This window comes from Streptomyces sp. NPDC048461, assembly GCF_055587105.1.
Genome location: NZ_JBVJGW010000001.1, coordinates 448,934 through 506,604, shown reverse-complemented (window position 1 = coordinate 506,604; position 57,671 = coordinate 448,934). Strand labels below are relative to the sequence as shown.

Annotated in this window: 45 protein-coding genes (1 of these 45 cut by a window edge); 14 read left to right on the top strand and 31 right to left on the bottom strand. The window is 73.1% G+C overall.

Features of this window, described 5'->3' with window-relative positions:
• Positions 1-134: 134 nt before the first annotated feature.
• From ACZ6S8_RS02205 to ureA, 4 genes are read right to left on the bottom strand one after another with little or no spacing between them, the layout of a single operon-like run.
• Positions 135-761 carry a TetR/AcrR family transcriptional regulator gene (locus ACZ6S8_RS02205; RefSeq protein ID WP_469451610.1) on the bottom strand — a complete coding sequence of 209 codons (627 nt, stop codon included), beginning with the start codon at positions 759-761 and terminating at the stop codon, positions 135-137.
• A 19-nt stretch (positions 762-780) separates the two neighbouring features.
• Complete coding sequence (locus ACZ6S8_RS02200) at positions 781-1,839, bottom strand: agmatine deiminase family protein (RefSeq protein WP_469451609.1); 1,059 nt, start codon at positions 1,837-1,839, stop codon at positions 781-783.
• Between the two features lie 28 nt (positions 1,840-1,867).
• Positions 1,868-3,601: an urease subunit alpha gene (locus ACZ6S8_RS02195; RefSeq protein ID WP_469451607.1), complete on the bottom strand. Its 1,734-nt coding sequence runs from the start codon at positions 3,599-3,601 to the stop codon at positions 1,868-1,870.
• Positions 3,598-4,302 carry an urease subunit gamma gene (ureA, locus tag ACZ6S8_RS02190; protein WP_469451605.1) on the bottom strand — a complete coding sequence of 235 codons (705 nt, stop codon included), beginning with the start codon at positions 4,300-4,302 and terminating at the stop codon, positions 3,598-3,600. The genes ACZ6S8_RS02195 and ureA overlap by 4 nt, the downstream gene beginning before the upstream one ends.
• 155 nt (positions 4,303-4,457) lie before the next feature.
• Here ureA and ACZ6S8_RS02185 point away from each other — a divergent pair, with 155 nt between their 5' ends.
• A complete protein-coding gene (locus tag ACZ6S8_RS02185) occupies positions 4,458-5,882 on the top strand; it encodes a cytosine permease (protein WP_469451603.1) in 1,425 nt (474 codons plus the stop codon).
• 122 nt (positions 5,883-6,004) lie between these two features.
• Here ACZ6S8_RS02185 and ACZ6S8_RS02180 read toward each other — a convergent pair whose 3' ends face one another.
• The 4 genes from ACZ6S8_RS02180 to ACZ6S8_RS02165 form a co-directional block, all read right to left on the bottom strand.
• Entirely contained in the window at positions 6,005-7,090 is a 1,086-nt protein-coding gene (locus tag ACZ6S8_RS02180; protein ID WP_469451602.1) for a branched-chain amino acid aminotransferase, read from the bottom strand.
• 228 nt (positions 7,091-7,318) lie between these two features.
• Complete coding sequence (locus ACZ6S8_RS02175; RefSeq protein ID WP_469451600.1) at positions 7,319-8,359, bottom strand: 3-isopropylmalate dehydrogenase; 1,041 nt, start codon at positions 8,357-8,359, stop codon at positions 7,319-7,321.
• A gap of 121 nt (positions 8,360-8,480) precedes the next feature.
• A complete protein-coding gene (locus ACZ6S8_RS02170; RefSeq protein WP_267717669.1) occupies positions 8,481-8,612 on the bottom strand; it encodes a hypothetical protein in 132 nt (43 codons plus the stop codon).
• Between the two features lie 260 nt (positions 8,613-8,872).
• Positions 8,873-9,760: a LysR family transcriptional regulator gene (locus ACZ6S8_RS02165; protein ID WP_469451598.1), complete on the bottom strand. Its 888-nt coding sequence runs from the start codon at positions 9,758-9,760 to the stop codon at positions 8,873-8,875.
• 101 nt (positions 9,761-9,861) lie between these two features.
• Between ACZ6S8_RS02165 and ACZ6S8_RS02160 the strand changes: the two genes are divergently transcribed.
• Both ACZ6S8_RS02160 and ACZ6S8_RS02155 read left to right on the top strand, forming a co-directional pair.
• On the top strand, positions 9,862-10,875 hold the full coding sequence (locus ACZ6S8_RS02160) for an NADP-dependent oxidoreductase (protein ID WP_469451597.1): 1,014 nt from the start codon (positions 9,862-9,864) through the stop codon (positions 10,873-10,875).
• Positions 10,876-10,994: 119 nt separating this feature from the next.
• Entirely contained in the window at positions 10,995-13,025 is a 2,031-nt protein-coding gene (locus ACZ6S8_RS02155; protein ID WP_469451596.1) for a phosphocholine-specific phospholipase C, read from the top strand.
• Positions 13,026-13,031: 6 nt separating this feature from the next.
• Here ACZ6S8_RS02155 and ACZ6S8_RS02150 read toward each other — a convergent pair whose 3' ends face one another.
• Positions 13,032-13,571 carry a GNAT family N-acetyltransferase gene (locus ACZ6S8_RS02150; RefSeq protein WP_469451595.1) on the bottom strand — a complete coding sequence of 180 codons (540 nt, stop codon included), beginning with the start codon at positions 13,569-13,571 and terminating at the stop codon, positions 13,032-13,034.
• 146 nt (positions 13,572-13,717) lie between these two features.
• Between ACZ6S8_RS02150 and ACZ6S8_RS02145 the strand changes: the two genes are divergently transcribed.
• Positions 13,718-14,419: a nitroreductase family protein gene (locus tag ACZ6S8_RS02145; protein WP_469451594.1), complete on the top strand. Its 702-nt coding sequence runs from the start codon at positions 13,718-13,720 to the stop codon at positions 14,417-14,419.
• Positions 14,420-14,515: 96 nt separating this feature from the next.
• On the opposite strand, the gene pruA is transcribed toward ACZ6S8_RS02145, so the two are convergent.
• Both pruA and ACZ6S8_RS02135 read right to left on the bottom strand, forming a co-directional pair.
• Entirely contained in the window at positions 14,516-16,147 is a 1,632-nt protein-coding gene (gene pruA / locus ACZ6S8_RS02140; RefSeq protein ID WP_469451592.1) for an L-glutamate gamma-semialdehyde dehydrogenase, read from the bottom strand.
• Positions 16,148-16,178: 31 nt separating this feature from the next.
• Positions 16,179-17,105, bottom strand: a complete 927-nt coding sequence (locus tag ACZ6S8_RS02135) for a proline dehydrogenase family protein (RefSeq protein ID WP_469451591.1) — start codon at positions 17,103-17,105, stop codon at positions 16,179-16,181.
• Positions 17,106-17,289: 184 nt separating this feature from the next.
• Between ACZ6S8_RS02135 and ACZ6S8_RS02130 the strand changes: the two genes are divergently transcribed.
• Together ACZ6S8_RS02130 and ACZ6S8_RS02125 are read left to right on the top strand one after the other, a co-directional pair.
• The gene (locus ACZ6S8_RS02130; RefSeq protein WP_469451590.1) at positions 17,290-18,573 is read left to right on the top strand and encodes a PucR family transcriptional regulator; all 1,284 of its coding nucleotides are present in this window, start codon (positions 17,290-17,292) and stop codon (positions 18,571-18,573) included.
• 217 nt (positions 18,574-18,790) lie between these two features.
• Positions 18,791-19,765, top strand: a complete 975-nt coding sequence (locus ACZ6S8_RS02125) for an NAD(P)-dependent alcohol dehydrogenase (RefSeq protein WP_469451588.1) — start codon at positions 18,791-18,793, stop codon at positions 19,763-19,765.
• A 140-nt stretch (positions 19,766-19,905) separates the two neighbouring features.
• On the opposite strand, the gene ACZ6S8_RS02120 is transcribed toward ACZ6S8_RS02125, so the two are convergent.
• Positions 19,906-20,526 (bottom strand): TetR/AcrR family transcriptional regulator, encoded by a 621-nt coding sequence (locus ACZ6S8_RS02120; RefSeq protein WP_469451587.1) that lies wholly within the window; start codon positions 20,524-20,526, stop codon positions 19,906-19,908.
• 89 nt (positions 20,527-20,615) lie between these two features.
• Between ACZ6S8_RS02120 and ACZ6S8_RS02115 the strand changes: the two genes are divergently transcribed.
• Positions 20,616-22,172, top strand: coding sequence for an MFS transporter (locus tag ACZ6S8_RS02115; RefSeq protein WP_469451586.1), 1,557 nt, complete (start codon positions 20,616-20,618; stop codon positions 22,170-22,172).
• Positions 22,173-22,252: 80 nt separating this feature from the next.
• Here the strand turns inward: ACZ6S8_RS02115 and serA are convergent, their stop codons facing one another.
• From serA to ACZ6S8_RS02085, 6 genes are all read right to left on the bottom strand, one after another.
• A complete protein-coding gene (gene serA, locus ACZ6S8_RS02110; protein ID WP_469451584.1) occupies positions 22,253-23,842 on the bottom strand; it encodes a phosphoglycerate dehydrogenase in 1,590 nt (529 codons plus the stop codon).
• Between the two features lie 302 nt (positions 23,843-24,144).
• Positions 24,145-25,146 (bottom strand): ketol-acid reductoisomerase, encoded by a 1,002-nt coding sequence (gene ilvC / locus ACZ6S8_RS02105; protein WP_469451582.1) that lies wholly within the window; start codon positions 25,144-25,146, stop codon positions 24,145-24,147.
• Positions 25,147-25,283: 137 nt separating this feature from the next.
• Positions 25,284-25,808 carry an acetolactate synthase small subunit gene (gene ilvN, locus ACZ6S8_RS02100; protein ID WP_069922074.1) on the bottom strand — a complete coding sequence of 175 codons (525 nt, stop codon included), beginning with the start codon at positions 25,806-25,808 and terminating at the stop codon, positions 25,284-25,286.
• A gap of 31 nt (positions 25,809-25,839) precedes the next feature.
• Positions 25,840-27,726, bottom strand: a complete 1,887-nt coding sequence (locus tag ACZ6S8_RS02095) for an acetolactate synthase large subunit (RefSeq protein WP_469451580.1) — start codon at positions 27,724-27,726, stop codon at positions 25,840-25,842.
• Between the two features lie 204 nt (positions 27,727-27,930).
• Positions 27,931-30,795 carry a putative bifunctional diguanylate cyclase/phosphodiesterase gene (locus ACZ6S8_RS02090; protein ID WP_469451578.1) on the bottom strand — a complete coding sequence of 955 codons (2,865 nt, stop codon included), beginning with the start codon at positions 30,793-30,795 and terminating at the stop codon, positions 27,931-27,933.
• A gap of 273 nt (positions 30,796-31,068) precedes the next feature.
• Complete coding sequence (locus ACZ6S8_RS02085; protein ID WP_469451576.1) at positions 31,069-32,016, bottom strand: 2-hydroxyacid dehydrogenase; 948 nt, start codon at positions 32,014-32,016, stop codon at positions 31,069-31,071.
• A gap of 71 nt (positions 32,017-32,087) precedes the next feature.
• Between ACZ6S8_RS02085 and ACZ6S8_RS02080 the strand changes: the two genes are divergently transcribed.
• From ACZ6S8_RS02080 to ACZ6S8_RS02070, 3 genes are all read left to right on the top strand, one after another.
• Complete coding sequence (locus tag ACZ6S8_RS02080) at positions 32,088-33,095, top strand: aldo/keto reductase (RefSeq protein ID WP_469451574.1); 1,008 nt, start codon at positions 32,088-32,090, stop codon at positions 33,093-33,095.
• A 105-nt stretch (positions 33,096-33,200) separates the two neighbouring features.
• A complete protein-coding gene (locus ACZ6S8_RS02075; protein WP_469451572.1) occupies positions 33,201-34,481 on the top strand; it encodes a PQQ-dependent sugar dehydrogenase in 1,281 nt (426 codons plus the stop codon).
• Between the two features lie 48 nt (positions 34,482-34,529).
• A complete protein-coding gene (locus ACZ6S8_RS02070) occupies positions 34,530-34,709 on the top strand; it encodes a DUF6191 domain-containing protein (RefSeq protein ID WP_469451894.1) in 180 nt (59 codons plus the stop codon).
• Here the strand turns inward: ACZ6S8_RS02070 and ACZ6S8_RS02065 are convergent.
• The 5 genes from ACZ6S8_RS02065 to ACZ6S8_RS02045 form a co-directional block, all read right to left on the bottom strand.
• A complete protein-coding gene (locus ACZ6S8_RS02065) occupies positions 34,672-37,743 on the bottom strand; it encodes a helix-turn-helix transcriptional regulator (protein ID WP_469451892.1) in 3,072 nt (1,023 codons plus the stop codon). The genes ACZ6S8_RS02070 and ACZ6S8_RS02065 overlap by 38 nt on opposite strands.
• Positions 37,744-37,822: 79 nt before the next feature.
• Complete coding sequence (locus ACZ6S8_RS02060; RefSeq protein ID WP_469451570.1) at positions 37,823-38,026, bottom strand: hypothetical protein; 204 nt, start codon at positions 38,024-38,026, stop codon at positions 37,823-37,825.
• Positions 38,027-38,237: 211 nt separating this feature from the next.
• On the bottom strand, positions 38,238-38,888 hold the full coding sequence (locus ACZ6S8_RS02055) for a hypothetical protein (protein WP_469451568.1): 651 nt from the start codon (positions 38,886-38,888) through the stop codon (positions 38,238-38,240).
• Positions 38,889-39,167: 279 nt separating this feature from the next.
• Positions 39,168-41,396, bottom strand: a complete 2,229-nt coding sequence (locus ACZ6S8_RS02050; RefSeq protein WP_469451567.1) for an MMPL family transporter — start codon at positions 41,394-41,396, stop codon at positions 39,168-39,170.
• A 247-nt stretch (positions 41,397-41,643) separates the two neighbouring features.
• Complete coding sequence (locus tag ACZ6S8_RS02045) at positions 41,644-42,060, bottom strand: cupin domain-containing protein (RefSeq protein ID WP_469451566.1); 417 nt, start codon at positions 42,058-42,060, stop codon at positions 41,644-41,646.
• Between the two features lie 54 nt (positions 42,061-42,114).
• Here ACZ6S8_RS02045 and ACZ6S8_RS02040 point away from each other — a divergent pair, with 54 nt between their 5' ends.
• Positions 42,115-42,912: a GNAT family N-acetyltransferase gene (locus ACZ6S8_RS02040; RefSeq protein ID WP_469451564.1), complete on the top strand. Its 798-nt coding sequence runs from the start codon at positions 42,115-42,117 to the stop codon at positions 42,910-42,912.
• 63 nt (positions 42,913-42,975) lie between these two features.
• Positions 42,976-43,476 (top strand): DinB family protein, encoded by a 501-nt coding sequence (locus ACZ6S8_RS02035; protein ID WP_469451562.1) that lies wholly within the window; start codon positions 42,976-42,978, stop codon positions 43,474-43,476.
• 109 nt (positions 43,477-43,585) lie between these two features.
• On the opposite strand, the gene ACZ6S8_RS02030 is transcribed toward ACZ6S8_RS02035, so the two are convergent.
• On the bottom strand, positions 43,586-44,335 hold the full coding sequence (locus ACZ6S8_RS02030) for a siderophore-interacting protein (RefSeq protein WP_469451561.1): 750 nt from the start codon (positions 44,333-44,335) through the stop codon (positions 43,586-43,588).
• Between the two features lie 75 nt (positions 44,336-44,410).
• Here ACZ6S8_RS02030 and ACZ6S8_RS02025 point away from each other — a divergent pair, with 75 nt between their 5' ends.
• Together ACZ6S8_RS02025 and ACZ6S8_RS02020 are read left to right on the top strand one after the other, a co-directional pair.
• On the top strand, positions 44,411-46,549 hold the full coding sequence (locus ACZ6S8_RS02025; protein ID WP_469451559.1) for a penicillin acylase family protein: 2,139 nt from the start codon (positions 44,411-44,413) through the stop codon (positions 46,547-46,549).
• Positions 46,550-46,661: 112 nt separating this feature from the next.
• Complete coding sequence (locus tag ACZ6S8_RS02020) at positions 46,662-48,554, top strand: protein kinase domain-containing protein (RefSeq protein WP_469451557.1); 1,893 nt, start codon at positions 46,662-46,664, stop codon at positions 48,552-48,554.
• Between the two features lie 330 nt (positions 48,555-48,884).
• Here the strand turns inward: ACZ6S8_RS02020 and gatB are convergent, their stop codons facing one another.
• The 7 genes from gatB to ACZ6S8_RS01985 form a co-directional block, all read right to left on the bottom strand.
• Positions 48,885-50,396 carry an Asp-tRNA(Asn)/Glu-tRNA(Gln) amidotransferase subunit GatB gene (gene gatB / locus ACZ6S8_RS02015; RefSeq protein ID WP_469451555.1) on the bottom strand — a complete coding sequence of 504 codons (1,512 nt, stop codon included), beginning with the start codon at positions 50,394-50,396 and terminating at the stop codon, positions 48,885-48,887.
• Positions 50,397-50,412: 16 nt separating this feature from the next.
• Entirely contained in the window at positions 50,413-50,658 is a 246-nt protein-coding gene (locus ACZ6S8_RS02010; protein ID WP_469451553.1) for a hypothetical protein, read from the bottom strand.
• Positions 50,655-52,148 (bottom strand): Asp-tRNA(Asn)/Glu-tRNA(Gln) amidotransferase subunit GatA, encoded by a 1,494-nt coding sequence (gene gatA / locus ACZ6S8_RS02005; protein ID WP_469451551.1) that lies wholly within the window; start codon positions 52,146-52,148, stop codon positions 50,655-50,657. The genes ACZ6S8_RS02010 and gatA overlap by 4 nt, the downstream gene beginning before the upstream one ends.
• Before the next feature lie 5 nt (positions 52,149-52,153).
• Complete coding sequence (gene gatC / locus ACZ6S8_RS02000) at positions 52,154-52,450, bottom strand: Asp-tRNA(Asn)/Glu-tRNA(Gln) amidotransferase subunit GatC (protein WP_010984178.1); 297 nt, start codon at positions 52,448-52,450, stop codon at positions 52,154-52,156.
• Positions 52,451-52,684: 234 nt separating this feature from the next.
• Entirely contained in the window at positions 52,685-54,883 is a 2,199-nt protein-coding gene (locus ACZ6S8_RS01995; protein ID WP_469451549.1) for a putative bifunctional diguanylate cyclase/phosphodiesterase, read from the bottom strand.
• A gap of 386 nt (positions 54,884-55,269) precedes the next feature.
• Entirely contained in the window at positions 55,270-57,474 is a 2,205-nt protein-coding gene (gene ligA, locus ACZ6S8_RS01990) for an NAD-dependent DNA ligase LigA (RefSeq protein ID WP_469451547.1), read from the bottom strand.
• Between the two features lie 31 nt (positions 57,475-57,505).
• Positions 57,506-57,671, bottom strand: partial view of a methionine synthase gene (locus ACZ6S8_RS01985; RefSeq protein ID WP_469451546.1) — the end only. Its footprint extends 818 nt past the window's final position; the window shows 166 of its 984 coding nt (coding positions 819-984); its start codon lies off the right edge, out of view; its stop codon occupies positions 57,506-57,508.

Below are 57,671 nucleotides of genomic sequence, written 5' to 3'. Positions count from 1 at the left end.
ATGAGCTGAGCAGGCACGCCCGCAGTGTGCCACACCGGCGCCGGTCCGCGGACACGGATCTCAGCATCCGGGCACCCTGGCACACGGGCCCCCTGGCATCCGGCGGCCGGCGGTGGCGGTGGCGGCGGCTCCGGTCACGCCGGTGCGTGCGGGGTCAGGGTGTCGTCCAGGAACTCGCGCACGTGGGTGAGGATCGCCGCGCGGTCCAGCGTCGGGAGCCCCACCGCCAGCTGGATGCTGAAGCCGTCGAGGAGGGCCCGGATGCGGGCCGCCACGCGGTCGGGGTCCACGGGCCGGAACTCGCCGCGCGAGATGCCCTCGGCGAGCAGCGCCACCAGGTCGCGGTGCCAGGCGCCCTCGATGGCCGCCTGGCGGTCGCGCTCCTGGGGGCCCGCGTTCTGCGAGCGGTTCCAGACCTCCAGCCAGAGCGTCCAGTGCGGGTCGCGGGCCTGGGTGGGGACGTACAGGTCGACGTACGCGCGCAGGCGCTCGGCCACCGGCCCGCGGCGGGACAGCAGCCCCCGCCGCTCGGTGCCGAGCGCCGCCTCGCTCCATTCCAGGGTCTGCAGCAGGAGCTCGTCCTTGCTGCGGAAGTAGTAGAGGAGGTGGCCGCTGCTCATGCCGACCTCGCGGCCGAGGCCGGCCATGGTCAGGCCTTCGAGGCCGCGCTCGGCGATCGTGGCCATGGCGGCGACGAGTACGTCCTCGCGCGGGGGCGCGTTCTTGCGCGCCGCCCGTACCGGTACTCCACCCGCGACCATGGACCCCACTCCTCGTCGGTCAGACCTTCGGCTGCTGCTGGGTGATGCAGTGGATGCCGCCACCCCCGGCGAAAATCGTACGTGCGTCAACCAGTGTCACGGTCCGCTCGGGGAACAGTCCGCGGAAGATCTCGGCGGCCTCCTCGTCGCGCGGGTCGTCGAAGGAGCACAGGACCACGCCGCCGTTGCAGAGGTAGTGGTTGATGTAGGAGTAGTCCACCCACTCCCCGTCCTCCTCCAGCACGGTCGGCGCGGGCACCTCCACGACCTCCAGCCGGCGGCCCCGCGCGTCGGTGGACGCCCGCAGGAGCGCGGCGATGGCCTTGCAGCGCTCGTGGTCCGGGTGGGCCGGGTCGGGCTGGGTGTGCACCATCACCACGCCGGGGCGGGCGAAGGCGGCGACGATGTCGACGTGGCCCTGGGTGCCGTAGGTGCCGTAGTCGCCGGCCAGGCCGTAGGGCAGCCAGATCGCCTTGGTCGTGCCGAGGTGGGCGTGGATCTCGGCCTCGACCTGGCGGCGGGTCCAGCCGGGGTTGCGGCCCTCGCCCAGCTGGACGGTGTCGGTGAGCAGGACGGTGCCCTCGCCGTCGACGTGGATCGCGCCGCCCTCGTTGACGAGCGCGGTGCTGTAGGTACGGCTGCCGACGACGTCCGAGACGTGCCGGGCGACCTTCTCGTCGTGGTCCCAGCGGGCCCACTCCTGGGCGCCCCAGCCGTTGAAGGTCCAGTCGACGGCGGCCAGTTCGCCGGCGTCGTTGGTGACGAAGGTGGGGCCGATGTCCCGCATCCAGGCGTCGTCGAGCTCGCGCTCGACCAGCTGGACCGCGTCGCCGACGACCGCGCGGGCGGACCCGGCGTCGCCCGGGGAGACCACGAGGGTCACGGGCTCGTACGCGGCGACCGCGCGGGCGACGGCCCCCCAGGCCTCGCGGGCCGCGGCGAGCTCCTGCTCGGTGGTGAAGGTCGGGTTGGGGGTGGGCCAGGCCATCCAGGTGCGCTCGTGGGGGCTCCACTCGGCGGGCATCCGGAATCCGGCGTCGGCGGGCTTTCCGGTGGGGGCGGGCTGTGCAGCGGTCATGGCGGGGGTCCTTCGGGGCAGGGCCGGTCTACAGGAAGTACAGGCGGTTGAGGGAGACGGAATCGGCGGCTTCGGAGCGCAGCGGTTCGCCGTCCAGGGAGACGAGCCCGCTGGTCGCGTCCACGTCGACGGCGCCGACCCGCGAGTTGAGGAGGAGGTCTCCCGGGCCGATCCCGCGGGTGCCGCGGACGGCGACCCGGCGGCGGCGGGTCGGCATCTCGTCGCTGCCGAGCGCGGCGGCGGCGGCCGAGACGAAGGCGACGGAGATGTCGGCCGCGGTGGCTCCGTACGAGCCGAACTGCGGTCCGAGCACGAGGGGTTCGCAGGTGTCGGTGGCGGCGTTGGGGTCGCCGGTGACGCCGTAGGCGGGGAAGCCGGACTTGAGGACGAGCTGGGGCTTCGCGCCGAAGAACGGCGGGCGCCACAGGACGATGTCGGCGAGCTTGCCGACCTCGATCGAACCGATCTCGTGGGCCAGACCATGGGCGATCGCCGGATTGATGGTCAGCTTCGCCATGTACCGCAGCACCCGGGCGTTGTCGTCACCGTCCCCGTCACCGGCCAGCGGACCCAGCTCGCCCTTCATCTTCGCCGCCATCGCGAACGTCCGCCGGATCGTCTCCCCCGCCCGCCCCATGCCCTGCGCGTCGGAAGAGGTGATGCCGATCGCCCCGAGATCGTGCAGGACGTCCTCCGCCCCCATCGTCCCGGCCCGGATCCGGTCACGGGCCATCGCCGCGTCACCCGGCAGATCCGGCTTCAGATCGTGAACCGACACGATCATCCCGTAGTGCTCCGCCACCGCGTCCCGGCCGAACGGCAGCGTCGGATTCGTCGAAGAACCGATCACGTTCGCCACCCCCGCCATCTTCAGCACGTTCGGCACGTGCCCCCCACCACAACCCTCGATGTGGAACGCGTGGATCGTCCGCCCCTCCAGCACCCGCAGGGTGTCCTCCACCGACAGACACTCGTTCAGCCCGTCACTGTGCAGCGCCACCTGCACGTCGTACTCCTCCGCCACCCGCAACGCCGTGTCCAGCGCCCGCGCATGCGCACCCATGTCCTCATGAACCTTGAACCCGCACGCACCACCCTCCGCCAACCCCTCCACCAACGGAGCCGCATCCGACGAAGAACCCCGCGCGAGAAAACCGATGTTCACCGGCCACGCATCGAACGCGTTGAACGCGTGCTTCAGCGCCCACGGGGAGTTGACGCCGACGCCCCAGACGGGGCCGAACTCCTGGCCGATGATCGTGGTGACTCCCGCGGCGAGCGAGGCCTCCATGATCCGCGGGGAGAGCAGGTGGACATGGGTGTCCACCGCGCCCGCGGTGGCGATCAGGCCCTCGCCGGAGACGATCGAGGTACCGGTGCCGACGACGACGTCGACGCCGTCGAGGGTGTCGGGATTGCCGGCCCGCCCGATCGCGTGGATCCGCCCCTCACGAATGCCGATGGACACCTTGCGGATCCCGAGCACCGCGTCGATGACCAGCACGTTGCTGATCACCACGTCACACGTGTCACGGACCGCCGCCGCCTTCAGGTGCAGCCCGTCCCGCGCCGTCTTCCCGAAACCCGCCAGGAACTCGTCCCCCGCCCGCTGCGCGTCCGACTCCACCCGCACCGTGAGCCCCGAATCACCCAGCCGGACCCGGTCCCCCGCCCGCGGACCGTGCACCGCCGCATACTCGTGCGGATCGATGTGCCGACCGCCCGGGGCGCAGTGGTCGCTGTGAGGGGTCTGGCGGCTCATGCGGGGTTCCCTTCCGGGGTGCTCGTACCGAGGTAGCCGCACGCCGCGGCCCGGCGCAGGGCCTCACCCTTCGCACCCGGGGCGTCCAGCGGACCGTCGACCAGCCCCGCGAAACCGATCGCGATCCGGTCACCGCCGATCGGGACCAGGCCCACCTCGCCCTCCCCGTGCGGGTCGAACCGCACGGACGAGCCGGCGGGCACGCACAGCCGCATGCCGTAGGCGGCGGCCCGGTCGAAGTCCAGGCGCGGGTTGGCCTCGAAGAAGTGGAAGTGCGAGGTCACGCTCACCGGGACCGCCGCGGTGTTGCGCACCCTCAGGTGGAGGACGGGCTCCGGCTGCGGCACGCCCGGCCCGGGGACCACGGCGCCCGGGGCGTCGTCGCCGAGCGGGACGGCGCCCCGGATCGGGGCCGAGACGACCGCGAGGCGCGATCCGTCGTCGAAGACGGCTTCCACGTGCACCTCGGTGACCACGTCGCAGACGCCGGGCAGGACGTCGTCCGGGCCCAGCACCGAGCGGGCCTCCTCGATGGCCTCCGCCAGCCGCTTGCCGTCGCGCGCCGCCTCGCAGACCGTGTCCGCGATCAGCGCGGTGGCCTCCGGGACGTTGAGTTTCAGGCCACGGGTCCGTCGGGCCCTCGCCAGTTCCGCAGCGCTGCGGAGCAGCAGCCGGTCGCGCTCCGTAGGGGTCAGCCGCACGCCGATCCACCACCTCTTGAGTCGATGGGTTAGAGCATCACTCTAACTCTTCATCTCGTAGGAGGGAATCATTGACCCGGCCCACTGACGTGCGTCACATTGAGTGTCGCTCAAACACTGTGCGACCACCCCCCGCCCTGCCAAGGGAGTCCCCCATGCCCATCGAACAGCGCGGAGTCGACACCATCCCCGAGGAGGAGCGGACGAGTGGTCCCCGTGACCTGATGTCGATCCTGCTCGGCTCCAACCTCTGCCTCGGTGTGATCGTCTTCGGCTGGCTGCCCCCGTCCTTCGGACTGGGCCTGTGGCCCTCGGTCACCGCCATCGTGACCGGCACCCTCGTCGGCATCGCCTTCACCGCGCCGCTCGCGCTCGTCTCCCTGCGCACCGGCACCAACCTCTCCACCTCCAGCGGCGCCCAGTTCGGCGTCCGCGGCCGCCTCGTCGGCTCGGTGGTCGGCCTGCTGCTCTCGCTGGGCTACACCGCGCTGACTCTGTGGGTCGGCGGCGACGTGATGGCCGGCGTCCTCTCACGGCTCACCGGACTCCCGGACACCGGCCTCACGCGGGCCGCGATGTACGGCGCACTGGCCGTCTGCACCGTCGTCGGGGCCGTCTTCGGCTACCGGCTGCTCCTGCGCATGAGCAAGGTCCTGTCCGTCGGCATGCTGGTGCTGCTCGCGGTCGGCGTGTTCGCCTACTCCGGCGACTTCACCGCCGCCGCCCCGCCGGACACCCCGTACCTCCTCGGCTCGTTCTGGCCGACCTGGCTGCTCGCCGCGGTCGCCGCCGGCCTCAGCGGGCCCGTCGCGTTCATCACGCTGCTCGGCGACTACACCCGCTACGTCTCCCCCCGCCGGCACACCTCCCGCACGGTGCTCGGCGCCACCGCCCTCGGTCTGCTCGCCGGGCTCCTGGTCCCTCAGCTGTTCGGCACCTTCACCGCGCTCGCCGCCCGGGCGGGCGCCGAGTACGCCGGTCCCCTCGTGGCCGCCGCGCCCTCCTGGTACCTGCTCCCGCTGCTCGCCGCGGCCGCGGCCGGTTCGGTGGGCAACGCCGGGCTGATGCTCTACTCCATGGGGCTCGACCTCGACGCGATCCTCCCCCGGGCCACGCGCACCACGGCCACCCTGGCGGCCGCGGCCGTCGCCACCGCCTTCGTCTTCGTCGGTTCCTTCGGGTGGAACGCGCAGGCCGCGATGACCTCCTTCGTCCTGCTGCTGACCGCGGTCGGCACCCCCTGGGCCGTGATCACCCTGATCGGTTACGCGCGCTGCCGCGGGCAGTACGACGCCGAGGCCCTCCAGGTCTTCAACCGCCGCTCGGTCGGCGGGGCGTACTGGTACCGCAGCGGCTGGAACCCGCGCGCGACCGCCGCCTGGGCGGTCGGCGCCGGGGTCGGCCTCCTCGCCGTGACCACCCCCTTCTACGAGGGCCCGCTGCTGGCCCTGACCGGCGGGGTGGACTGCTCCTTCGTCCTGTCGGGCCTCACCGGCGGCCTCGTGTACGCCGCCCTGACCGCCGGCGCCTCCCCGGCCCCGGTCCCGGCCGGGGACCCGGCGGTGCGGACGGCGGCCTGAGCCCCGCCCGCGCACGACGAAGGCCCGCGCCACCGGAGCTTCCGGGGCGCGGGCCTTCGTACGCGGGCCTTCGACGCGGGCCCTCGTATGCGGTCGGTCGTGGGCGGCCTTGCGCGGTCGCCCTAGCCGAGCGGGTGCATCCAGCCGTGCGCGTCGGCGGCGTGGCCGGTCTGGAGTTCCAGCAGCGCCTTGCGCAGGCGCATGGTGACCCGGCCGGGCTCGCCGTCGCCCTGGGTCCAGTCGGCGCGCTCGGACTTGACCGAGCCGACCGGGGTGATGACGGCGGCGGTGCCGCAGGCGAAGACCTCGGTGAGGGTGCCGTTCTCGTTGTCGCGCTTCCAGTCCTCGGTGGTGATGCGGCCCTCTTCGGCGGTGTAGCCGAGGTCGCGGGCGATGGTGAGGAGGGAGTCGCGGGTGATGCCCGGGAGGAGCGAGCCGGTGAGCTCGGGGGTGACGATGCGGTCGCCGTACACGAAGTACAGGTTCATCCCGCCCATCTCCTCGATCCAGCGGTGCTCGACGGCGTCGAGCCAGACCACCTGGTCGCAGCCGTGCGAGGCGGCCTGGGCCTGGGCGACGAGGGACGCCGCGTAGTTGCCGCCGGTCTTGGCGGCGCCGGTGCCGCCCTTGACGGCGCGCACGTAGTCCTCGGAGAGCCACACGGAGACGGGCTTGACGCCGCCCGGGAAGTAGGCCCCGGCGGGCGAGGCGATGACGATGAAGAGGAACTCGTTGGCCGGGCGGACGCCCAGGCCGACCTCGGACGCGAACATGAACGGCCGCAGGTAGAGCGAGGCCTCGCCGGAGTCCGGGACCCATGCGCGGTCCTGCTTGATCAGGGCGTCGCACGCCGAGATGAACAGGTCGACGGGCAGCTCCGGCATGGCCATGCGGCGGGCGGAGGCCTGGAAGCGCGTGGCGTTGGCCTCGGGGCGGAAGGTGGCCACGGTGCCGTCGGGCTGGCGGTAGGCCTTCAGGCCCTCGAAGATCGTCTGCGCGTAGTGCAGGGTCATGTTGGCCGGGTCGATCGACAGCGGCGCGTACGGGACCAGCTCGGCGTCGTGCCAGCCGCGGCCCTCGGTCCACTTGATCGTCACCATGTTGTCGGTGAAGTGGCGGCCGAATCCGGGGCTGGCCAGGATCGCCTCGCGCTCCGCGTCGGACAGCGGGTTCGAGGAGGGCTTGAGCTCGATCGTGGGCGTCGTCATGAGTGCTTGTCCTTCACCGTTGTGTATGGCGGACCGCGCTCATGCGTACTAGGACGTCCGAGCTTCCCCGTATTCAGCGGCCTCGCGTTCGATTATCGCGCGCGCGGGGACTTCGGTGAAACGGGGGGATTGCGGCCCAGGGGAGATGGTGACACCCGGGGCCGCACAGGAAAAGCCGCCGGGGCGTCGATCGCGACCCGGCGGCTTCCTGGAGGTGGAGCGGCCGGGTCAGCCGGCTACGCGTGCGGCGAGGGCGTCGCCGATGGCGTCGGTGGAGCGGAAGGTGCCGTCGCGCTCCGCGAGGTCGGCGGAGACCGCGTCCTCGATGCGGGCGGCCTGGGCCTCGTAGCCCAGGTGGCGCAGCAGGAGGGCGACGGAGAGGATCGTCGCGGTCGGGTCGGCCTTGCCGGTGCCCGCGATGTCCGGGGCCGAGCCGTGGACCGGCTCGAACATGGACGGGAAGGCGCCGGTCGGGTTGACGTTCCCGGACGCGGCCAGGCCGATCCCGCCGGTCACGGCGGCGGCCAGGTCGGTGAGGATGTCACCGAAGAGGTTGTCCGTGACGATGACGTCGAAGCGCTCCGGCTGGGTGACGAAGAAGATCGTCGCGGCGTCGACGTGCAGGTAGTCGGTGGTGACTTCGGGGTACTCCCGGCCGACGGTGTCGAAGACGTTCTTCCACAGGTGGCCCGCGTACACGAGGACGTTGTTCTTGTGGACCAGCGTCAGCTTCTTGCGGGGGCGGGCGTTCGCCCGCTCGTACGCGTCGCGGACGACGCGCTCGACGCCGTACGCGGTGTTGATGCTGACCTCGGTGGCCACCTCGGCGGGGGTGCCGGTGCGCAGGGAGCCGCCGTTGCCGGTGTAGGGACCCTCGGTGCCCTCGCGGACCACGACGAAGTCGATCTCCGGACGGCCGGCCAGCGGGGTGGCGGTGTTCGGGAACAGCTTCGACGGGCGCAGGTTGATGAAGTGGTCGAACGCGAAGCGGAGCTTCAGCAGCAGACCGCGCTCCAGTACGCCGGACGGGACCGAGGGGTCGCCGATGGCGCCCAGCAGGATCGCGTCGTGGTGCTTGAGGGCCTCCAGCTCCGCGTCCGGGAGGGTTTCACCGGTGCGGTGCCAGCGCTGGGCCCCGAGATCGTATTGCCTGGTCTCCAGCTTCACATCCTGGGGCAGGACCGCGGTAAGGACCTTGAGTCCCTGAGCCACGACTTCCTGGCCGATGCCATCACCGGGGATCACTGCGAGATTGATGCTGGTCGACATGGCGAAACCGTACTCCGTGTCCCAGCCCTCAGACATATTGCGTCCACCATGTGGACCATCGTGAACGCAACATGTCCGGGGCGACGGTGGGCGAAGGCCTGCTCAGCGGCCCTGCGCGGGCTCAGTGGCCGGTCGAGCCGCCGTTGTCCCGGCGGTCCAGGGCACGCTGGAGGGCGGCGGCGGCGTTCTTGCGGTCGGAGTCCGCCGTGGAGGAGTGGCGGACACGGCGGACGGCAGCGGTGGTGGGGGTCATGGTGATCGACTCCTTGAGATCACGGCGTGGCGGGGCCACGGATGAGGGGTTCCTTCAAGGCGCCGGAAGAGGCGGGGAGCGGTGCGCCGCAGGGGTTGCCTGCCAGGGGCGCGCGCTCACGACCGCCATTCGCCGGATCGGCGAGACGTTCGGCTCCTACAAAGCTAGGCCAGGTCCGGCTGTATGTCTCCGCACTTACTCGGACTTCCTACTATCTGAGACGCCGGAGCCGGCCGCGGACCCCCCGGCGGACGTCCGTTTCAGCCCTTCCTGGAGCGGAGTTCCCTGATCAGAGCCCTCACCGTGCGGGTCGCCGCAGATTCCGCCGTGGTGACGTATCCCACCGTCCTCACGGGGCGCGGGGAGCCCAGACCGGTGATCTCCACGCCCGGGACGGCCTCCCGCAGGGACAGTTCCGGGAGGATCGCCATGCCGAGGCCGCGGCCGACCATCGTCAGCACCATCCCGTCGTCCTCGGCCTTGACGGTGGCCCGCGGGATCCAGTCCTGGGCCCGCCACCACGCGCGCGTGGCGGAACCGCAGTTCTCGTCCCAGTCCAGGAGCGGCAGCGCCCTCGGGTCCGGGTGTCCCGCCGGGTGGACCAGGGCGTACGCCTCCTCCACGAGCACCCCGCCCAGCAGCCCCGGCGGCAGGTCCCCGGATCCGCCGCCCAGGGTCGCGATGCCGAGGTCGGCGCGGCCGGCCGCGACCTCCCCGGCGACGCCGGGGCCGAGTTCGCGCACCACCCGCACCTCGGGGCGGATGCCGGGGTGCCGGGCGGCGAGCCGCTCCAGGGCGGGCGGCAGCAGGTGCAGGGCCGCGCTGCGGAACGCCGCGATGCGCAGGACCCCCTCGACGGCGTCCCGGTCCGGGGCGGCCCGGCCGGCGCCGCGCACCTCCTCGCCCATGACCTCGTACAGCCGCAGGATGCGGCGGGCGTGGGCCGCGGCCCGCTCCCCCGCCGGGGTGGGGCGGGCGCCGGTGCGCCCCCGCTCGAAGAGGACGGCGCCGACCTTGGCCTCGGTGCCGCGCACCGCGTGCGAGACCGCGGACTGGGTCAGGCCGAGCACGGCTGCCGCGGCGGAGAAGCCGCCGGTCTCGGCGACGGCGACCAGGATCCGGAGTTCCTGCGGGAGGAGATCGGCCACGGGGGCTCCCACCTCGTTCTATGAGCGTGATGCATGGGCGTGCGGCTTCCATGAGCGCAACCCCCTGCCCGGCCGGGGGATTCCTTCCTAGCGTCGGGCCCATGACCACGCGCACGGCCCACGCCGTCCACCAGACCGCCCGCCCCGCCGGCTTCCCGGCCGCCGCCGACTTCGCCCGCGTCTCCTTCCCGGTTCCGGAGCCCGCCCCCGGGACCGCGCTGGTGGAGAACCTGCTGCTCTCGGTGGACCCGTACCACCGCGGCCTGATGGACGGCAGCGAGGGCGGCTTCGAGCTGAACACCCCGCTGGAGGGGCGGGCGGTGGGCCGGGTGACCGCCTCCCGCGACCCGGGCCTGGCCGAGGGCGACCTCGTCTTCCACCGCGCGGGCTGGCGCACGCACTCCCTCGTCACCCTCGGCGCGGACGGCACCCGCAGGCTCCGCGGCCACGAGGGGATCCCGCTGGAGGCCTACCTCTCGATCCTCGGCGGCACCGGCCTGACCGCGTACGCCGCCCTGACCCGGACCGCGGCCCTGCGCGCGGGCGAGGACCTCTTCGTCTCCGCCGCGGCCGGCGGCGTCGGCACGGCCGCCGGCCGCATCGCCCGGCTGCTCGGCGCCGGCCGGATCATCGGCAGCGCGGGCTCGGCGGCGAAGGTCCGTCACCTCACCGGGGAGCTCGGCTTCGACGCGGCCTTCGACTACCACGACGGGCCGGTCGGCGAGCAGCTCGCGCGGGCCGCACCCGACGGCATCGACGTCTACGTGGACAACGTGGGCGGCGACCACCTGGCGGGCGCGATCGACGGCTTGCGCGAGTACGGGCGCATCGCCTGGGTCGGCGCCGTGTCGATGTACAACGGCGACCGCTCCCCCGCCGCGCCCCGCAACCTCTTCGAGGTCGTACACAAGTCGCTGCGCCTGGAAGGGGTATTGGTTCGCAATCACACCAATCTGCAGGACGAACTGGAGGACTTCCTCGTACCCCACCTGCGGAGCGGCCGGATCGGCACCGACACCACCGTTGTGCAGGGCTTCGAGCACACGGTGGAGGCGTTCAGGGGCATGCTCAGGGGCGACAACCTGGGCAAGATGCTGGTCCGTCTGGACGGCTGAACCGGGCCACACCGATGTTCACCGAGTTCTTACCGCACGGCTGTAGACCTTTGGCGCGGGTGCCGCCACTCTTGCGGGCAATGTGCCGCCGGGGCACGTGAGCGGGAGGCGAGGGGCCAGTGACACCGATCAGCCGCCGAGGGTTCGTGGGTATCGGCGCCGGACTCGTGGCGGGGGCGGCGCTGCCCGGCGCCGCGCCCGCCTCGGCGGCGGCCGCCGCCGCGAGCGGCACCCTCACCGACGTGAAGCACGTGGTGATCCTGATGCAGGAGAACCGCAGCTTCGACCACTACTTCGGCAGGCTCCGGGGCGTCCGGGGCTTCGGCGACCGCGCGGCCGGCAACATACCCGGCGGGTGGGGCGCCTTCAACCAGCCCAACTGGGGCGGCCGCCAGTACCCGTGGAAGCTGTCCGCCACCCCGCCGGCGGGCGGGGCCGACGGCGAGACCCTCGCCCAGTGCAACGGCGACCTCCCGCACAGCTGGACCTCGCAGCACGCCGCCTGGAACAAGGGCCGGATGGACAACTTCGTCACCGGCGTCGGCAACACCCGCACCCTCGGCTACCTGGACCGCGGCGACATCCCCTTCCACTACGGGCTCGCCGACCACTACACGGTCTGCGACGGCTACTTCTGCTCCGCGCTCAGCGCGACCGGCCCGAACCGCACCTTCCTGTGGAGCGGCAGGATCGACGCGGGCAGCAAGGACGGCGGGGACGAGTCCGGCCTGACCTGGGAGACGTACGCGGAGGCCCTCCAGCGGGCCGGCGTGAGCTGGAAGGTCTACCAGAACGCCCAGGACAACTACGGGGACAACGGCCTGGCCTACTTCAAGAAGTTCACCGACGCGGCCCCCGGCAACCCGCTGTGGGACCGGGGCATGAGCTCGGTCCCACGGGTCACCGGCTCCACCCCGGACGACATCGCGGCGGCGATCCGCGCCGACTCCGTGGCCGGCACGCTCCCGCAGGTGTCCTGGGTCGTGGCGAACGAGGCCTTCTCCGAGCACCCGTACGCCCCGCCCGGTGACGGCGCGCACTTCGTGGACCTCGTCTACCGGGCGCTCGCCGCGAACCCGGAGGTCTTCGACTCCACCGTCCTGTTCCTGAACTACGACGAGAACGACGGATTCTTCGACCACGTTCCGCCGCCCGTCGCCCCGCCCGGCACGCCCGGCGAGTACCTGGACGGCCTCCCGATCGGGCTCGGCTTCCGGGTCCCGATGATCGTGATGTCCCCGTGGACGCGGGGCGGCTGGGTGAGCTCGGAGGTCTTCGACCACACCTCGGTGCTGCGGTTCATGGAGCGGTGGACGGCCGCCCTCGGCACGCCCGCCACCTGTCCGAACATCAGCGCGTGGCGCCGCCGGGTGACCGGCGACCTGACGGGCGTCTTCGACTTCGCGCACCCGGTCTACGGCGTCCCGGCGGGCCTCCCGTCCACCGCGAAGGTGATCGGCCAGTCCACCTGCGCACCGCTCCCGAACCCGGTCCCGCAGGACAACGCCCTCCCCGCGCAGGAGCCGGGCACCCGCCCGGCGCGAGCGCTCCCGTACCAGGTCAACGGCAACCTGGACCGCTTCGAGTTCGGGGCGGCCGGCAAGATCCTGGCCTGGTTCTCCATGTCCAACCAGGGCGCCGAGGCGAAGCGGGCGGCGCACTTCTCGATCCACCCGCACCAGCACCGGGACACGGCGGCCTGGCAGTACACCGTGGACCCGGGCGCGGTCGCGACGGACTACTTCAACATCGGCCTGGGCCACGGCTCCGGCAAGTACGACCTCTCGATGCACGGCCCGAACCGCTTCCTGCGCCGCTTCATCGGCGACGCGACCAAGCCGGGCAAGGCCCTGGAGGTCGCGGCCCGCTTCGCGACCGAGCCGGGCACCGGCAGGACGGCGGTCCACTTCCGGCTGACGAACGCCTCCGCCGCCCCGGTCACCTTCACGATCCGCTCCAACGCCTACCGCACGGACGGCCCGTGGACCTACGCGGTCCCGGCGAACTCCTCCCGCGAGGACCACTTCAACGCGGTGGCGTACCAGAACGGCTGGTACGACTTCACGATCCTGGCCGACTCCGACGGCACCTGGTCGCGCCGCTACACCGGCCACATCGAGACCGGAGCCCCGAGCGTCACGGGGTCGTAGCGGCGGCTACAGCACGTCCCCGTTGCGCCAGTCGAAGTCGAGCCGCCCAGCCGGGTCCGGCAGGGCCCCGCCGGGCGACGCCCACACGTAGGTGGACCCCTCCTCCCCGGCGAGCCGCTCCGGCCCGCCGGGGCCGAGGACCCCGAGCTGCCCGCCCCACACGCTCCAGCCGCGCCCGGCGTACAGCCCGGCCCCGTCCTCGGACGCCGACAGCGCCCCGAGCACGTAGGCCCGCCCGATGACCCGCTCCAGCCCGTCCATGACCACCCCGCCGAGCCCCTGGCGGCGCCGGTCGGCCCGTACGGCGACGGCCTCCACGTACCCCGTCCGCAACGCCCGCCCCCGGTGCACGGCCCGCCGCTGGACGACGCTCCCGTGCGCGGCGAGCCGCCCGTCGGCGTCCCGCACCAGGACGTGCACGCCACCGAGCGCGTGCTCGAAGTCCTCGTCGCCGAAGTCCCCGCCGAACGCCCCGAGCAGCAGGCTACGGACCTCCGCGAGCTCCTCGGCGGTCAGCTCCGAGGTGTGGACGGTCCGGGTGCTCATCGCTGCTCCAGCCAGTCGGTGTACCGGGAGTGGACGTCCCGCGACCGTACCAAGGACCGCATTGCGGACGCCGCGCACTTTCCACCGGCCGGATTCGGCCGACGCGACCCTGGCGGTCTGGACCATTGCGTCGGCAGACTCGCCCCATGTCGCCCGATACCCAGCAGTGGACCCCGATCCACGGCCAGCCGTACCGCTCCGCCCCCTACCGGCCCGCGCGCATGCCGGGTGCGGAATCCCTCGCGCGGGCCGCCGAGTTGCGCGCGCGGATGGACGAGCGGCGGACCGTACGCCACTTCTCCCCGGACCCGGTGCCCGACCAGGTCGTGCGGGACGCCGTCGCCTGCGCCGCGACCGCCCCGTCCGGCGCCCACCAGCAGCCGTGGACCTTCGTCCTGGTCAAGGACCCGGCCGTGCGGCAGCAGATCCGCGCCGCCGCCGAGCAGGAGGAGGTGCTCTCGTACGACGGCCGGCTCGGCGACGAGTGGCTCGCGGCCCTGCGCCCCCTGGGCACGGACGCCGTGAAGACCCACCTCACCGACGCCCCGGCCCTGATCGTGGTCTTCCAGCAGCGCTACTGGCTGGGCCCGGACGGCACGAAGCACAAGCACTACTACGTCGACGAGTCGGTCGGCATCGCGGTCGGCATGCTGCTGTCCGCCCTGCACCTGTCGGGGCTGGCCGCACTGATCCACACCCCCAGCCCGATGCGCTTCCTCAGCCACGTCCTGAACCGCCCAGAGAACGAGAAGGCCTTCGCCGTGATCCCGGTGGGCTACCCGGCCCCGGACTGCGAGGTCCCGGACCTGGTCCGCAAGTCCCTGGACCAGGTCATCGTGGAGGTCTGACCCCCTCCCCCGCGCCCGCCCGCCGCGACATGGGACCGCCCCCGCTCCGGACTTGGGGGTACCGGAGCGGGGGCGGGGTTTCAGGGGGCCGGGAGGTCAGCCCATGTGGGGGTACGGGTAGTCGGTCGGCGCGACCAGGGTCTCCTTGATGGAGCGCGTCGACGTCCAGCGCTGCAGGTTCGTCGCCGCGCCCGCCTTGTCGTTCGTTCCCGAGGCGCGGCCGCCGCCGAAGGGCTGCTGGCCGACGACGGCGCCGGTCGACTTGTCGTTGATGTAGAAGTTGCCCGCCGCGAAGCGGAGCTTCTCCATCGCGTCCGCCGCCGCGTAGCGGTCGGCGGCGATGATCGATCCGGTCAGGGCGTACGCCGAGACGGACTCCATCTGGGCCAGCACGGCCTCGTAGTCGGCGTCGTCGTAGACGTGCACGGCCAGGATCGGGCCGAAGTACTCGGTCGTGAAGACCTCGTTCTCCGGGTCCGAGCAGGCGATGACGGTCGGGCGGACGAAGTAGCCCTCCGCGTCGTCGTACGTGCCGCCCGCGACGATCTCGCAGGTCGGGTCGGCGGCCGCGCGGTCGATCGCGGCCTTGTTCTTCGCGAAGGAACGCTCGTCGATGACGGCGCCGATGAAGTTGGTGAGGTCGCGGACGTCGCCCATGGCGATGCCGTTCACCTCGGCCGCGAGCGACTCCTTGAAGCCGTCGTTCCAGATCGAGGCCGGAACGTAGGCGCGCGAGGACGCCGAACACTTCTGGCCCTGGTACTCGAAGGAGCCGCGGGTCAGGGCGGTCTTCAGGGTGGCGCGGTCCGCGGACGGGTGCGCGACGACGAAGTCCTTGCCGCCGGTCTCGCCGACCAGGCGCGGGTAGGACTTGTACTTCTCGATGTTGTTGCCGACCGTCTTCCACAGGTACTGGAAGGTCTTGGTCGAGCCGGTGAAGTGGATGCCGGCCAGCTCGGGGTGGTTCAGGGCCACCTCGGAGACCGCGATGCCGTCGCCCGTGACCAGGTTGATGACGCCCTTCGGGAGACCGGCCTCCTCCAGCAGCTCCATGAGGAGGACCGCGGAGTGGGTCTGCGTCGGGGACGGCTTCCACACGACCACGTTGCCCATGAGGGCGGGCGCGGTCGGCAGGTTGCCGGCGATGGCCGTGAAGTTGAACGGCGTGATCGCGTACACGAAGCCCTCGAGCGGGCGGTGGTCGCTGCGGTTCCACACGCCGGCGGAGTTCGCGACCGGCTGCTCGGCCAGGATCCGGCGCGCGAAGTGGACGTTGAACCGCCAGAAGTCGACGAGCTCGCACGGGGTGTCGATCTCGGCCTGCTGCGCCGTCTTCGACTGGCCCAGCATGGTCGAGGCGGCCAGCTTCTCGCGCCACGGGCCGGACAGCAGCTCGGCGGCGCGCAGGATGATCGCAGCGCGGTCGTCGAAGGACATCGCGCGCCACGCCGGGGCGGCGGCGAGGGCGGCGTCGACCGCCTCCTGCGCGTCGGCCTCGGTGGCGTGGGCGAAGGTCCCGATGACGGACTTGTGGTCGTGCGGCTGGACCACGTCGAAGCGCTCGCCGCCGCCCATCCGCTTGACGCCGTTGATCGTCATCGGAAGGTCGATGGGGTTCTCGGACAGCTGCTTGAGCTGCTCTTCGAGCCGCGCGCGCTCCGGGGTGCCGGGGGCGTACGAGTGGACCGGCTCGTTGACCGGCGCGGGGACCTGGGTCACAGCATCCATGGGGCTGGTAACTCCTTGACCTAGTTCTTGGCTAGTTCTTGGTGATCATCGAGCGGAGGAAGAAGAGCAGGTTGGCCGGCTTCTCCGCCAGGCGGCGCATGAAGTAGCCGTACCAGTCGGTCCCGTACGCGGTGTACACGCGCATCCGGTGTCCCTCGGCGGCGAGCCGCAGGTGCTCCTCGCCGCGGATGCCGTACAGCATCTGGAACTCGTACTCGTCGAGCTTGCGCCCGGCCTGCCGTGCCAGCTCCTGGGCGATCGCGATCAGCCGCGGGTCGTGGGACCCGATCATCGGGTAGCCCTCGCCGTCCATGAGGATCCTCATGATGCGGACGTACGCCTTGTCGATCTCGGCCTTGTCCAGGTACGCGACCTCGGCGGGCTCCTTGTAGGCGCCCTTCACGATGCGGACGCGGCTGCCGGCGGCGGCCAGGCGGCGGGCGTCGGCCTCCGTGCGGAACAGGTACGCCTGGATCACGCATCCGGTCTGCGGGAAGTCGCGGCGCAGCTCCTCGTGGATGGCGAACATCGAGTCGAGGGTGGTGTGGTCCTCGGCGTCCAGGGTCACGGTGGTGCCGATGGCGGCGGCCGCCTCGACGACCGGGCGGACGTTGGCGAGGGCGAGCTCGTGGCCGCCTTCCAGCGCCTGGCCGAACATCGACAGCTTCACCGACATCTCGACGCTCTCGCCGAGGCCGAGCTCCGCGAGGCGCTCGATGAGCAGCAGGTACGCGTCGCGGGCCGCGTGCGACTGCGCCACCTCGGTGATGTCCTCGCCGACCACGTCGAGGGTGACCTCGAGGCCGTTGCGGGTGAGCTCCTCGACGATCGGGATGACCTGGTCGACCGTCTCGCCGGGGATGAACCGGGTCACCACGGGCTTGGTCACGGGGGCGGCGGAGACGATGCGGCGCATCTTGTCGCTGCGCGAGGCGGCGAGGATCACGGGACCCAGCACGAGGGCACCTCCAACGGGTGGCAGTAGAAGAACGCGAGCGGGAGCGCTGGCAAAACCACAAGTAAAACCACCGTGAAACCTAAGGATCGCTTTGATCCTCTGCCATCGACAGCTGTCACGCATCCGTGTCCCGGATCTCATACAGATGTCTGAGAGGCCGGTCCGCAGGTGGGAGAATGGCGGGGTGAAGGGCGATTACCAGGACCTGGTGGACGAGATCTCGGCGCTGCTCGGCGCCCCGGCGACGCTGGAGAACCGGGACTTCCGCCTGATCGCCTTCGGCGCGCACGACAGCGACGACGACCTCGCGATGGACCCCGTACGGACCCGCTCGATCCTGACGCGGCAGTCCACGGCCGCCGTGCGCTCCTGGTTCGAGGGCTTCGGCATCGCCCGCGCCACGGGTCCCGTACGGATTCCGGCGGCGCCGGACGCGGGGGTGTTCCGGGGGCGGATCTGCCTGCCGGTGCGGTACCGGGGCATCGTCCAGGGCTACGTGTGGCTCCTCGACCAGGAGCCCGGCCCCGGGCCGGAGGCCCTCGCCGCGGCCATGGAGGTGGCGGAGCGGGTCGGGACCCTGCTGGCCGAGGAGGCGAAGGCAGGGGCCGACCTGTCGCGGGAGTTCCTGGCGGTGCTCACCGCCGCACGGGGGTGGCAGCGGGACATGGCGGTGGCGGCGCTCCGGGCGGCGCTGGGGCCGGGCGGCGACGGGCTCCACGCGGCGGTGTGCGTGGCGCCGTGGACCGGGGACGCCCCGGGGACGGTACCGGGCGCGGCGGCGGTGTGCGTGGTCCCCCGCGCGGCGGCGGCCGAGGGCGGTGGCGCGGAGGGCGGCCAGGCGCTGGCGGTGCTGGTCCGGCTCCGCTCGACGGACGCCCTGGCCCCCGCGCTGACGGCGGTGGCCCGCCTGCTGCCCCGCACCCCGGGTGACGGCGCGGGAGCGGGCGGCGCGGGCGCCACGGCCGGCGCGGGCGCCCAGACCGGACCACGGAACGGCACGGGCGGCTCGGGCGGCGGCGCCACCGGCGGCGGATCCGCCGCGCCGCCGCAGGTCGTGACCGCCGGCGTGGGCGACCCCGTACGCACCCTCGCGGACCTCCACGGCGCCTGGGACCAGGCCCTGGCCGCGGCGCGGGCGGCCGCGGCCCAGCCGCGGCTCGGACCGGTCGCCCAGTGGTCGCAGATCGGCCCGTACCGGTTGCTGGCGGCGCTCGCCCCGGGCCCGGTGGACGACCCGTCGACGCGCGCCCTGCTGGGCCCGGCCCATCGCGAACTCGCGCGCACGGCCGAGGTGTTCCTGGACTCCGCCGGGCAGGCGGGCCGCGCGGCGGCGGCCCTGGGCATCCACCGGCAGACGCTGTACTACCGCCTGTCCCGGGTGGAGCAGCTGACCGGCCTCGACCTGGGCGAGGGCGAGGACCGCCTGCTGCTGCACATGGCCCTCAAGGCATCCCACCTGCACGGCTGACGGGAGCACCTGCGACCACCGGCGGGGCGCCGCGCGGAGCCCGTACCGAACCCGTACCGGGGCCCGTACCGGAGCCGTCCCCTAGGGACGCTCCCCGACGTCCGCCAGGGGCGTCCCCGATGCCCGCACGGAGCGCGCTCCCCTAGCGTCGCGAGTGGCGCCGGCCGTCGGGCCGGCCGACCCGCACCGCACGGAACCCGTGCACCCCGGAGGCGTGATGCAGGCGATCGTCCAGGACCGGTACGGCCCGCCCGAGGTGCTGGAGCTGCGGGAGGTCGAGCGGCCGGTGCCCGCCGGCGGCGAGGTGCTCGTACGGGTCCGCGCGGCCTCGGTCAACGCCCGCGACTGGCACCACGTGCGGGGCGATCCGTACCTGGCCCGCCTGGTGTTCGGGCTCGGCAGACCGAAGGTCCGCGTCCGGGGCACGGACTTCGCGGGCCGGGTGGAGGCGGTGGGCCGGGACGTCCGGGGACTCGCCCCCGGCGACGAGGTGTTCGGCGAGGCCGACGGGACGTTCGCCGAGTACGTGTGCGCCGCACCCGGACGGCTGGCGCCGAAGCCGGCCGGCCTGAGCTTCGAGCAGGCGGCCGCCCTCCCGCTGGCGGGGACCACCGCACTGGCGGGCCTGCGCGACCTGGGGCGGGTCGGGCCGGGACGGACGGTCCTGGTCAACGGCGCGTCGGGCGGGGTGGGAACCTTCGCCGTGCAGATCGCCAAGGCCCTCGGCGCGGAGGTGACGGCCGTGTGCAGCGCGCGGAACGCCGAGCTGGTCCGCTCGCTCGGCGCCGACCACGTCCTCGACTACGCCCGCGAGGACTTCACCCGGGGCGGGCGGCGCCACGACGTCGTGTTCGACCTGGTGGGGAACCGCTCGCTGACCGCGTACCGCCGGGCGCTGACCCCGACGGGAACGCTCGTCCTGTCCGGCGGCGGCGTGTCCGAAGGGGGCAGCCTGCTCGGCCCGATGGGGCTCGTCCTGCGGGGCCACGCGCTGTCCCCCCTCGCCGGCCGGCGGCTGCGGGTGCTCACGGCGGCGCCGGACCGCGACGGCCTGGAGGCACTGACGGCGCTGGTCGGGGCGGGACGCCTGACGCCGGTCGTCGACCGCACGTACCCGCTGGCCGAGGTGGCCGACGCCGTCCGCTACGTCGAGGTGGAGCACGCGCGGGCCAAGGTCGTCATCACCGTGTGACGGCCGCCGCGGCCGGCCGGCCCGCCGCCCGTCCGGCCGCGGCGGCGGCGCTCCACCCGCCCGTTCCCACAACGCCCGGCCCACGCACGCCGGTTCGCGACGTACCGCACCCGGGACGGCCCCGGCGGGCGGTGGCCGCGTCAGCTGCCCGCTCGGCCGGCGGACCCCTCGGCGGCCGCTCCCGCCGCCCCGCCCCCCAGCGCCGCGCCGGCGGCCCGGCGCATTCCCTCGGTGATCTCCTCGGCGGTGGCCGCCGTCGCCGGGTCGAAGAGCCACTGGATCATCAGGCCGTTCAACAGCGCCTGGTAGAAGGCGCCCAGGGTGCGCACGTCCCGGTCCGTCAGCTCGTCCTCCGGGGTGCCGGTCAGCATGCCGATCAGCCCCCGGCGCCCCTGCGCCTGCGAGCCCGCGATCATCGCCCGCAGCTCGGGCAGCCGCTCCCCGCTCAGCGCCACCTCCATGCTGGCCGACCAGACGGGTCCCGACTCCTCGTGTGCGGACAGGACGCCCTCCCAGAACGCGCGGAACCGCTCCAGCGAGCCGCCCTCGCCGCCCAGGCCGGTTTGGAAGCCCTCGCCCCACTCCTCCATCAAGGCGATGAACGCCTGGGTGAGAAGCGCGTCCTTCGAGCCGTAGTGGTAGCCGATGGACGCCAGGTTGGTACCGGAGGCACTCACGATGTCGCGCGCCGTCGTGCGCACGAACCCCTTCTCGACCAGGCACTTCTTGGCACCTTCGAGCAGATCTTCACGATGTCCCATGCCGCCACGGTAGCAAGACGGCCGTCCTAGACAGAAGTTCCATACGCTCGTCATAGACACCCGTATTAAACGTCTGTACATTGCTCCTCATGACGAACCCCGCCGCCACGGCGCGACGCGCCGGCCGCCGCGAATGGACCGCCTTCACCGTCCTGTTGCTGCCGCTGCTCCTGGTCTCGATGGACGTCTCCGTCCTCTACTTCGCCATCCCCGCCATCACCCGTGAGCTCGACCCGAGCGCCACCCAACAGCTCTGGATCTTCGACAGCTACGCCTTCGCCCTCGCCGGCCTGCTGATCACGATGGGCTCGCTCGGCGACCGGATCGGCCGGCGCAAGCTGCTGCTGATCGGTGCGACCGCCTTCGGTCTCGCCTCCGTCGGCGCGGCCTTCGCCACCAGTGCCGAGATGCTGATCGCCGCTCGCGTCCTGCTCGGCATCGGCGGCGCGACCCTGATGCCCTCCACGCTGGCCCTCGTCCGCAACCTCTTCCAGGACGCCGGGCAGCGCGCCCGCGCCGTCGCCATCTGGTCCGGGGCCATGGTCGGCGGCGTCGCCCTCGGCTCGGTCATGAGCGGGGTGATGCTCGACCACTTCCACTGGGGCTCGGTCTTCCTCGTCAACGTGCCCGCGATGCTGCTCCTCCTGGTCCTGGTCCCCGTGCTGGTCCCGGAGTTCAAGGACCCGGCCCCCGGCCGCGCGGACCTGCCGAGCATCCCGCTGTCGGTGGCCGCCGTGCTCCCGGTCGTCTACGGGCTCAAGGAGATCGCCGCCGAGGGCCCGGAGCCGCTCTCCTGCGGCAGCCTCGCGGTCGGCCTGGCCTTCGGATACGCCTTCGTACGCCGCCAGCGCACCCGGGACGACGCCCTGATCAGCCGGGACCTCTTCCGCCACCGCGGCTTCGGCGCGGGCATCGGCCTGAACGCCGTCGCCTCCTTCGCCATGATGGGATCGGCCTACTTCACCACCCAGTACCTCCAGTCCGTGCTGGGCATGGGCCCCCTGGAAGCGGCGCTGTGGAGCCTCGCCCCCTCGGTCGTCATCGGCGCCGCGGCCCCGGCCTCCGCCGCCCTGGCCCGGACGGCGGGCCGGGCCCGGGTCATCGCCGGCGGGTTCGCCCTCGCCGCGGCCGGCTTCCTCCTGGTCGGCCTGGTGGACACCGACGACCTGTGGCTCTCGCTGACCGGGGCCGGCGTCCTCGCCTCCGGGATCGTCACCGTGATGTCCCTCGTCTCCGACATGGCCCTCGGCGCGGCCCCCGCCGAGAAGGCCGGCTCCGCCGCCTCCCTGCTGGAGACCGGCGCCGAGTTCGGCGGCGCCCTCGGCATGGCCGTACTGGGCAGCATCGGCACCGCGGTCTACCGCCGCGACCTCGCGGACTCCGAGCCCGCCGTACGGGAGACCCTGGGCGGGGCCGTGGCCACCGCCCACCAGCTCGGCGGGGCGGCGGGGGCCCGGGTGCTGGACCTGGCCCGCGAGGCCTTCGTCCACGGGATGCAGTACGCGGCCTGGGGCGGCGCGCTGCTGCTGGCCGGGGCGGCGCTGCTCGCCGCGACCCTGCTGCGGCGGGCCGAAGCCCCCGCCCCGCCCGCGGCGGAACCGGCCGCCGCACCCGGAGCCCCCGTGCCCGGGGGCACGTACACCTGACGGGGGCGGCGCGGGCGGTGGAACGCGGAAGGGCCCGGGGTCTCCCCCGGGCCCTTCCTCCGTTCAGCGGGTGTGCGCGATCAGCCGAGGCTGACCGTGCGCGCCGAGGCGGCGCCGATCTCCTCGGAGATGTCCGCGAGGACGCCCCCCGGGACCTCGGCGTCGACGGTGAGGACGACGAGCGCCTCGCCGCCCTCCTCGGCACGGGCGACCTGCATGCCCGCGATGTTCAGGCCGGCCTCGCCGAGGATGCGGCCGACGGTGCCGACCACGCCGGGGCGGTCGGTGTAGCGCAGCACGACCATGAAGTCGGCCAGCGCCAGGTCCACGTCGTACTCGCCGATGCCGACGATCTTCTGCAGGTGCTTCGGACCCGCGAGCGTGCCGGAGACCGAGACCTCCGAGCCGTCCGACAGGGTGCCGCGGACGGTCACCACGTTGCGGTGGTCCGGGGACTCCGAGCTCGTCGTCAGCCGCACCTCGACGCCGCGCTCCTGCGCGAACAGCGGGGCGTTGACGTAGGAGACCGTCTCGTCGACGACGTCCTCGAACACGCCCTTGAGCGCGGAGAGTTCGAGCACCTTGACGTCGTGCTGGGTGATCTCGCCGCAGACCTCGACGTCGAGACGGACCGCGACCTCGCCCGCCAGGGCGGTGAAGATGCGGCCGAGCTTCTCGGCGAGGGGCAGGCCCGGACGGACGTCCTCGGCGATGACGCCGCCCTGGACGTTGACCGCGTCGGGCACGAGCTCGCCGGCGAGCGCGAGGCGCACCGACTTGGCGACCGAGACACCGGCCTTCTCCTGGGCCTCGTCCGTGGACGCGCCGAGGTGCGGGGTGCAGACGACCTGGTCGAGCTCGAAGAGCGGGGAGTCCGTGCAGGGTTCCTTCGCGTACACGTCGAGTCCGGCGCCGGCGACGCGGCCCTCCTTGATGGCCGTGTACAGCGCGGCCTCGTCCACGATCCCGCCGCGGGCGGCGTTGACGATGCGGACGGACGGCTTCACCTTGTGCAGGGCCTCGTCCCCGATGAGACCGAGGGTCTCGGGGGTCTTCGGCAGGTGCACGGTGATGAAGTCGGCGACCTCCAGGAGCTCGTCCAGCGTCAGCATCTTGACGCCCATCTGGGCGGCGCGCGCGGGCTGCACGTAGGGGTCGTACGCGACGATCTTCATGCCGAAGGCCGACATGCGCTGGGCGACCAGGACGCCGATGCGGCCAAGGCCGACGACACCGAGGGTCTTCTCGCTCAGCTCGACGCCGGTGTACTTGTTCCGCTTCCACTCGCCGTTCTTGAGCGCGGTGTTGGCCTGCGGGATGTGGCGCGCGGTGGCGACGAGCAGGCCGCAGGCGAGCTCGGCGGCGGTCACGATGTTGGAGGTCGGGGCGTTGACGACCATCACGCCGGCCTTGGTGGCGGCGGAGACGTCGACGTTGTCCAGACCGACACCGGCGCGGGCGACGACCCTCAGCTTCTTCGCCGCGGCGATGGCCTCGGCGTCGACCTTGGTCGCGGAGCGGACGAGGATCGCGTCGGCGTCGACGATCGCGGGCAGCAGCTCGGCGCGGTCGGCGCCGTTGACGTGCCGGATCTCGAAGTCCGGACCGAGTGCGTCCACCGTTGCGGGCGACAGCTCTTCGGCGATGAGTACGACAGGTTTCGAGCTCACGTGGGTCCTCACAAGTCCAGTGCGGACGGCCGTCCCGACGGCCGCAGGCGTGGAGGGGGTAGCCGCGTGGAAGACGCACGACACTGTGGGCCTGACGCGTATGTGTTGAGCAGTGTAGTGGCGTTGGCGGCCCGGATTTCCGCCTGTACGGAAGGATCACCCGTCCGTGGTTGGCCGGGGTGGACAAGCCGCCCTCCGGAAGGGCGGCGTCCGGACCCGTCCCGGCCGTCCGGTGGTGTGCGGCGGGGGGGGGGGGGGGGGGGGGCCCCCCCCCCCCCCCCCCCCCCCCCCCCGCCGCGAGATCAGCTCTCGTCGCTGTCGACCCAGCTCATGAGCTTGCGCAGCTTCTTGCCGGTGGTCTCCAGCAGGTGCTCCTCGTCGGCCTTCTTGTACGCGTTGTACTTCGGCAGACCGGCCTTGTACTCGGCCATCCAGGTGTTGGCGAACTCGCCGCTCTGGATCTCCGCGAGGACCTTCTTCATCTCGGCCTTGGTGGCGTCGGTGATGACGCGGGGGCCGGTGATGTAGTCGCCCCACTCGGCGGTCTCGGAGACCGACCAGCGCATCTTCTCCAGGCCGCCCTCGTACATGAGGTCCACGATGAGCTTCAGCTCGTGCAGGCACTCGAAGTACGCGATCTCCGGCTGGTAGCCGGCCTCGGTCAGGGTCTCGAAACCGGCCTTGACCAGGGCGGAGGCGCCACCGCAGAGGACGGCCTGCTCACCGAACAGGTCGGTCTCGGTCTCCTCGGTGAAGGTGGTCTTGATGACACCGGCGCGGGTGCCGCCGATGCCGGCCGCGTAGGAGAGCGCGAGGGCGAAGGCACTGCCCGAGTGGTCCTGCTCGACGGCGGCGATGCAGGGCACGCCGCGGCCTTCCTCGTACTGGCGGCGGACCAGGTGGCCCGGGCCCTTCGGGGCGACCAGGGCGACGTCCACGTGGGCCGGGGGCTTGATGAAGCCGTAGCGGACGTTGAAGCCGTGGCCGAAGAAGAGCGCGTCGCCCTCCTCGAGGTGGTCCTTGATGGACTCCTCGTAGATCTCGGCCTGGAGCGGGTCCGGGGTGAGGATCATGATGACGTTCGCCCAGGCGGCGGCCTCGGACACCGGAACGACCTTGAGACCCTGCTCCTCGGCCTTGGCCTTGGACTTCGAGCCCTCCTTCAGGCCGACGACGACGTCGACGCCGGAGTCACGGAGCGACAGCGCGTGGGCGTGGCCCTGGCTGCCGTAGCCGATGACAGCGACCTTGCGGCCCTGGATGATGGACAGGTCGGCGTCGTTCTCGTAGAACAGCTCGGCCACTGGGATATCTCCTTGGTGCGCTGGTGTTGCACCCACCGTACGGCGGGGAACGGAATCTGAGTTCGCCGGTCTCGCCATGCGGGCGGGGGCGTGTCGGTCGGCCGGCCGCGGTCGGAGCCGCGGCCGGGGCGCTGCAGTCAGGCGCTGCGGTCGAGCGCGCGCAGGCTGCGGTCCGTGATGGACCGGCCGCCGCGCCCTATGGCGATCGTGCCGGACTGGACGAGCTCCTTGATGCCGAAGGGCTCCAGCATCTTGAGCATCGCGCCCAGCTTGTCGGTGCCGCCGGTGGCCTCGATGGTGACGGCCTCCGGGGAGACGTCGACCGTCTTGGCGCGGAACAGCTGCACGATCTCGACGATCTGCGAGCGGGTCTCGTTGTCGGCGCGGACCTTCACCAGGACGAGTTCGCGCTCGATGGCGTTGTGCGGCTCCAGCTCGACGATCTTGAGCACGTTGACCAGCTTGTTGAGCTGCTTGGTCACCTGTTCGAGCGGGAGGTCCTCGACGTTCACGACGATGGTGATGCGCGAGATGTCGGGGTGCTCGGTGACACCGACCGCGAGGGAGTCGATGTTGAACCCGCGGCGGGAGAACAGCGCGGCGATCCGGGCGAGGATGCCGGGCGTGTTCTCGACCAGGACGGAGAGCGTGTGCTTGGACATGTGGGTCGTTCTCTCTCTCGGCTCTCTCGGCTCAGTCGTCTTCGTTGTCGCCGAAGTCGGGACGGACGCCCCGGGCTGCCATGACCTCGTCGTTGGAGGTGCCGGCGGCGACCATCGGCCACACCATGGCGTCCTCGTGGACGATGAAGTCGATCACGACCGGGCGGTCGTTGATCGCGTTGGCCTCGGCGATGACCTTGTCCAGGTCGGCCGGGTCCTCGCAGCGCAGCGCCACGCAGCCCATGGCCTCGGACAGCTTGACGAAGTCCGGGACGCGGGTGCCCTTGCGGGGGGCGGCGGACTCGCCGAGCTGGGAGCCGGCGGCGGCGTGACCGGTCTCCTCGCCGTGCAGCACCGTGTTGGAGTAGCGCTGGTTGTAGAAGAGGGTCTGCCACTGGCGGACCATGCCCAGGGCGCCGTTGTTGATGATCGCGACCTTGATCGGGATGTTGTTCAGCGCGCAGGTGGCCAGTTCCTGATTGGTCATCTGGAAGCAGCCGTCGCCGTCGATCGCCCAGACGGTGCGGTCGGGCATGCCGACCTTCGCGCCCATGGCGGCCGGGACCGCGTAGCCCATGGTTCCGGCGCCGCCGGAGTTGAGCCAGGTGCGCGGCTCCTCGTACTGGACGAAGTGCGCGGCCCACATCTGGTGCTGGCCGACGCCCGCGGTGAAGACGGTGCCCTGCGGGGCGAGCGCGCCGATCCGCTCGATGACCTGCTGGGGGGAGAGCATCCCGTCCTCGGGCAGGTCGTAGCCCAGCGGGTACGTCTCGCGCCAGCGGCTGAGGTCCTTCCACCAGGCGCTGTAGTCGCCGGCGTTGCCGTCGGTGTGCTCGGCCTGCACGGCCTGGACCAGGTCGGCGATGACCTCGCGGGCGTCACCGACGATCGGGACGTCGACGGCGCGGTTCTTGCCGATCTCCGCCGGGTCGATGTCCGCGTGGATGATCTTGGCGAAGGGGGCGAAGCTGTCGAGCTTGCCGGTGACGCGGTCGTCGAAGCGGGTGCCCAGCGCGATGAGCAGGTCCGCCTTCTGGAGCGCGGTGACGGCGGTGACCGCGCCGTGCATGCCGGGCATCCCGACGTGCAGCGGGTGGCTGTCGGGGAAGGCGCCCAGGGCCATCAGGGTCGTGGTGACCGGGACGCCGGTGAGCTCGGCGAGGACCTTCAGTTCGGCGCTCGCGCCGGACTTCATGATGCCGCCGCCGACGTACAGGACCGGGCGCTTGGCCTGGCAGATGAGCTTGGCGGCCTCGCGGATCTGCTTGGCGTGCGGCTTGGTGACCGGCCGGTAGCCCGGGAGGTCGTGCGCGGGCGGCCAGGAGAAGGTGGTCTTCGCCTGGAGGGCGTCCTTGGCGATGTCGACCAGGACCGGACCGGGGCGGCCGGTGGAGGCGATGTGGAAGGCCTGGGCGATGGTCCGCGGGATGTCCGCGGCCTTGGTGACCAGGAAGTTGTGCTTGGTGATCGGCATCGTGATGCCGACGATGTCCGCCTCCTGGAAGGCGTCGGTGCCAATCGCCTTGGAGGCGACCTGACCGGTGATCGCGACCAGCGGCACGGAGTCCATGTGCGCGTCGGCGATCGGGGTGACCAGGTTCGTGGCGCCCGGACCGGACGTGGCCATACAGACGCCGACCTTGCCGGTGGCCTGCGCGTAGCCGGTGGCGGCGTGACCCGCGCCCTGCTCGTGGCGGACCAGGATGTGGCGGACCTTCTCGGAGTCCATCATCGGGTCGTACGCGGGGAGGATGCAGCCGCCCGGGATGCCGAAGACGGTGTCGCACCCCACCTCTTCGAGAGAGCGGATGAGGGCCTGCGCACCCGTGACGTGCTCAACTGCAGCGGACTGGTGTCCGCCGGAACGGGGCCGCGGCTGCGGATGGTGGGCCCCGGTGGCCTGCTCGGTCATCGGCATTCTCTTCTCGAAGCTGAGGGTTTTACGAGGATTCGACTCTGTGCCAGTGCAACAAAAAACCCCTCGTGCCGGGAGGCAGGCGAGGGGAGCGCGTCGGGTGCGTTGAGCGGGGACATGCTGGTCCCGGCTTCAGCCGACGCGCTTTCCAAGTACGAGAATTCGGGTGCGCATGACACTGACCCTCCCTCCGGCGGGAGGTGGATGTCAAGTAGGTGGGACGGGCGTCTCATTATGTGAGCCTCTGTGGATGGCCATCGAACCCGCCGGCGAGCCTCCGGCCAAGGCGGGCTGCACCGCCCCGCCCGGTACGGGGAACGTACCGCGCACCAGGGCGCGGCGCAGCCTGTACTCGTCGAGGGGGCCGGAAAAGGCCATTCCCTGGCCGTGGGTGCAACCCATGGCGCGCAGGGCGGCGACCTGCTCGGGGAGGTCCACCCCGTCGGCCACCGACTGCATGCCCAGGTCGTTTGCGATCCGCAACAGACCTGCGGTGATCTTGTGGAGCCGGGCGGACTCCACCACCCCTTCCACCAGGCCCCGGTCCAGCTTGAGCATGTCCACGGGAAGCCGTCGCAGGGCACTGATGGCCGCGTAGCCGCTGCCGAAGCCGTCGAGGGCGATGCCGACCCCCAGCCGGTGCAGGGCCGCGAGACGGCGCTCCAGGTCGTCGAAGGGGACCCGGGGATCGGAGACGGCCAGCTCCAGGACGAGGGCCCCGGAGGGCAGCCCGTGCCGGGTCAGCAAAGCCTCCACGGAGCCGAGCGGCATGGAGCGGTCGAGGAGCCGCTGGGCGGTCATCCGCACGGCCACCGGTACGTCGTGCCCGGCCCGGTGCCGGTCGGCGGCCTGTTCGACGGCCTCCTCCAGCAGCCAGCGGCCCAGCTCGGCGGTCCGCGAGGCGTCCGGGCCGGCGGAGGCGGCGCCCTCGCTGTACTCGGCGACGCGCAGGAACTCGGCCGGGGTGAAGAGGATCCCCTGGGCGGAGCGCCAGCGGGCCTGGGCGGCCACGACGGATACCTCGCCGGTGGCCAGCGACACCACGGGCTGGTGCAGCAGGGCGAACTCGCCCTCGTGCAGCGCGGTCCGCAGGCGCCCCGCCAGCTCCGCCTTGCGCACGACCTCGGCCTGCATCTGCGGGGCGTACAGCTCGACGCGGTTCTTGCCGCCCGCCTTGGCCCGGTACATCGCGAGGTCCGCGTTGCGCATCAGGTCCGAAGGGGTGATGCCGGGGTCGGCGAAGGCCACGCCGATGCTGGCGGCGACCCGGACCTCGTTACCGGCGATGCGGTAGGGCTGGGAGAGGGTGGTGCGCAGCCGGTCGGCGATCTCGTGCACCTGGTACTCGCGGGCACTGTGGTCGCGGCTGCCGTCGCCCAGGATCAGCGCGGCGAACTCGTCCCCGCCGAGGCGGGCCGCGGTGTCCCCGGCCCGGACGGAGTCCTGGAGCCGGTGGGCGGCCTCGATGAGGAGCTCGTCGCCGGCCTGGTGGCCGATGGTGTCGTTGACCGCCTTGAAGCCGTCGAGGTCGATGAAGAGCACGGCGGTGCTGTGGTCGCCCGCGCGCCGCCCGGTGAGCGCCTGGCGGACGCGCCGGGTGAACAGGGCCCGGTTGGGCAGGTCGGTCAGCGCGTCGTGTTCGGCGCTGTGCTGGAGCTGCGCCTGGAGCCGGACCCGCTCGGTGACGTCGCGGCTGTTGAGGATGAGGCCGCCCTGGTGGCGGTTGACGGTGGACTCGACGTTGAGCCATTCGCCGCAGCCGGACTTGAACCGGCACTCGATGCGGGTGGTGGGTTCCTCGGTGGGCGGTGCTGCGAGGAAGCGGCGCACCTCGTGGACCACGCGGCCGAGGTCGTCGGGATGGATCAGGGTGGCGAGCTCGGTGCCGACCAGTTCCTCGGCCTCGCGGCCGTAGACCCCGGCGGCGGCGGGGCTGACGTAGCGCAGGGTCCCGGTGGGCGCGGCGATCATGATGACGTCGCTGGAGCCCTGGACCAGGGAGCGGAAGTGGTTCTCCTTCTGGGCCAGTTCCTGGGTCAGCGCGATGTTGTCGAGGAGCATGATGCCCTGGCGGACCACGAGGGCGAGCACGACGGTGCAGCCCGTGACGACGACGACCTTGTCGACGCTGCGGCTCTCGATCACGTTGTAGAGGATGCCGAGCGTGCAGACGGCGGCGGCGAGGTACGGGATCAGCGCGGGCAGCGAGCGCGCGATCGGGCGGCTGACGGGCCGCGGTCCGGGGGCCTCCGCGGCCTCCTGCGGGGCGCCGGCCCGGCGGGCGCCCCAGGGCGCGTACGCGAGCAGCAGGGACCCGGCGAACCATCCCGCGTCGAGGAGCTCGCCGGAGCTGTAGGTCTCCTTCAGCAGCGGCGACGTGAAGATGGCGTCGCACAGGACCGTGAGCGCGAGGGCCGCGATGGCCATGTTGACGGCGGAGCGGTTCGTCGCGGACCGCCGGAAGTGCAGGACGAGCACCATGGAGACGAGCGCGATGTCCAGGAGCGGGTAGGCGAGTTCGAGGGCGGCGCCCGCCACGTTCTCCCCGCTGTGGGACCGGGCCGCCTTGGCGAGGGCCAGGCTCCACGACAGGATCAGCAGCGATCCGGCGATCAGCCAGGAGTCGAGGCCGAGGCAGAGCCAGCCGGCGCGGGTGACGGGGCGCTTGGCGAGCACGAGGAGTCCGACGATGGCCGGCGGTGCGAAGCAGAGGAAGAAGAACTGCGCCGGGGACGGGCTCGGCATCTCCTCGTGGATCACGACCTCGTACCAGCCCCAGATGCCGTTGCCGCAGGCGGACATCAGGGACGAGAGAGCAAAGAGCACCCAGGCGAGCCGGTCACGGTTCGCGTGGGTGCGCGCGTACAGGTAGCAGGATCCGGCGGCGACGAGGGCCGCGGCACTGAGGCCGAAGTCACCCATGATGTCGGCCAGTTCGTCGCTGCCCCAGCCGAGGCCGGCGCCGACGGCGTATCCGCCCCAGACCACTGCCAGGAGTACCTGGACGGCGACTCCCCGGCCTCCGCCCGAGAGGGAGGGCCGGTTCAGGAGCGCCGCCCCCGGGGCACTCACCGGTCCCCCTCGCCTGCCGGCTTGGGGGCACCCCGTCGTCGCCTGCGGCGGCTCTGCCGCGTCGGATCCTTCGTCCATTGGCCGTACATCGCCCGTCGCCCCCCAAAGTGTCCGATCACTCCCCAGCGCCAGACGTTCGTGGCGCAGCCCCTTCTTCCGGACGATACACCACTTTCGTCACTCAGGGACATAGTCTCTCTACGCTCCGTTACCACGTGGGGAGTTGCGCCCACCGACCGCATGCGTACGGCTGCGGAGCGTGCGCACCGGCCGTCACTCGGTGACCAGCACCGTGTGCTCCACGGGCTCTCCGGCGGCGAACCGGGTGAGCTGGCGGGCGAGCAGTCGCTTGGCCCGGGGTTCGAACGCCGAGCTGCTACCGCCGACATGAGGAGTGATCAGGACATTCGGAGCATGCCAGAGCGGATGGCCCGCGGGCAGCGGTTCCGGGTCGGTGACGTCGAGCGCCGCGCACAGCCGCCCCGATTCCACCTCGGCGAGGAGGGCCGCGGTGTCGACGACGGGGCCGCGCGCCACGTTCACGAGCAGGGCGCCGTCCTTCATCCGGCGCAGGAACCCGGCGTCGACGAGACCCCGGGTCCCGTCGGTCAGCGGTGTCGTGAGGATCACCACGTCGGCCTGCGGGAGGAGGCGCGGAAGGTCGGCGAGGGCGTGCACGGGCCCGCGCGCCGTGGTGCGCGCCGTGCGGGCGACGCGTGCGACCGGCCCGCACTCGAAGGGGACGAGCCGGTCCTCGACGGCCGAGCCGATCGATCCGTAGCCGACGATCAGGAACGACTTGTCGGCGAGGGCCTCGTAGAACCCGCCGCGCCATTCCTCGCGGTCCTGCCCGCGGACCATGCCCGGGATGCCGCGCAGGGAGGCGAGGGCCAGGGTGAGGGCCAGTTCGGCGGTGCTGGCGGTGTGGACGCCGGCCGCGTTGCACAGCCGTACGCCGGGGCGCAGGTCGCCGAGGCCGCCGAGGACGTGGTCGATGCCCGCCGTGAGGGTCTGGACGACCCGGAGGGCGGGCATGGCGGCCAGCGGGCGCACGGTGACCTCGGCGGACTTCATGTACGGGGCGGTGTAGAAGACGCAGTCGGCCGGGTCGGCCGGGAAGTCGTCCTCACCGTCCCACCGGCGGTATCGGAAGGAGTCGGGCATGCCCTCGATCTCCTCGGCGGGGAAGGGGAGCCAGACGTCCGCGGTCTTTGCAGTCATGATCACGAGGCTATGCCAGGGCGGCCGGATCGAGCCGTTAGTTTGTTTCCGGACCGGGAGGGGGACGCAGGGTGGAGCGCAGGTCGATCGGGGCGGGATCGCTGACGGTGGGCGCCGTCGGTCTCGGCTGCATGCCGATGAGCTGGGCGTACGCGCCCTCGCGGCGGCGCGGGCAGGAGTCGCTGGCGGCGGTGCACGCGGCGCTGGACCTCGGTTCGAACCTGCTGGACACGGCCGACGTGTACGGGCCGTTCACCAACGAACTGCTGCTGGGCCGGGTGCTGCGGGAGCGGCGGCCGGACGCGTTCGTGTCGGCCAAGGTGGGGCTGCGGGCCGACGCCCAGCACGTGGTGGCGGACGGGCGTCCGGGCTACGTGCGGCGGGCCTGCGACGCCTCGCTGCGTCGGCTGCGGACCGACGTCATAGACCTCTACCAGCTGCACCGGGTGGACCCGGACGTGCCCGTGGAGGAGACCTGGGGGGCGATGGCGGAGCTGGTGGGCGCCGGGAAGGTGCGGGCGCTCGGGTTCTGCGCGCTCGGCGCCGGGGCCGGGCCGGGTGCGGGGCGCGGCGGGGACCGGGCGTACGGGACGACGCTGCGGCACCTGGAACGGGCGCAACAGGTGTTTCCGGTGAGCGCGGTGCAGGCGGAGCTGTCGGTGTGGTCGCCGCAGGCGGCGTGGCAGCTGCTGCCGTGGTGCGCGGACCGCGGGGTGGGATTCCTGGCGGCGATGCCGCTGGGCAGCGGTTTCCTGACCGGGACGCTCACGCCGGGCGAGGGTTTCGAACCGCAGGACGTACGGGCCCGCCATCCGCGGTTCACGGCGGACGCGATGGCGTCGAACCAGGTGCTCGTGGCGGCCCTGCGCCGGGTGGCGCGCCGGCACGGGCCCGGGGTCACGGCGGCGCAGGTGGCGCTGGCGTGGGTGCTGGCGCAGGGGCCGCAGGTGGTGCCCGTACCGGGGGCCGACCGGGCGCCGTGGGCCACGGAGAACGCGGGGGCGGCGGAGGTGCTGCTCTCGGCGGCCGATCTCGCGGAGATGGCGGCGCTGCCGGTGGCGGTGGGAGCCTGGGACTGACCCGCAACCACTCGATCGAGTGTACGAGCGGTGGAACTTCGGCGGCTGCCGGAGAGGTTGAGACGGGTGAAGGGCACGGTCGGGGCACGGGAAGGGAGCAGGGCGATGCGGTTCACACGTGGGGGGCACGGGGGACGGGGCGCGCGCAGCCGCGGCGTGCTGGGCGGAGAGGTGCTGAGCAGGGGTGTGCTGAGCGGGAGTGCGTGGGGCAGGGGTGTGCTGGGCGCCGTCGCGCTGGCCGGGTGCGGGGCGCTGCTGGCCACCGGCTGTTCGCCGGCCGGCGTCGACGGCGCCCGGCCGGGCGGCTCGCCACCGGGCTCCGCCGCGGGCTCGGGGTCGCCGGAGCCCGCGGGGACCCCGTCGGGTTCCCCGTCGGTGTCGGCGCCGCCGGCGAAGGGCGCGGTGACGGTGACCGGCGAGGTCGCCAAGGGTTTGGAGTCCCCGTGGGGCGTGGCGCCGCTGCCGGGCGGGGACCTGCTGGTGGCCTCGCGGGACAAGGGCTCGATCAGCAGGGTCGAGGCCGGTTCGGGCGCGGTGACGCGGATCGGATCGGTGCCCGGGGTCGCGCCGGGCGGGGAGGGCGGGCTGCTGGGCCTGGCCCTGTCGCCGGACTTCGCCTCGGACCGGATGGTGTACGCCTACTTCACCACCGAGGGCGACAACCGCATCGCCCGGCTGCGGTACGACGAGCGCAGACCCGCAGGGCAGCAGCTGGGCGCTCCGGACACCGTGTTCCGCGGCATCCCCAAGGGGCTGATCCACAACGGCGGCCGGATCGCCTTCGGCCCCGACAAGATGCTCTACGCGGGCACGGGCGAGACCGGTGAGACCGGGCTCGCGCAGGACAAGGAGTCGCTGGGCGGCAAGATCCTGCGCATGACCCCGGACGGGGACCCGGTGCACGGAAACCCGGAGGCGGACTCGGTCGTCTACTCCTACGGGCACCGGAACGTGCAGGGCCTCGCCTGGGACGGGGACAAGCGGCTGTGGGCCGCCGAGTTCGGCCAGAACACCTGGGACGAGCTGAACCTGATCGAGCCCGGCGCGAACTACGGCTGGCCGGAGGCGGAGGGCAAGGCGGGCCGGCCCGGCATGCGCGATCCGGTGGCCGTCTGGAAGACCGACGAGGCCTCGCCGAGCGGGATCGCCTGGGCGCAGGGGTCGGTCTGGATGGCGGGCCTGAAGGGGAACCGGCTGTGGCGGATCCCGCTGTCCGGGACGGACCCGGTGGCGGAGCCCGAGGCCTTCCTGGAGGGGAAGTACGGCCGGCTGCGCTCCGTGGTGGCCCTGGGCGGCGACAAGCTGCTGCTGGTCACGAGCGAGACGGACGGGCGCGGGTCGCCGGAAGCGGGCGACGACAGGATCCTGACCCTGACGGTGCGGTGACGCGCGACGGAGGACCCCGGTGACGGGGCGGAAGGTGTGGTGGACGCGATGTTCAACATGATCGAGCAGCTGTTCGGCCCGGGGCGCAGGCACACGGACGAGGAGAAGAAGCGCCTGGAGCTGTCCCGGGTCGACGTCGAGGACGGGGACCCGGGGCGGGGCCCGATAGACCTCGACTCCGGCACGGTGTTCATACGCCCCGCCGGGCAGCCTCCGACGGGGGACTGACCGGCCCGGGGGCGGCGAACAGGCGCAGCCGGTGGGCGAGGGCGGCCGCCTCGCCCCGCCCCGCGACACCCAGCTTCGCGAGGATGTTCGAGACGTGCACGCTCGCCGTCTTCGGGGAGATGAACAGCTCTCCGGCGATCTGGCGGTTGGTGTGGCCCTCCGCGACCAGGCGCAGCACCTCCCGCTCGCGGCCGGTCAGGCCGAGGGCCTCGACGGGGTCGGTGTCCGGGGCGGGCGTGGCCGGCCGGGATTCCGCGGCCCCGGTGGTCAGGGGGATCCGGGCGCGCTGGGCGAGCAGCGCGAGGTCCTCGCGGAGCCGGCGGGCGCCGAGACCGTCCGCGGTGGTGTGGGCGTCCCGGAGCAGGGCGGCCGCGGGTTCCCGGTCGGCTCCGGACGCCAGCAGTGCCTCGGCGAGCCGGTGGCGCGCCCGCGCCAGCAGGTACGGGCGGTCCAGGGGGCGGACGGCCTCCTCCACGGCGGCCCAGTCGGCGACCGCGTCCCGGGCCTCGGCGCGGCGCAGCTCGGCCCGGACGTACTCGGCGTGGGCGGTCCACACCGGGTTCGGCGTGGCCAGGGTGCGGGCGCTGGTGCGCAGCAGATCCAGGGCGGCCCCGCGGCCGGCCTCCGCGGCGGGGAGCCCGCGGGCGTCCGCCTCGGCGGTGGCCGCGGCGAGGAGCAGCGGCCAGGCGTAGCGGTGCTGTCCGAGCGGGAAGCCGAAGTCGGCGGCCGCGGCCGTCACGGTCCGGACCTCGGCGATGCGGCCCTCCCCCGCGGCGACCCCCACCGCGAGGCGGAACAGCGGTATCCGGTGCTGGGGCTGGGTCTCGTGGGTGCCGAAGTGCGCGTGCGAGGCGGCGAGCCGGTGGGCGGCCTCCGTCAGCTCTCCGCGGGCCAGGGCCAGATAGGCCAGCCGTGCGGAGGCCGAGCCGCGGGGGGCGGCGTTCTGGCCGACGAGCAGGGTGCGCCGGGCCTCCTCGGTGGCCTCGTCCCAGCGGCCGAGACTGTAGAGGCTCTCGGCCATGTTCCCGCGCACCCAGGCCTCGGTGTCCAACAGCCGGGCCTTGGTGGCGAGTTCGATGCCCAGAGCCGCCAGTTCCACGGCTTCGCGGGAGCGTCCGGCGCTTTCCAGCTGGGAGGTGAGGTTGATGTAGGCGCGTCCTGCGATCAGGGGGAGGCCGAGTGCGGTGGCCCGGTCCTTGACCGCGTGCAGTTCGGCGAGGCCGGCCTCCCCGGTGCCGGAGTCGGTGAGCAGGCAGCCGACGGTGATCCGGGCGTTCAGCTCGGTCTCCCCGGCGCCGACCATCCGTGCGTACGCGACGGCCCGTTCGGCGGCGACGAGGTTGCCGGGGCCCGGGTCGTGGAGCATGCCCCAGCCCGCGGCGCGGACCAGGACCTCGGCGTGCACGTGCGACGGCGGCAGTCCCTTGACCAGCTCCTGGGCCCTGCCGATCTCCTCCCAGCCGTCGCTGCGGCCGAGGCCGGACACCAGCCGGGAGCGCTCGGTCCAGAACCAGGCGGCCCGCAGGGGGTCCCCGTCGGCCTCCAGCATCCTGAGCGCCGTCTTGGTGATCTTCACGGCGCGTTCCGGCTCCCCGCCGTAGCGGGCGGCGACGGTCGCCTCGGCCAGCAGGTCGATCCGCCGGAGCGGGGTGGTGGCGGGGTCGCACCCGCACGGCGGGTACACCTCGGTGTAGTCCGCCGGCCGGAGCGCTTCGCGGACCTCCTCCGGGGCGCTCTCCCAGAGGTCCATGGCCCGCTCCAGCAGACGCAGTTGCTCGGCGTAGGCGTGCCGGCGGCGGGCGGCGACGGAGGCGGCGAGCACGGCGGGCAGCGCCTTGGCGGGGTCGTTGGCGTGGTACCAGTAGCTGGCCAGCCGGATGACCCGTTCCTCGGCGCGGATCAGCGAGTCGTCGCCTTCCAGGGCTTCGGCGTAGCGGCGGTTGACGCGGGAGCGCTCGCCGGGCAGCAGGTCGTCGCTGACGGCCTCGCGGACCAGCGAGTGGCGGAAGCGGTACCCGTCTCCGTCGGCGGTGGCGCGCAGGATGTTGGCGCCGACGGCGGCGCGCAGCGCCTCGATCAGCTCGTCCTCGGTGAGTCCGGCGGCGGCGCGCAGCAGCGGGTACTCCACGGTGGACCCGCCCTCGGCGACGACGGCGACCACCCGCTGGGCCTCCTCCGGGAGGACCTCGACGCGGACGAGGAGCAGGTCGCGCAGGGACTCGGTGAGCCCGGCCCGGCAGCCGCTCGCCCGGGACGCGACGAGTTCCTCGACGAAGAAGGCGTTGCCGTCGGAGCGGGCGAAGACGGAGTCGACGAAGTCCTCGTCGGGCTGCGAGGCGAGGATGCCGGCGAGCTGGCGGCGCACCTCGGCCCGGTTGAAGCGGGGCAGCTCGATGCGCCGGACGGTCCGCAGCCGGTCCAGTTCGGCGAGCAGCGGGCGCAGCGGGTGGCGGCGGTGGACGTCGTCCGCGCGGTAGGTGGCGACGACGACGAGGCGGCCGCTGGCGAGGGTGCGGAAGAGGTAGGACAGCAGGTGCCGGGTGGAGGTGTCCGCCCAGTGCAGGTCCTCCAGGACGAGGACGAGGGTGCGGTCGGCGGCGAGGCGCTCCAGCATCCGGGCGGTCAGCTCGAAGAGGCGGGCGGTGCTCTCCTCGTCGTGCGGGCCCGGCGGGGTGTCGCCGAGTTCGGGCAGGACGCGGGCGAGTTCGTGCTCCTGCCCCGCGGCCGCGGCCGCCAACTCGCCGGGCAGCAGGCGGTGCAGGGTGCGCAGCGCCGTCGAGAACGGGGCGTAGGGAAGTCCCTCCGCCCCGATCTCCACGCAGCCCCCGACGGCGACCACGGCGCCGCGGCGGTCCGCCTCGCAGAGGAACTCCTCCGTGAGGCGGGTCTTGCCGACCCCTGCCTCTCCCCCGATGAGCAGGGCCTGCGGTTCCCGGCCTGCGGCGCGCGTCAGTGCGTCGGTGAGCGCGGCCAGTTCGTCGGCTCGGCCGACGAACACCGGGCTGGCTGATCTGGTTTCCACGCCGCCGAGCATCGCACAGACGTCCTGTCCGGCGGCACCCGATATCCGTGCGCCGGCCGCCACGTGCCGCTCCCCCGGATCTCGGGGCGGACTACGCGGCGCGGGCGAAGCGGCTCCGGTGGCCCCTCACCGACCCTTCGGGTTCCTGGCTCCGGGAGGAGGTGCGGCGCAGCGCCTTCCTCGCCTCCCGGACCAGGCGGTACGCGTCGGCCCGGCGGATGAGCTCGGCGTGGCGGGCGGTGGCCATCTCGTACTCGAACATCTCGTGCTCCCTGGTCGCGTCGTTCTCGGACACCTCGTTCGGTGTGTTCCGAGATTCGCGTCCCAGGGGGCACCGGCACATCGGGAGCATGCCGCATTCGGGGGGTGCGGGGGGCCTTAGGCCGGGCCCCCGGTTGCCGCGGGGTGCCTAAGGCGGCGCCGTCCGGGGCCGGGCCCGGACGGCGGGCGGGCCCCGGACGGCGGACGGGCCCCGGACGGCGGACGGGTCACGGACGGCGGACGGGTCACGGGGTCGGGGCCGCCGGCACCGTCGGGAGCGGGAGGAAGTACATGGCGGCGAAGACGGCGATGCCGATGCCTCCGAGGACGACGCCGGCCCAGGCGACGGCCCGGACCCAGGCCGGGAGGGTACGGCCGGGCGCGCCGAAGGCGGGGCGGGCCAGGACGAAGACGGCGACGAGCAGGGCGAGGGTGGACAGGACGCCGTTGGCGAGGGCGGTCAGCTGCCAGGCGTCGCCGTACAGGGAGGAGATCTGGTCGGCCGGCGGAGCCGACTTGTCGCCCTGGATCTGACCGATGAGGGTCTGGCGCTCGGCCAGGACGCGGGAGCCCCAGCTGCCGCTGAGCGCGACGAGCCCGAGGCCTGCGGCCACGACGGCGGACGCGGCGGCTCCGACGCCACCGGACCGTGCGTCCTCGTCGGCGTGGTCCTCGTCGAACGCGTCGTCCTCGTCGAGGTCCCGGTCCGCGAACCCGGCGTCCTTCGCGGCGGCGGTGTCGCCCGCGGACTCGGTCGGGGTCGCGGACTCGGCGGAGGTCTTGTCCACCGCCTGGGTCTCGGCCCCGGCGGGCTGGGGGGCCTCGGCCTTCGTGAGGTCGGTGGGGGTGGTCTCCGCCTCGGGGGCGTTCGGGGCGGGGGTCTTGGTGGTGTCCATGCCGGGCACCGTAGGCGTCCTGTCTGAGAGGTCCATGAGAATGCGGCGCCGACGGCGGGGCGGGCTTGAATTTCGGCTTCCGATGCCCCCCGCGGGCGCCGCCGGCCCGGACCGGAGCTAGGCCGTGTCTTGAGGATCAGGGCGGATCAGGCCGGGGTGTCCGGTGCCGTGCGTCGCAAGGCCGGGGAGGGAGCCGACGTGGTGCGTCGGCGACCGAGGAGAACGCCGCGAGGCGCGGTGCCGGGCAGCCAGGGCCCCCCATGATCCGAAAGACACGGCCTACGTCCGGGCGCCGCTCGCCACGGGTTCCGCGGCGGGCCGCTGCCCCGGAAGCACCGCGCCCGGGCGGTGTTCGGGGGGCTCGATGCTGATCCGCGGCAGCCGCCGGTCGAGCCAGCCGGGCAGCCACCAGTTCGCGCCGCCGAGCAGGTGCATCAGCGCCGGGACCAGGAGGGTCCGCAGCACGAAGGCGTCGAGGGCCACGGCCGCGGCGAGCGCGATGCCGAACATCGCGATGATCCGGTCGCCGCTGAGGACGAAGGCGAGGAACACGGAGATCATGATGACGGCCGCCGAGTTGATGACCCGGCTGGTCTCCGCGAGGCCGACGCGCACGGCGCGCCGGTTGTCGCCGGTCTCCAGCCACTCCTCGTACATCCGGCTGACGAGGAAGACCTGGTAGTCCATGGAGAGGCCGAAGAGCACGGACACCATGATCACGGGCAGGAAGGGTTCGATCGGCCCGGCGCTGCCCAGGCCGAGCAGTTCGCTGCCCCAGCCCCACTGGAAGACCGCCACGACCACGCCGAAGGAGGAGGCGACGGCGGCGATGTTCATGGCGGCGGCCTTGAGCGGGATGCCGATGGACCGGAAGGCCAGCAGCAGCAGGACGCAGCCCAGGGCGATGACCACCCCGACGAACAGCGGCAGCTTGCCGACGATGACCTCGGCGAAGTCGTCGTAGCCGGCCGTCACCCCGCCCACGTGGACCTGCATGGAGCTGCCGTCCGCGGCGCGCGGGACGACCTCCGTGCGCAGGGTGTCGACGAGGGCGCTGGTGTCCCGGGACTGCGGGGCGGACTCCGGCACGACGGTCACCACGGCCGTGTCCCCGCTCCGGTTGAAGACGGCCGGGCCGGCGGTGGCCACGCCCTCCGTCGTACGGAGGGCCTCGGCCAGCCGCCCGGCGGCGAGCCGGTCGCCGGCCCCGTCGAGGCGGGCGACGACGGTCAGCGGGCCGTTCGTTCCGGGGCCGAAACCCTGCGCCAGCAGGTCGTACGCCTCCCGGGTGGTGGAGCCGGCCGGGTTGTTGCCCTGGTCGGAGGTGCCGAGGTGGAGGAAGAGGGTGGGCAGGGCCAGCACCAGCATGACGGCGGTGGCGGCGGCGCCGAGCAGCTTGGGGCGGCGCTCCACGAACGCGGACCAGCGGACGGCGAACCCGGTGGTCCGCTCGGGCCGCGGCCCCTCGGCGGCGAGCCTGCGGCGCTCGCGGCGGGACAGCGCGCGCGTCCCGATGTACGAGAGCAGCGCCGGGAGCAGGGTGACGGACGCGGCCACGGTCAGGACCACGGTGACGGAGGCGGCTATCGCGACGCCGTTGAGGAAGTTCAGCCGCAGCACGAGCATCCCGAGCAGGGCGATGCAGACGGTGGCCCCGGCGAAGACGACGGCCCGGCCGGTGGTGGCGACGGCGCTCTCCGCCGCCTCGTCCACGGGCATGCCGCGCAACAGGCCCTTGCGGTGGCGGGTGACGATGAACAGCGCGTAGTCGATGCCGACGCCGAGGCCGACGAGGGTGCCGAGCATCGGGGCGAAGTCGGCGACCGGCATCGCGTGCCCGAGCAGGGTGATGCCGAAGTAGGCGGTGCCCACGCTGACCAGCGCGGTCGCGAGGGGCAGCAGGCTCGCGGCGAGCGAGCCGAAGGCGAGGAAGAGCACCAGGGCGGCGATGGCGACGCCGATGACCTCGGCGAGGTGGGCGCTGGGGGCCTCCGTCAGGCCGATGGCGCGGCCGCCGAGTTCGACGCGCAGGCCGTCCGCCTCGGTGCCGGGGTTCTTCGCCGCGTCGACGACCGCCTGGGCCTGGCCGCGGGGTACGGCGTCGGCCTGCCGGTCGAAGGTCACGACGGCGTAGGCGGTGCGCCCGTCGGGGCTGATCCGGGCGGCGCTCTCGGAGCCGGGTCCGTACGGGCCGGCGACCGAGCCGACGCCGGGGAGGGCGGCGATGGTGTCCAGGGCGCGGGTCATCCGCGCTTCGACGTCCGGAGTGCGGGCGATCTGGTGGTCCGGTGCCCGCCACACGACGGTGTCGGTGTCGCCGCCCCGGCCGTGGAAGCCCTCGCGCAGGAGGGCGTGGGCCTTGGCGGACTCGGTGCCGGGCACCTCGTAGTCGTTGGAGAACGCCGACCCCGCGGTTCCCGCGGCCGCCGCGCTCGCGCCGAGTGCGAGCAGCCAGATCAGGACGGCGAGGAGTCGGTGGCGCATGCACCACCGCGCGATTGCTGCCAACGGACGTGCTCCCTGGTGGTTCGGATCTTTACCGGGAGTACGGCCCGTCGCAAAGAACGCGTGAACTCAAACACTTCGGACGTGAAGTCCCGGCCGGTGCTCCGGGGGGTCGCCCCGAGGTTCCGGCCCAGGTGGTGCACACCGTTTCGGCCCGCTCGGTGTGCACCGTCACGATCTCAGCGTTTCGTGATCGTCGGCCCGTTTCGTGGGCATCGTCACAGGCGGGCGGGGTGGTACGGGACTTCGGTCACGGCGCCGGGGCGCCGGGCTCCGCGACGGACCGCGCTCCTTCGGGCCCGTCGACCCGGTAGCCCGGGACCGAGGGCCACCGGACGGTGAGGACCACCGCGTCCTCCTCGGCGTACCAGGAGTGGTCCACGCCGCGTCCCCACAGGACGTAGTCGCCCTGTTCGGCGAGGACGACGCTGCGTTCCGGGAAGTCCAGCCGGAAGCGGCCGCTGATCAGCACCAGCAGGGCGGTGCGCCGTTCCGCGGTCGCCCACCGCTCCCGGGCGTCGCCCTTGGGGTGGATCCCCCACTTGATCTCCACGTCCTGGCTGTGGCGGGGGTCCGCGGGGTCCTTGAAGTGGCCCAGGAGCCAGCCGCGGTCGGCGGCCGCGTCGGGCGCGGCCCTGCCGGTGTAAATGGTGGTGTCGGCGTTCACGGGGCGAGGCTAATGCAGTTGTGCGACCGGCCGTCGCGCTGCTCAGCTGGCCCGATGACGATCGATCGTGACGAGTTGACGCGGATCCGGGACCTCTACGACACCGTGATGCGCCGGGACGCCCGGCCCGACGCGGCGGGTGCCCGCGTGGAGCGGGCGGGCGGGGTCGTACGCCAGTCCGTACCCGGTCCGGGCTGGAACGGCGTGCTCTGGTCGGACCTCGACGAGGGGACGGCGGACGCGGAGATCGCCGCGCAGGTCGCGTTCTTCGGCGGGCTCGGCGCCTCGGAGTTCGAGTGGAAGCTGTACGGGCACGACCGGCCCGCGGACCTCGGGGAGCGGCTGGAGGCGGCCGGTTTCGTACCGGAGCCCGCCGAGACGCTGATGGTGGGCCTGGCCGCGGAGCTCGCGCGACTGCCGGTGGAGCCGCCGGCGGGGATCACCCTGCGCGTGGTGACGGACGAGGCGGGCGTGGACCTGATGACGGAGGTGCACCGGCGGGCCTTCGGCACGGACCGGCCGCACATCCGGGAGCAGGTGCTCGGCATGCTGCGGGAGGAGCCCGACTCCCTCGCGGCCGTGGTCGCGATGGCGGGCGACACCCCGGTCTCGGCGGCCCGGATGGAGATGCGGCCGGGCCTGCCGTTCGCCGGCCTCTGGGGCGGCGGTACGGATCCCGCGTGGCGGGGCCGGGGCGTCTACCGCCTGCTGGTGGCCCACCGCGCCCGCATCGCGGCCGAGCGGGGCATCCCGTACCTCCAGGTGGACGCCTCGTCGGAGAGCCGCCCGATCCTGGAGAGGCTGGGGTTCGGGGTGCTGGGGGTGACGGTGCCCTACCTGTGGGAGGCGTGAGCGGGCTGCCGTACCGCGCGGAGGGGGTACCGGGCCCCGCGGGCCGCGGGCATGATCGGCAGCATGGAACGCATCAGCCCGCCCCTGACCGGAAACGAACGCGAGACCCTCCGGGCCTACCTGGACTACCACCGGGCCACCCTGGCCATGAAGTGCGAGGGCCTCGACGACGCACAGCTGCGCCGGGCCGCCTCGCCCGCGTCCACCCTGTCGCTGCTGGGCCTGGTCCGGCACATGGCCGAGGTCGAACGGCACTGGTTCCGGCACGTCCTGGACGGCCGCGACCTCCCGCACCTGTGGTCGGACGACCACGACTTCCAGGCCGCGTACGACGCGTCGGGCTCGACCCGCGGCGAGGCGTTCGCCGCCTGGGAGGCCGAGGTGGCGCACTCCCGCCGGATCGAGGCGGCCGCCGGGTCCCTCGACGTGACCGTGCACGTGCCGGGCTGGGAGAAGGAGGCGTCGCTGCGCCTGCTCATGCTCCACCTGATCCACGAGTACGCCCGCCACAACGGCCATGCCGACTTCCTGCGCGAGGCCGTCGACGGCACGACCGGAGCGTGAGGCGCCCGGTGCCCGGCGCCCGGTGCCTGCGGCCGGACCGCCGGGGCGCACCGGACACCGGTCACCGCGCACCTCGCACCGGGCACCGCGCCGGGTGGCGCGGCCGGGGTCACGCCGCCCCGGCCGCCGTGCCCGCCCGCCAGTAGCCGAGGCCGTTGACCCGCTGCTTGGGCAGGCCGAGTTCCTTGCGCAGGTACGAGGTCAGCGTCCGCGTCGTCGCCGTGTCGCAGGCCAGCCAGACGTACGCCTCCGACGGGTCCCCTACCAGCTCCGGCAGTTCGGCCCGGACCCGGTCGACCAGCGCCGTGCCGCCCCGCGGCACCCGGCGGATCTCGTGCCGGGCCGCGTCGAGCCGTACCGGCAGGTCCGCGTCGGAGGCGTGCTGCGTCTCGAACCAGATCGTCGCGGCGCTCTGCGGGAAGGAGTCCAGCAGGGAGTTGATCGCCGGGAGCGAGGCCGGGTCGCCGATGACCAGCAGCCGGTCCGGAGCCGGGGCGGGGGCGGTGAAGCCCGTGCCCTGGACGGTCGCGTCGATGGTGTCGCCGGGCGCGGCGGCGCGCGCCCAGTCGCTCGCGGCCCCGCCGTGCAGGGCGAACTCCAGGGAGAACGTGCCCGCTTGCGGGTCCGGGTCCACGAGGGTGTAGGCCCGCTGGTGGGGCCGGCCCGCCCGTTCGAACCACACGCGGACCCACATCGTGGGGTGCAGGGACTCGCCCGCGGCCGCCAGCAGTCCGCCGTCCGTGAAGCCGATCCGGCGGTAGTCCGCCGTGACGTCCTGCGTCCCGGTGACCGTGAACGTGAAGTCCCTGCCCCGCAGCAGCTTGAGGACCACGCCCTCCCAGCCCTTGCCTACCGCCATGTCCGACCCCTCCCGAACCGCCCCTATAGTTAGGCTAGCCTAACCTAACGCGCCTCGGGGAAGAGTGTGAGCAGCGTGAGCAGCAGTGTGAGCAGCGACGGCGGGGGCACGGAGGCCCCCGCACGGCACGGGGCAGCGTACGAGGTTTTCCGCGACGACTGGGGCATCCCCCACCTCCGCGCGGCCGACGGGCTCCGACTCGCCTACGCCCAGGGCCGCGTGACCGCCGTCGACCGCGCCTGGCAGCTGGAGGTGGAGCGCCACCGCGCCGCCGGTTCCAGCGCCGCCTTCCTCGGTGCCGGGGCCGTCGCCTGGGACCGCTTCGCCCGCCAGAGCCGGCTCGCCGACACCGCCCGCCGCTGTCACGACTCCCTCGACCCGGACACGGCCGCCTGGGTCCGCGCGTACGTCGACGGCGTCAACGACGGGCTGGCCGCGGGCTCCGCGCGCGACGAGCGCTTCGCGCGCACCGGCCACACCCCGGTCCCCTGGGAGCCGTGGGTCCCCCTCGCCGTCTGGACCGCGACCCACGTCCTGTTCGCCGGCTTCGCCACCAAGCTGTGGCGCGAGCGCGTGGCCCGCGCCCTCGGCGACGAGGCGCTCACCCTCTTCGCCGCCGACGGTCCCGGCACGGCCGGCAGCAACGGCTGGCTGGTCCCCGGCGACCGCACCACCACCGGCGCGGCGATCATCGCGGGAGACCCCCACCGGTTCGTCGAGGACCCGGGCGTCTACCAGCAGATACGTCTCTCCTGCCCGGAGTACGACGTGCTCGGCCTGGCCGTCCCCGGCGTCCCCGGCATCGGCCACTTCGGGCACACCGGCACCGCCGCGTGGGCGATCACCAACGCCATGGCCGACTACCAGGACCTGTACGTCGAGCAGTTGCACCGCACCCCCGACGGCTCCGTCGTGCGGGCGCTGGGCCCCGACGGCGTCTGGGAGCCGGTCGAGCGGCACGTGGAGACCCTCTCCGTCGCCGGCGGCGCCGACGTCGAGGTGGAGGTCCTGGAGACCGCCCGCGGCCCCGTCATCGTCCGCGGCCCGGACGACGTCGTCGGCACCGGCGACAGCGCCGGCTCCCAGACGCTGTCCCTGCGCCACCCTCCCCGCGTCCGCCGCGACCTCGGCTTCGCGGCCCTCCCCGCGCTCCTGCGCGCCCGTACCGTGGCCGACATCGACGCGGCCCTCGACGGCTGGGCCGAGCCCGTCAACGTGGTCCACGCCGCCGACTCCGAGGGCGGCCTGCTGCACCGGGTCGCGGGCGCCGTCCCGCTGCGCCACCGCACCAACCGGCTGCGTCCGGTGCCCGCCTGGGACCCCCGGTACGACTGGCGGGGCTGGGCCACGACCCCCGCCGAGCCGGTGCAGGGGTTCGCCGTGATGGCGAACGCGCGCGGGATCGCCTCGCGGCTGGGCGTGGAGTTCGCGCCCCCGCACCGGGCCAACCGCATCCGCGAGCTGCTCAGCGGCTCCGCGGACTGGTCCGCCAAGGCCATGGCCGACGTACACCGGGACACCCGCCTGGCCTCCGCGGAGCCGCTGCTCGCCCTGCTGCCGGAGTGCGCCGGGCTGTCCCCGCGGGCCGCCGCCCTGCGCGCCCGGCTGCTCGCCTGGGACCGGCACATGGAGGCCGGGAGCACCGACGCCACCGTCTTCTCCGCCTTCCGGGCCGCGACCGTACGGCGGTTCGCCGCCGACCCCGTCTTCGCGGACCTGGCGGGCGCGCCGGCCGGCCCGGAGGCCTTCCACCCGTGGCTGCACCTGGTCCCCCGCGTCGGCTACGCGCTCGAAGGGCTGCTCACCACCTCCCTCGTGCCGGACCTGGACCGTGCGGCCCACGTCCGCGCCGCCCTGGAGGAGACGGCGGCGGCGGACGCCCCCGACACCGCCTGGGCGGAGGTCCACCGCCTCGCCCCCTGGTCGGCGCTGCCCGGCGAGGGGGATCCGCTCTGGCCCGGTCTGGGCGGCGACCACGACTGCGTGAACGCCACCTCCTCCGTCCCCGGCCTCACCGACCTCGCCTCCCGGGCCCCGGCGGCCCGCTACGTGTGGGACCTCGCCCGGCGCGAGGACAGCCTGTGGGCGGTCCCGCTGGGCGCCGACGGCGTCACCGGCGCCCCGCACCACCGCGACCAGCTCCCGTGGTGGGCCGACTGCGCACTGGTCCCCGTCGTCACCGACTGGGCCCGCCTCCACCGCCAGTCCCCCTGATCCGAAAGGCACGGCCTGGCCGTCACCCGAACGGGACCCCGATTCCCATTGACCCCGTGCGCCTCGCCCCTGGAAGCTGATGCCTTCTCAAAGCACTTTGGGGTGGGGGCAATTGACCAGTCAGAACCTGCACATCGGACCGGATTCAGCGGCGGATCGGTACCGTCTGCTCCGGTCCATCGGGCGCGGCGGGGAGGCCGTGCTCTACCTCGCCGAGATCGAGCTCGCGGGCGGCTCGGAGCCCGTGGTCGTCAAGGTGCTGGACTCCAAGACGACCATCACGCCCGAGATCTTCGACCGCATCAGCCAGAAGTGGAACGAGCAGGCGGAGCTGCTGCGCTTCGTGCACCGGCCGGGCGTGGTCGGCGTGCGGGAGCACTTCGAGGGCCCGCCGATCCACCGGCCCGGGGAGTCCTCGACCCTCACGGGGCGGGCGCTCGTCCTCGTCATGAACCACGTCGACGGCCTGGACCTGCGGGACTGGCGGGCCGAGCGGACGCTCGCGAGCGCCGCCGAGCGGCGCGAGGTGATGCGCACGCTGGAGCAGCTGGCGGACGTACTGGACTGGCTGCACTCGGGGAAGGCCACTCCGTCCGGTCGCCAGGTCATCCACGGTGACCTGTCCCCCGGCAACGTGATGGTCGACGCCCACGGGCAGGCCACGCTGGTGGACTTCGGGCTGAGCAAGCTGACGGCCGACCACGAGACGGCGGAGGTCTGGTTCACCCCGGGCTACGCGGCTCCCGAGGTCTTCGACGGCAAGCGGACCCCGGGGGCGGACCGGTACGCGTTCGGGGCCATCGCGTACTTCCTGCTGAGCGGGCAGTCGCCGCCGGCCACGCCGGGGCAGCTGGCGGACGCGCTGACGGCGCTGCCGCAGATCGCGGTGCTGGACGCGGAGCAGCGGGCCCGGATCACCGCGATCTACGCGGCGGACCCCGGCAAGCGGCCGGTGAGCCTGGCCGGCTGGATGAAGGACGTCCGGCGCGCGGTGGTGTCCACGACCACCGCGACGTCGCGCCCGGCCGCGCCCGCCGCGCCCCCGATGCCGGCCGTTCCACCGCCGCCGCCGGTCCCGCCGCAGCCCGCGGGCCCCCCACCGGCGGCGGCCGCGCAGCCGGTCACCGCGCAGCCGGTCACCGCGGAGCCGGTGCCGACGCCCGCGCCGGAGACCCCGCCCGCACCCGGTCCGGTGCGGGCCACGGTGCCCGAGGGGTACGGGGCCCCCTTCGCGCCGGGCCCGCAGTCGCCGACCGCCGCCCTGGCACAGCCGCCCGCGCCCGCACAGCCCCACGCGCAGCCGCACGCGCAGCCGCACGCGCAGCCGCAGGCCCGGCCGCCGAAGAAGAAGCGGCGTACGGCACTGGTCCTCGGCGCGGTGGCGGCGGTCCTGCTGCTCACGGCCGGCGGTGTCGCCGGAGCGCAGTGGCTGAACGACAAGGAGAAGGGGGCGAACCAGGCCGGGGGCGACAAGCCCGCTGCGCCCGTGGCGAGCACGACCGCGTCCGCGACGCCCTCGGAGCCGACGCCCGGTGCCTCCGCGAGCGCCTCGGCGGATCCGGCCGTCCAGCCCAGCGCCTCGGGTTCACAGCCGCCCTCGGGCATCGCGCCGGACATCAAGGCCGCGGACCTGACGGTCATGAGTCCGGTCTCCGAACTCGACCGTTTCACGGTGGGTTCCGCCAAGATCGACACGAAGCAGTACGGCGCCGCGTTCGTCGCGGACCGCAGCTGCAACTACGACGCGACGGCGGAGTTCGACCTCAACCGGGAGTGGAAGCACCTGGAGTTCACGGCCGGCATCGACGACGGCTCGACGAACGAGAAGGGCAGGGTCAGCATCTCCCTCGACGGAAAGCCCGCCGCCTTCTCCGAGCTCGTGGAACTCGGCAAGCCGGTCACGAAGTCGGTGGACGTGAGCGGCGCCCTGCGGCTGCGCATCAAGGTCGAGAAGGGCTGCGACAACGGCATCGTCGTGATCGCCGCTCCCCAGCTGACCCGCTGAGCGATCCCCGGCAGGGGCGGTCCGCCCGCGGGGACGGTCCGCCCGCCGGGGATGGCGGCGGAGCCCGTACCGACGCGGGCGGGGCCCCCCCCCCCGCGGGGGGGGGGGGGGGCCCCCCGGGCCCCCCCCCCCCCCCCCCCCGGGGGGCGGGCCCCCCCCCCCGGCCCCCCCCGGGGCCCGGGGGCCCGCCCGGGGGGGGGGGGGCCCGCCCGGGGGGGGGGGGGCGCCCCCCCCCCCGCGGGGGCCCCCCCCCCCCCGCCGGGGGGGGGGGGGCCCCCCCCCCGGGCCCGGCCCGCGACCGCCCCGAGGGGCGGACGGGCCGGGACGCGCCTACTCGGAGACGCCGAGGCGCTCCAGGATGAGCTCCTTGACGCGCGCCGCGTCGGCCTGGCCGCGGGTGGTCTTCATGACCGCTCCGACCAGGGCGCCGACGGCGGCGACCTTGCCGCCGCGGATCTTGTCCGCGATGGCCGCGTTGCCCGCGATGGCCTCGTCCACGGCCGCGCCGAGCGCGCCCTCGTCCGAGACGACCTTCAGGCCGCGCTTCTCGACGACCTCGTCCGGGGTGCCCTCGCCGGCGAGGACGCCTTCGAGGACCTGGCGGGCCAGCTTGTCGTTCAGCTCGCCGGCCGCGACCAGCGCCGCGACCCGGGCGACCTGCGCCGGGGTGATCGGCAGCTCGTCGACGACGACGCCCTGCTCGTTGGCGTTGCGGGCCAGCTCGCCCATCCACCACTTGCGCGCGGCGGCCGAGTCGGCACCCGCCTCGGTCGTGGCGACGATGGAGTCCACCGCGCCCGCGTTGAGGATCGACTGCATGTCGTGCTCGGTGACGCCCCACTCCTCGCGGAGCCGGTTGCGGCGCGTGCGCGGCATCTCGGGCAGGCCGCCGCGCAGCTCCTCGACCCAGGTGCGGGCCGGGGCCACGGGGACCAGGTCGGGCTCCGGGAAGTACCGGTAGTCCTCGGCGTTGTCCTTGATGCGGCCGGCCGTCGTCGAGCCGTCCTCCTCGTGGAAGTGCCGGGTCTCCTGCACGATCGAGCCGCCCGAGGTCAGCACCGCCGCGTGGCGCTGGATCTCGTAGCGGGCCGCGCGCTCGACGGAGCGCAGCGAGTTGACGTTCTTCGTCTCGCTGCGGGTGCCGAACTCGGACTCGGGGGTCGGGCGCAGCGACAGGTTCACGTCGCAGCGCATCTGGCCCTTGTCCATGCGGGCCTCGGAGACGCCGAGCGCCTTGATGACCTCGCGCAGCTCGGCGACGTACGCCTTGGCGACCTCGGGGGCCCGCTCGCCGGCGCCCTCGATCGGCTTGGTGACGATCTCGATCAGGGGGATGCCGGCACGGTTGTAGTCCAGCAGCGAGTGGGACGCGCCGTGGATGCGTCCGGTGGCGCCGCCGACGTGCAGCGACTTGCCGGTGTCCTCCTCCATGTGGGCGCGCTCGATCTCCACGCGGAAGATCTCGCCGTCCTCCAGCTGCACGTCGAGGAAGCCGTTGAAGGCGATCGGCTCGTCGTACTGGGAGGTCTGGAAGTTCTTCGGCATGTCCGGGTAGAAGTAGTTCTTCCGGGCGAAGCGGCACCACTCGGCGATCTCGCAGTTCAGCGCGAGACCGATCTTGATGGCGGACTCGATGCCGATCTCGTTGACGACCGGGAGGGCGCCGGGCAGGCCCAGACAGACCGGGCAGGTCTGCGAGTTGGGCTCGGCGCCCAGCTCGGTCGAGCAGCCGCAGAACATCTTGGTCCTGGTGCCGAGCTCGACATGGACCTCCAGGCCCATGACGGGGTCGAACGAGGCGAGAGCGTCCTCGTACGACAGCAGTTCGGTGAAGGTGGTCACGGTGAAACTTTCCCTCTCAGCCCAGCAGGACGTCTTCGTCGCCCAGTCGCTTCAGCTCGCGGTACAGGATCGCGAGGCCGGTGACGATGGCGGCGGCGGACACGGCGGCGTCGACGAGCTTGAGCACGTCGTGCTCGGAGCGGGCCTTCTTCACCTGCTTCAGCACGCTGAGCGCGCCGAAGGCGGTGGTGCCGATCGACAGGTAGGTGCCGGTCTTGGACTTCTTGAAGCCCTTGGCCTTGGACAGTGCACTGGTGCTCACAGCGACGGTGCCTCCTCAAGCAGCGGGTGACCCCAGCGGGCGATGAAGGCGGCCTCGACGGCCGCACCGACCTTGTAGAGCCGGTCGTCCTTCATCGCCGGGGCGATGATTTGCAGCCCGACCGGGAGACCGTCCTCCGGGGCCAGGCCGCAGGGGAGCGACATGGCGGAGTTGCCGGCCAGGTTGGTCGGGATGGTGCACAGGTCCGCGAGGTACATGGCGAGGGGGTCGTCGGAGCGCTCGCCGATCGGGAAGGCGGTGGTCGGGGTCGTCGGGGAGACGATGACGTCGACCTGCTCGAAGGACTTCTCGAAGTCCTTGGTGATGAGCGTGCGGACCTTCTGGGCGGAGCCGTAGTACGCGTCGTAGTAGCCGGAGCTGAGCGCGTACGTACCGAGGATGATGCGGCGCTTGACCTCGTCGCCGAAGCCGGCTTCGCGGGTCAGGGCGGTGACGTCCTCGGCGGACTTGGTGCCGTCGTCGCCGACGCGCAGGCCGTAGCGCATGGCGTCGAAGCGGGCCAGGTTGGAGGAGCACTCGGACGGCGCGATCAGGTAGTACGCGGCCATCGCGAGGTCGAAGGACGGGCAGTCCAGCTCGACGATCTCGGCGCCGAGCTCGCGCAGGAGCTCCACCGACTCGTTGAAGCGCTGGACGACGCCGGCCTGGTAGCCCTCGCCGGCGAACTGCTTGACCACGCCGACGCGCATGCCGGCGACGGAGCCGTTGCGGGCCGCCTCGACGACCGGCGGGACCGGGGCGTCGATGGAGGTGGAGTCCATCGGGTCGTGGCCGGCGATGACCTCGTGGAGGAGGGCCGCGTCCAGGACCGTACGGGCGCAGGGGCCGCCCTGGTCGAGGGAGGAGGAGAAGGCCACCATGCCGTAGCGGGAGACACCGCCGTACGTGGGCTTCACGCCGACGGTGCCGGTGACGGCGGCGGGCTGGCGGATGGAGCCGCCGGTGTCCGTGCCGATGGCCAGCGGGGCCTGGAAGGCGGCCAGCGCGGCCGCGGAGCCGCCGCCGGAGCCGCCGGGGATCCGGGTGAGGTCCCAGGGGTTGCCGGTGGGGCCGTAGGCGCTGTTCTCGGTGGAGGACCCCATGGCGAACTCGTCCATGTTGGTCTTGCCGAGGATGACGACGTCGGCCTCCTTCAGCTTGCGCGTCAGGGTGGCGTCGTACGGCGGGATCCACCCTTCGAGGATCTTCGAGCCGACGGTGGTCGGGACCCCGACGGTGGTGAAGATGTCCTTGAGGGCGAGCGGGACGCCGGCCAGCGGGCCGAGCTTCTCGCCGGCGGCGCGCTTGGCGTCGACGGCGCGCGCCTGGGCGAGCGCGCCCTCGCGGTCGACGTGCAGGAAGGCGTGGACCTTCTCGTCGGTCGCGTCGATGCGGGCCAGGTGGGCCTCGGTGACCTCGACGGCCGTGAGCTCGCCGGAGGCGATCTTCTCGGCGGTCTGGGCGGCGGTGAGCCGGATGATGTCGGTCATGGTGGTTAGTCCTCCCCCAGGATCTGCGGCACCTTGAAACGCTGCTGCTCCTGGGCGGGAGCACCGGAGAGCGCCTGCTCGGGGGTGAGCGAAGGACGGACCTCGTCCGCGCGCATGACGTTCGTCAGCGGCAGCGGGTGGGAGGTCGGCGGAACGTCTTGGTCGGCGACCTCGGAAACGCGGGCGACCGCGCCGATGATGTCGTCGAGCTGTCCGGCGAAGTGGTCCAGCTCTTCGGCCTTGAGCTCCAGACGTGCCAGCCGAGCGAGGTGGGCGACCTCCTCGCGCGTGATGCCAGGCATGCAGCGATCCTCTGGGGTGGTGAGCGTGTGGTTTCGGGCCCAATCCTATGGGGCCGGGCCCCTGAGGCGTGAAACCGGTTTCCGGCGGGCCGGAGCGGGAAGCCCGTGCGGGTCCGCCGCGCGGGGCGTTCCGGGCGCGGCCCGGACCCGCGCCGCACCCGCCGGCGGGAGGGGAACAGCCCTGCGGGCCGTCCGGTCCCCGCAGCGGCGGCGCGCCCGCGCGCGCTCGCGGGGTCAGCCCGCGTCGGCCTCCGCGGCCGCCAGTTCGGCCGAGATGTCCGCCGGGCGGCGCCAGCCGCGTTCTCCGCGGGCCAGCAGCCAGGCCGTGGCCTCCTGCGGCGGCATCGCGGCCGCGACCAGCCAGCCCTGCACCGCGTCGCAGCCCAGGTCCCGCAGGCGCTCCCAGGTCTCGTCGTCCTCGACGCCCTCCGCCACCACCAGCAGGCCGAGCGAGTGCGCCAGGTCCACCGTGCACCGCACGATCTCGGCGTCCTGCGCGTCGACCGCCAGCCGGCCCACGAACGACCGGTCGATCTTCAGCTCGCTGACCGGCAGCCGCCGCAGGTGGACCAGCGACGAGTACCCGGTGCCGAAGTCGTCCAGCGACATCTTCACGCCGTGGCCGGTCAGCCCCGCCATGGTGTCGGCCGCCCGCTGGGGGTCCTCCAGCAGGACGTGTTCCGTTATCTCCAGCTGGAGGCCGCTGGCGGGGACCCCGTGCCGGGCCAGCCGGGCGGCGACCGCGCCGGCGAATCCCGGGGTGTGGACGTCCCGCGGGGACACGTTGACGGCGACCGGGACCTTGAGGCCCTGGGCCCGCCAGCGGGCCACCTGGGCCAGCGCGGTCTCCAGGACGTACTCGGTCAGGTGCGGCATCAGGCCGGAGGTCTCGGCGATCGCGATGAACTCGTCCGGGGACACCCGGCCGCGTTCGGGGTGGACCCAGCGCACCAGCGCCTCCAGCCCCGCGACCTGGCCGTCGAAGCGGACCTTCGGCTGGTAGTGGAGTTCCACCTCCCCGGCGTCCAGGGCCCTGCGCAGGTCCCCGAGGAGGCCGAGCCGGTCGGGGGTGTTGCTGTCCCGCTTGGACTCGTACACCTCGACGCCGGTCCGGTCGCGCTTGGCCTGGTACATCGCGACGTCCGCCCGCCGCAGCAGCCCCTCCGCGTCCAGCGCGTGGTCGGGGAAGACGGCGAGGCCGGCGCTGGCCTCCAGGACGAGGGTGAGGCCGTCCAGATCGAGCGGGGAGCTGAGCTCGGCCACCAGGTGACGGGCGATCCGCTGGGCGCTGGTGGTGGAGTCGGCCACGGGCAGCAGGACGGCGAACTCGTCGCCGCCGAGCCGGGCCGCCTCGGCGTCCTCGGGCAGGGCCTGCCGCAGCCGGTCGGCGATCTGCAGGAGCAGCCGGTCGCCGGCGAGGTGGCCGAGGGTGTCGTTGACCGCGCGGAAGCGGTCCAGGTCGATCAGTACGAGCGCTGCCCGGGTGCCGTGGCGTTCGGCCTCGTCGAGGGCGGTCCAGGCCCGCTCCAGCAGCCACTGCCGGTTCGGCAGCCCGGTGAGCGGGTCCCGCAGCTGCTCCTCGGCACGGGCCCGGGCGATCCACAGGGTGGAGTCGAGGGCGATCAGCGGTACGGCGAACAGGGGCAGCAGGACGGGCTGGGTGACGGCGACGACGCAGATCAGGGGGGCGATGCCGAGCAGCGCGACCGCCACTAACGCCTGCCGCAGCAGGGCGGTGCGGGCGACGGTGGGCAGGCCGCCGCCGCGCGGGGACAGGGCGAGCCACAGGAGGAGGCGGGTGACGAGGAGGTAGGAGACGGCGACGAGGACGACCTCGGGCACGGCTTCCAGGTCCCAGGTGCCGGGCTGCCACGGGGTCTCGACGGACGGCTGCTCGCCGAACACGCCGAGGACGAGGGCGCCCGCGCCGATGCCGAGGATGTCCACGGCGCCGTGCAGCAGGCCCTGGCGCCAGCGGTGCCGGCGGGCGGCTCCGACGAGGGAGACCACCGCGAGGGAGACGAGTCCGGCGGGCACCCAGCCGTACAGGAGGAGGACGCCGAGGGTGAGGGCGGCGCCCGAACCGGTGCCGCCCCACCACCGGTCGCGGCCGAGGGCGACGAGGTGGCCGACGATGATCCCCGTCAGCAGGGCCAGCGTCCAGCCGACCGTGCCGCCGGGGAAAAGGGCCTGACGGCTGGTCAGCGCCGAGACGATGCCGGCGGCGAGGACGACGAAGGACAGGCCGACGACGACGAAGGGCAGGATGCCGCGGCCCTGTCCGCCCGCGCACGCGCCGTTGTCCGGCGGCCGGGTGTCCGGCGGTCGGGTCTCCGGCGCCCTGGTCCCCGGCACACCGAACCGGCCCGCCCGCGGGGAAGGGCGTTCCCCGCCGAATTCGGGTGACGGGTCGGCGCTTTCGGTGGGTTTCATGCCCGTCCCTCTCACAGCCGGCGATGCCGATGTCACGCGGTGGCGCCGATGTCATGCCGTCACGGCCGGACATCGCGTCCCGCAGCCGTGCACGACAGGCGCACCCCTCAACAGTAGGACGCGGGAGGCTCCCAGGGGCAGCGGTCGGCGGCGGTTGCCCGAATGCGACCCAGCCATCGTCATCAGTACGGTATCCGCCGAACGGGTGAGTTGGGACCAGGCCTCCCGGTCGTCCCTCCGATGATCCGACAGGTCACCGCCCTGCGAAGCCCGGTACCGGCCGATTGCCACCGCCCGCCGCGCCTGGCGTGCGCCCGCCCGTACGGCCGCACGCCATGCATCCGAATCCCGGGTCCGGCCGCCCGGAAGGGTTCCCTTGTGCGGTATTACTCCGCTTCGCCGTCCCCGTCCAGAGGGAGCGCGGCTTCGCGGGCCGCGTCCGGGCCCTGCTCCAGCAGGACGTCGAAACCGGCGTCGTCGAGGATGGCGAGCTTCAGCTGCACGGCCTTGTCGTACTTGGAGCCCGGGTTGTCGCCGACGACGACGAACGAGGTCTTCTTCGACACCGATCCGGTCACCTTGGCTCCCCGGCTCTGCAGCGCGTCCTTCGCACCGTCGCGGGTGTGGCGCTGCAGGGTGCCCGTGACCACGACGGTGAGCCCTTCGAGGGGGCGCGGGCCCTGCTCCTCGGCGGAGCCCTCCTCCTCCATGCGGACACCGGCCTCCCGCCACTTGCGCAGGATCTCCTGGTGCCAGTCGACGGCGAACCACTCCTTGAGGGAGGCGGCGATGATCGCGCCGACGCCGTCGGTGGCGGTCAGCTCCTCCTCGGTGGCCTGTTCGATGCGGTCGATCGAACGGAACTCGCGGGCGAGGGCCTCCGCCGCCACCGGGCCGACGTGCCGGATCGACAGGCCGTTGATGAAGCGTGCCAGCGGCCGGTCCTTGGCCGCCGCGATGTGCTCCAGCATGGCCAGGGCGTTCTTCTTCGGCTCGCCCTTCTGGTTGGCGAAGACCGTGACGATCTTCTCCTCGCCCGTTTTCGGGTCCCGCTTGGGCAGGCCGCTGTCCTGGTCCAGGACGTACGCCTTGATGGGCAGCAGCTGCTCGATGGTCAGGCCGAAGAGGTCGCCCTCGTCCAGCAGCGGGGGCTCGGCCGGTTCCAGCGGACCCGTCAGCGCGGCGGCCGCCACCATGCCGAAGTTCTCGATGTCCAGGCTCTGCCGGCCGGCGAGGTAGTACAGCCGCTGGCGCAGCTGGGCGGGGCAGGTCTGCGCGTTGGGGCACCGGACGTCGATGTCCCCCTCCTTCATCGGCCGCAGCTCCGTCCCGCACTCGGGGCACTCGGCCGGCATCACGAACTCGCGCTCGCTGCCGTCGCGCAGGTCCACCACCGGTCCGAGGATCTCGGGGATGACGTCGCCGGCCTTCCGCAGCACCACGGTGTCCCCGATGAGGACGCCCTTGGCCTTGACGACCTGCTGGTTGTGCAGGGTGGCGAACTCGACCTCGGAACCGGCCACCGTCACCGGCTCCACCTGCGCGTACGGCGTCACCCGGCCGGTGCGGCCGACGCCGACCTTGATGTCGATGAGCTTGCTGTTGACCTCTTCGGGGGCGTACTTCCAGGCGATCGCCCAGCGCGGTGCGCGGGCCGTGGAGCCGAGCCGGCCCTGGAGGGAGATCTCGTCGAGCTTGACGACGACGCCGTCGATCTCGTGCTCCACCGAGTGCCGGTTCTCGCCGAAGTGGGCGATGAACTCGCGGACTTCGGCGAGGGAGGAGACCACCTTGTTGTGCCGGGCGGTCGGCAGGCCCCACTCGTGCAGCAGCGCGTACGCCTGCGACTGGCAGGTGATGTCGAAGCCCTCGCGCGCGCCGATGCCGTGCACCACCATGTGCAGCGGGCGGCTCGCGGTGACCTTCGGGTCCTTCTGGCGCAGCGAACCGGCGGCCGCGTTGCGCGGGTTGGCGAAGGGCTTGCCCTCGGTCTCGACCAGCCGGGCGTTGAGCTCCTCGAACTTCTCCATCGGGAAGAAGACCTCGCCGCGGATCTCGACGAGCGCCGGGATCCGGTCGCCCCGGAGACGGTCCGGGATGTCGGCGATGGTGCGGACGTTGGGGGTGATGTCCTCGCCGGTGCGGCCGTCGCCGCGGGTGGCCGCGCGGGTCAGCCGGCCGTTCTCGTAGGTGAGGTTGACGGCGAGGCCGTCCACCTTGAGCTCGCACAGGTAGTGGTAGTCCGCGGTGTTCACGTCGCGGGCCACCCGCTCGGCCCAGGCGGCCAGTTCCTCGTCGTCGAAGGCGTTGTCGAGGGAGAGCATGCGCTCGCGGTGCACGACGGAGGCGAAGTCCGTCTCGTACGCCCCGGCCACCTTCTGGGTGGGCGAGTCGGGCGTGCGCAGCTCCGGGTACTCCTCCTCCAGCGCCTCCAGCGAGCGCAGCAGCGTGTCGAACTCGGCGTCGCTGACGACCGGCTGGTCGTTCACGTAGTACCGGAAGCGGTGCTCCTCGATCTGCTCGGCCAGCAGCGCGTGCTGCTCGCGCACCGCCGCCGCCGGTGCTGCCGTGTCCTGCTGTTCGGCTGCCATGCCGTGTCCTCCCGTGGGCCCGTCCCGACCGTCACTCAGGGTTGTCGGCGAGCGACCTCGCCGCTCTGGCGCAATGTGCCTGCGCCGCGCGGGCGTAGGCGGGCGACGCGCCCGCCAGACCGCACGTCGGGGTGACCACGACGGACTCGGCCAGAGTCCCCGGGGCCAGTCCCAGCCTGCGCCAGAGCTTCCTGACA

What these genes read in the sequence shown, in the direction of transcription:
- ACZ6S8_RS02205 (WP_469451610.1), bottom strand. Translation starts at nt 761, where the DNA reads ATGGTCGCGGGTGGAGTACCGGTACGGGCGGCGCGCAAGAACGCGCCC.
- ACZ6S8_RS02200 (WP_469451609.1), bottom strand. Translation starts at nt 1,839, where the DNA reads ATGACCGCTGCACAGCCCGCCCCCACCGGAAAGCCCGCCGACGCCGGA.
- ACZ6S8_RS02195 (WP_469451607.1), bottom strand. Translation starts at nt 3,601, where the DNA reads ATGAGCCGCCAGACCCCTCACAGCGACCACTGCGCCCCGGGCGGTCGG.
- ACZ6S8_RS02185 (WP_469451603.1), top strand. Translation starts at nt 4,458, where the DNA reads ATGCCCATCGAACAGCGCGGAGTCGACACCATCCCCGAGGAGGAGCGG.
- ACZ6S8_RS02180 (WP_469451602.1), bottom strand. Translation starts at nt 7,090, where the DNA reads ATGACGACGCCCACGATCGAGCTCAAGCCCTCCTCGAACCCGCTGTCC.
- ACZ6S8_RS02175 (WP_469451600.1), bottom strand. Translation starts at nt 8,359, where the DNA reads ATGTCGACCAGCATCAATCTCGCAGTGATCCCCGGTGATGGCATCGGC.
- ACZ6S8_RS02170 (WP_267717669.1), bottom strand. Translation starts at nt 8,612, where the DNA reads ATGACCCCCACCACCGCTGCCGTCCGCCGTGTCCGCCACTCCTCCACG.
- ACZ6S8_RS02160 (WP_469451597.1), top strand. Translation starts at nt 9,862, where the DNA reads ATGACCACGCGCACGGCCCACGCCGTCCACCAGACCGCCCGCCCCGCC.
- ACZ6S8_RS02150 (WP_469451595.1), bottom strand. Translation starts at nt 13,571, where the DNA reads ATGAGCACCCGGACCGTCCACACCTCGGAGCTGACCGCCGAGGAGCTC.
- ACZ6S8_RS02145 (WP_469451594.1), top strand. Translation starts at nt 13,718, where the DNA reads ATGTCGCCCGATACCCAGCAGTGGACCCCGATCCACGGCCAGCCGTAC.
- pruA (WP_469451592.1), bottom strand. Translation starts at nt 16,147, where the DNA reads ATGGATGCTGTGACCCAGGTCCCCGCGCCGGTCAACGAGCCGGTCCAC.
- ACZ6S8_RS02125 (WP_469451588.1), top strand. Translation starts at nt 18,791, where the DNA reads ATGCAGGCGATCGTCCAGGACCGGTACGGCCCGCCCGAGGTGCTGGAG.
- ACZ6S8_RS02120 (WP_469451587.1), bottom strand. Translation starts at nt 20,526, where the DNA reads ATGGGACATCGTGAAGATCTGCTCGAAGGTGCCAAGAAGTGCCTGGTC.
- ACZ6S8_RS02115 (WP_469451586.1), top strand. Translation starts at nt 20,616, where the DNA reads ATGACGAACCCCGCCGCCACGGCGCGACGCGCCGGCCGCCGCGAATGG.
- ilvN (WP_069922074.1), bottom strand. Translation starts at nt 25,808, where the DNA reads ATGTCCAAGCACACGCTCTCCGTCCTGGTCGAGAACACGCCCGGCATC.
- ACZ6S8_RS02095 (WP_469451580.1), bottom strand. Translation starts at nt 27,726, where the DNA reads ATGCCGATGACCGAGCAGGCCACCGGGGCCCACCATCCGCAGCCGCGG.
- ACZ6S8_RS02085 (WP_469451576.1), bottom strand. Translation starts at nt 32,016, where the DNA reads ATGACTGCAAAGACCGCGGACGTCTGGCTCCCCTTCCCCGCCGAGGAG.
- ACZ6S8_RS02075 (WP_469451572.1), top strand. Translation starts at nt 33,201, where the DNA reads ATGCGGTTCACACGTGGGGGGCACGGGGGACGGGGCGCGCGCAGCCGC.
- ACZ6S8_RS02070 (WP_469451894.1), top strand. Translation starts at nt 34,530, where the DNA reads ATGTTCAACATGATCGAGCAGCTGTTCGGCCCGGGGCGCAGGCACACG.
- ACZ6S8_RS02065 (WP_469451892.1), bottom strand. Translation starts at nt 37,743, where the DNA reads ATGCTCGGCGGCGTGGAAACCAGATCAGCCAGCCCGGTGTTCGTCGGC.
- ACZ6S8_RS02055 (WP_469451568.1), bottom strand. Translation starts at nt 38,888, where the DNA reads ATGGACACCACCAAGACCCCCGCCCCGAACGCCCCCGAGGCGGAGACC.
- ACZ6S8_RS02040 (WP_469451564.1), top strand. Translation starts at nt 42,115, where the DNA reads ATGACGATCGATCGTGACGAGTTGACGCGGATCCGGGACCTCTACGAC.
- ACZ6S8_RS02035 (WP_469451562.1), top strand. Translation starts at nt 42,976, where the DNA reads ATGGAACGCATCAGCCCGCCCCTGACCGGAAACGAACGCGAGACCCTC.
- ACZ6S8_RS02030 (WP_469451561.1), bottom strand. Translation starts at nt 44,335, where the DNA reads ATGGCGGTAGGCAAGGGCTGGGAGGGCGTGGTCCTCAAGCTGCTGCGG.
- gatA (WP_469451551.1), bottom strand. Translation starts at nt 52,148, where the DNA reads ATGACCGACATCATCCGGCTCACCGCCGCCCAGACCGCCGAGAAGATC.
- gatC (WP_010984178.1), bottom strand. Translation starts at nt 52,450, where the DNA reads ATGCCTGGCATCACGCGCGAGGAGGTCGCCCACCTCGCTCGGCTGGCA.
- ACZ6S8_RS01995 (WP_469451549.1), bottom strand. Translation starts at nt 54,883, where the DNA reads ATGAAACCCACCGAAAGCGCCGACCCGTCACCCGAATTCGGCGGGGAA.
- ligA (WP_469451547.1), bottom strand. Translation starts at nt 57,474, where the DNA reads ATGGCAGCCGAACAGCAGGACACGGCAGCACCGGCGGCGGCGGTGCGC.